General features: G+C 63.2%; 55 protein-coding genes (1 of these 55 cut by a window edge). 24 read left to right on the top strand and 31 right to left on the bottom strand.

Annotated features, from left to right (window positions below; translation table 11 throughout):
* The first annotated feature begins 488 nt into the window (after window positions 1-488).
* Entirely contained in the window at window positions 489-791 is a 303-nt protein-coding gene (locus tag AC5RTB_RS11360; protein ID WP_494061171.1) for a hypothetical protein, read from the top strand.
* Here the strand turns inward: AC5RTB_RS11360 and AC5RTB_RS11355 are convergent.
* The 6 genes from AC5RTB_RS11355 to AC5RTB_RS11330 all read right to left on the bottom strand — a co-directional run bounded on the left by AC5RTB_RS11355 (window position 778) and on the right by AC5RTB_RS11330 (window position 8,438).
* The gene (locus AC5RTB_RS11355) at window positions 778-2,037 is read right to left on the bottom strand and encodes an FAD-binding protein (RefSeq protein ID WP_494061170.1); all 1,260 of its coding nucleotides are present in this window, start codon (window positions 2,035-2,037) and stop codon (window positions 778-780) included. The two genes, AC5RTB_RS11360 and AC5RTB_RS11355, sit on opposite strands and share 14 nt — an antisense overlap.
* Window positions 2,038-2,063: 26 nt before the next feature.
* A complete protein-coding gene (mmsB, locus tag AC5RTB_RS11350; RefSeq protein ID WP_494061169.1) occupies window positions 2,064-3,299 on the bottom strand; it encodes a multiple monosaccharide ABC transporter permease in 1,236 nt (411 codons plus the stop codon).
* Window positions 3,300-3,303: 4 nt separating this feature from the next.
* Window positions 3,304-4,833 carry a multiple monosaccharide ABC transporter ATP-binding protein gene (gene mmsA, locus AC5RTB_RS11345; RefSeq protein WP_494061168.1) on the bottom strand — a complete coding sequence of 510 codons (1,530 nt, stop codon included), beginning with the start codon at window positions 4,831-4,833 and terminating at the stop codon, window positions 3,304-3,306.
* A gap of 73 nt (window positions 4,834-4,906) precedes the next feature.
* Window positions 4,907-6,025, bottom strand: a complete 1,119-nt coding sequence (gene chvE / locus AC5RTB_RS11340) for a multiple monosaccharide ABC transporter substrate-binding protein (RefSeq protein WP_494061167.1) — start codon at window positions 6,023-6,025, stop codon at window positions 4,907-4,909.
* A gap of 170 nt (window positions 6,026-6,195) precedes the next feature.
* Window positions 6,196-7,710 carry an L-arabinose isomerase gene (araA, locus tag AC5RTB_RS11335; protein ID WP_494061166.1) on the bottom strand — a complete coding sequence of 505 codons (1,515 nt, stop codon included), beginning with the start codon at window positions 7,708-7,710 and terminating at the stop codon, window positions 6,196-6,198.
* On the bottom strand, window positions 7,707-8,438 hold the full coding sequence (locus AC5RTB_RS11330) for an L-ribulose-5-phosphate 4-epimerase (protein ID WP_494061165.1): 732 nt from the start codon (window positions 8,436-8,438) through the stop codon (window positions 7,707-7,709). Before AC5RTB_RS11330 ends, araA begins: the two co-directional genes overlap by 4 nt.
* 241 nt (window positions 8,439-8,679) lie before the next feature.
* Here AC5RTB_RS11330 and AC5RTB_RS11325 point away from each other — a divergent pair, with 241 nt between their 5' ends.
* Window positions 8,680-10,305 carry a xylulokinase gene (locus AC5RTB_RS11325; RefSeq protein WP_494061164.1) on the top strand — a complete coding sequence of 542 codons (1,626 nt, stop codon included), beginning with the start codon at window positions 8,680-8,682 and terminating at the stop codon, window positions 10,303-10,305.
* A gap of 14 nt (window positions 10,306-10,319) precedes the next feature.
* Here AC5RTB_RS11325 and AC5RTB_RS11320 read toward each other — a convergent pair whose 3' ends face one another.
* From AC5RTB_RS11320 to AC5RTB_RS11310, 3 genes are read right to left on the bottom strand one after another with little or no spacing between them, the layout of a single operon-like run.
* Window positions 10,320-11,399 (bottom strand): LacI family DNA-binding transcriptional regulator, encoded by a 1,080-nt coding sequence (locus tag AC5RTB_RS11320; RefSeq protein WP_494061163.1) that lies wholly within the window; start codon window positions 11,397-11,399, stop codon window positions 10,320-10,322.
* A 57-nt stretch (window positions 11,400-11,456) separates the two neighbouring features.
* Window positions 11,457-12,500 (bottom strand): FAD-dependent oxidoreductase, encoded by a 1,044-nt coding sequence (locus tag AC5RTB_RS11315; RefSeq protein ID WP_494061162.1) that lies wholly within the window; start codon window positions 12,498-12,500, stop codon window positions 11,457-11,459.
* Window positions 12,497-13,156 (bottom strand): cyclodeaminase/cyclohydrolase family protein, encoded by a 660-nt coding sequence (locus tag AC5RTB_RS11310; protein ID WP_494061161.1) that lies wholly within the window; start codon window positions 13,154-13,156, stop codon window positions 12,497-12,499. Before AC5RTB_RS11310 ends, AC5RTB_RS11315 begins: the two co-directional genes overlap by 4 nt.
* Window positions 13,157-13,261: 105 nt before the next feature.
* Between AC5RTB_RS11310 and AC5RTB_RS11305 the strand changes: the two genes are divergently transcribed.
* The 5 genes from AC5RTB_RS11305 to AC5RTB_RS11285 all read left to right on the top strand — a co-directional run bounded on the left by AC5RTB_RS11305 (window position 13,262) and on the right by AC5RTB_RS11285 (window position 16,285).
* Entirely contained in the window at window positions 13,262-13,618 is a 357-nt protein-coding gene (locus tag AC5RTB_RS11305) for a VOC family protein (protein ID WP_494061160.1), read from the top strand.
* Window positions 13,619-13,801: 183 nt separating this feature from the next.
* Complete coding sequence (locus AC5RTB_RS11300; RefSeq protein ID WP_494061159.1) at window positions 13,802-13,951, top strand: hypothetical protein; 150 nt, start codon at window positions 13,802-13,804, stop codon at window positions 13,949-13,951.
* Window positions 13,952-14,028: 77 nt separating this feature from the next.
* On the top strand, window positions 14,029-15,510 hold the full coding sequence (locus AC5RTB_RS11295; RefSeq protein WP_494061158.1) for a DUF1538 domain-containing protein: 1,482 nt from the start codon (window positions 14,029-14,031) through the stop codon (window positions 15,508-15,510).
* The gene (locus AC5RTB_RS11290; RefSeq protein ID WP_494061157.1) at window positions 15,507-15,857 is read left to right on the top strand and encodes a P-II family nitrogen regulator; all 351 of its coding nucleotides are present in this window, start codon (window positions 15,507-15,509) and stop codon (window positions 15,855-15,857) included. Before AC5RTB_RS11295 ends, AC5RTB_RS11290 begins: the two co-directional genes overlap by 4 nt.
* A 38-nt stretch (window positions 15,858-15,895) precedes the next feature.
* Window positions 15,896-16,285: a CBS domain-containing protein gene (locus AC5RTB_RS11285; protein ID WP_494061156.1), complete on the top strand. Its 390-nt coding sequence runs from the start codon at window positions 15,896-15,898 to the stop codon at window positions 16,283-16,285.
* 3 nt (window positions 16,286-16,288) lie between these two features.
* On the opposite strand, the gene AC5RTB_RS11280 is transcribed toward AC5RTB_RS11285, so the two are convergent.
* From AC5RTB_RS11280 to AC5RTB_RS11250, 7 genes are all read right to left on the bottom strand, one after another.
* Window positions 16,289-17,182 carry a universal stress protein gene (locus tag AC5RTB_RS11280; RefSeq protein WP_494061155.1) on the bottom strand — a complete coding sequence of 298 codons (894 nt, stop codon included), beginning with the start codon at window positions 17,180-17,182 and terminating at the stop codon, window positions 16,289-16,291.
* 115 nt (window positions 17,183-17,297) lie between these two features.
* A complete protein-coding gene (locus AC5RTB_RS11275) occupies window positions 17,298-18,272 on the bottom strand; it encodes an AEC family transporter (protein WP_494061154.1) in 975 nt (324 codons plus the stop codon).
* A gap of 37 nt (window positions 18,273-18,309) precedes the next feature.
* Complete coding sequence (locus tag AC5RTB_RS11270) at window positions 18,310-19,638, bottom strand: enolase C-terminal domain-like protein (protein WP_494061153.1); 1,329 nt, start codon at window positions 19,636-19,638, stop codon at window positions 18,310-18,312.
* Entirely contained in the window at window positions 19,635-21,275 is a 1,641-nt protein-coding gene (locus tag AC5RTB_RS11265) for an aldehyde dehydrogenase (NADP(+)) (RefSeq protein ID WP_494061152.1), read from the bottom strand. The genes AC5RTB_RS11270 and AC5RTB_RS11265 overlap by 4 nt, the downstream gene beginning before the upstream one ends.
* A gap of 35 nt (window positions 21,276-21,310) precedes the next feature.
* Window positions 21,311-22,258 (bottom strand): 5-dehydro-4-deoxyglucarate dehydratase, encoded by a 948-nt coding sequence (gene kdgD, locus AC5RTB_RS11260; protein WP_494061151.1) that lies wholly within the window; start codon window positions 22,256-22,258, stop codon window positions 21,311-21,313.
* A gap of 135 nt (window positions 22,259-22,393) precedes the next feature.
* A complete protein-coding gene (locus tag AC5RTB_RS11255; RefSeq protein WP_494061150.1) occupies window positions 22,394-23,278 on the bottom strand; it encodes a LysR family transcriptional regulator in 885 nt (294 codons plus the stop codon).
* Between the two features lie 91 nt (window positions 23,279-23,369).
* Complete coding sequence (locus tag AC5RTB_RS11250) at window positions 23,370-24,353, bottom strand: 2-hydroxyacid dehydrogenase (protein ID WP_494061149.1); 984 nt, start codon at window positions 24,351-24,353, stop codon at window positions 23,370-23,372.
* Between the two features lie 259 nt (window positions 24,354-24,612).
* Between AC5RTB_RS11250 and AC5RTB_RS11245 the strand changes: the two genes are divergently transcribed.
* Genes AC5RTB_RS11245 through AC5RTB_RS11220 form a run of 6 tightly spaced genes read left to right on the top strand, consistent with a single transcriptional unit; the run spans window position 24,613 to window position 31,109 of the window.
* Window positions 24,613-26,208: an ABC transporter substrate-binding protein gene (locus AC5RTB_RS11245; RefSeq protein WP_494061148.1), complete on the top strand. Its 1,596-nt coding sequence runs from the start codon at window positions 24,613-24,615 to the stop codon at window positions 26,206-26,208.
* Between the two features lie 40 nt (window positions 26,209-26,248).
* Window positions 26,249-27,250, top strand: a complete 1,002-nt coding sequence (locus AC5RTB_RS11240) for an ABC transporter permease (RefSeq protein ID WP_494061147.1) — start codon at window positions 26,249-26,251, stop codon at window positions 27,248-27,250.
* Between the two features lie 9 nt (window positions 27,251-27,259).
* A complete protein-coding gene (locus AC5RTB_RS11235; RefSeq protein ID WP_494061146.1) occupies window positions 27,260-28,246 on the top strand; it encodes an ABC transporter permease in 987 nt (328 codons plus the stop codon).
* Window positions 28,243-29,292 carry an ABC transporter ATP-binding protein gene (locus AC5RTB_RS11230; protein ID WP_494061145.1) on the top strand — a complete coding sequence of 350 codons (1,050 nt, stop codon included), beginning with the start codon at window positions 28,243-28,245 and terminating at the stop codon, window positions 29,290-29,292. The genes AC5RTB_RS11235 and AC5RTB_RS11230 overlap by 4 nt, the downstream gene beginning before the upstream one ends.
* The gene (locus AC5RTB_RS11225; protein WP_494061144.1) at window positions 29,289-30,386 is read left to right on the top strand and encodes an ABC transporter ATP-binding protein; all 1,098 of its coding nucleotides are present in this window, start codon (window positions 29,289-29,291) and stop codon (window positions 30,384-30,386) included. The genes AC5RTB_RS11230 and AC5RTB_RS11225 overlap by 4 nt, the downstream gene beginning before the upstream one ends.
* Complete coding sequence (locus AC5RTB_RS11220) at window positions 30,387-31,109, top strand: sulfite exporter TauE/SafE family protein (RefSeq protein WP_494061143.1); 723 nt, start codon at window positions 30,387-30,389, stop codon at window positions 31,107-31,109. It begins immediately after the preceding gene.
* 7 nt (window positions 31,110-31,116) lie between these two features.
* Here AC5RTB_RS11220 and AC5RTB_RS11215 read toward each other — a convergent pair whose 3' ends face one another.
* Complete coding sequence (locus AC5RTB_RS11215; protein WP_494061142.1) at window positions 31,117-32,076, bottom strand: 2-hydroxyacid dehydrogenase; 960 nt, start codon at window positions 32,074-32,076, stop codon at window positions 31,117-31,119.
* Window positions 32,077-32,135: 59 nt separating this feature from the next.
* A complete protein-coding gene (locus tag AC5RTB_RS11210) occupies window positions 32,136-33,452 on the bottom strand; it encodes an enolase C-terminal domain-like protein (protein ID WP_494061141.1) in 1,317 nt (438 codons plus the stop codon).
* A 104-nt stretch (window positions 33,453-33,556) separates the two neighbouring features.
* On the opposite strand from AC5RTB_RS11210, the gene AC5RTB_RS11205 reads away from it, so the two are divergent.
* The 5 genes from AC5RTB_RS11205 (at window position 33,557) to AC5RTB_RS11185 (ending at window position 38,282) form a co-directional block, all read left to right on the top strand.
* A complete protein-coding gene (locus AC5RTB_RS11205) occupies window positions 33,557-34,477 on the top strand; it encodes a LysR substrate-binding domain-containing protein (RefSeq protein ID WP_494061140.1) in 921 nt (306 codons plus the stop codon).
* A 194-nt stretch (window positions 34,478-34,671) separates the two neighbouring features.
* Window positions 34,672-35,676, top strand: coding sequence for a Bug family tripartite tricarboxylate transporter substrate binding protein (locus tag AC5RTB_RS11200; RefSeq protein WP_494061139.1), 1,005 nt, complete (start codon window positions 34,672-34,674; stop codon window positions 35,674-35,676).
* 48 nt (window positions 35,677-35,724) lie between these two features.
* Window positions 35,725-36,330: a tripartite tricarboxylate transporter TctB family protein gene (locus AC5RTB_RS11195; protein ID WP_494061138.1), complete on the top strand. Its 606-nt coding sequence runs from the start codon at window positions 35,725-35,727 to the stop codon at window positions 36,328-36,330.
* A 24-nt stretch (window positions 36,331-36,354) separates the two neighbouring features.
* Window positions 36,355-37,872 carry a tripartite tricarboxylate transporter permease gene (locus tag AC5RTB_RS11190; RefSeq protein WP_494061137.1) on the top strand — a complete coding sequence of 506 codons (1,518 nt, stop codon included), beginning with the start codon at window positions 36,355-36,357 and terminating at the stop codon, window positions 37,870-37,872.
* Window positions 37,873-37,880: 8 nt separating this feature from the next.
* The gene (locus AC5RTB_RS11185; RefSeq protein WP_494061136.1) at window positions 37,881-38,282 is read left to right on the top strand and encodes a universal stress protein; all 402 of its coding nucleotides are present in this window, start codon (window positions 37,881-37,883) and stop codon (window positions 38,280-38,282) included.
* Window positions 38,283-38,386: 104 nt separating this feature from the next.
* Here the strand turns inward: AC5RTB_RS11185 and AC5RTB_RS11180 are convergent, their stop codons facing one another.
* The 4 genes from AC5RTB_RS11180 to AC5RTB_RS11165 all read right to left on the bottom strand — a co-directional run bounded on the left by AC5RTB_RS11180 (window position 38,387) and on the right by AC5RTB_RS11165 (window position 41,498).
* Window positions 38,387-38,653 carry a glutaredoxin family protein gene (locus AC5RTB_RS11180; protein ID WP_494061135.1) on the bottom strand — a complete coding sequence of 89 codons (267 nt, stop codon included), beginning with the start codon at window positions 38,651-38,653 and terminating at the stop codon, window positions 38,387-38,389.
* Window positions 38,654-38,766: 113 nt separating this feature from the next.
* On the bottom strand, window positions 38,767-39,453 hold the full coding sequence (locus AC5RTB_RS11175) for a FadR/GntR family transcriptional regulator (protein ID WP_494061134.1): 687 nt from the start codon (window positions 39,451-39,453) through the stop codon (window positions 38,767-38,769).
* A gap of 40 nt (window positions 39,454-39,493) precedes the next feature.
* Window positions 39,494-40,627: an L-talarate/galactarate dehydratase gene (locus AC5RTB_RS11170; RefSeq protein ID WP_494061133.1), complete on the bottom strand. Its 1,134-nt coding sequence runs from the start codon at window positions 40,625-40,627 to the stop codon at window positions 39,494-39,496.
* A 64-nt stretch (window positions 40,628-40,691) separates the two neighbouring features.
* Window positions 40,692-41,498, bottom strand: coding sequence for a carbon-nitrogen hydrolase family protein (locus AC5RTB_RS11165; protein WP_494061132.1), 807 nt, complete (start codon window positions 41,496-41,498; stop codon window positions 40,692-40,694).
* Between the two features lie 63 nt (window positions 41,499-41,561).
* On the opposite strand from AC5RTB_RS11165, the gene AC5RTB_RS11160 reads away from it, so the two are divergent.
* Window positions 41,562-42,065, top strand: a complete 504-nt coding sequence (locus tag AC5RTB_RS11160) for a DUF427 domain-containing protein (protein WP_494061131.1) — start codon at window positions 41,562-41,564, stop codon at window positions 42,063-42,065.
* 3 nt (window positions 42,066-42,068) lie between these two features.
* Here AC5RTB_RS11160 and AC5RTB_RS11155 read toward each other — a convergent pair whose 3' ends face one another.
* Window positions 42,069-43,181 carry an alanine racemase gene (locus tag AC5RTB_RS11155; RefSeq protein ID WP_494061130.1) on the bottom strand — a complete coding sequence of 371 codons (1,113 nt, stop codon included), beginning with the start codon at window positions 43,179-43,181 and terminating at the stop codon, window positions 42,069-42,071.
* Window positions 43,182-43,282: 101 nt separating this feature from the next.
* Between AC5RTB_RS11155 and AC5RTB_RS11150 the strand changes: the two genes are divergently transcribed.
* Window positions 43,283-44,017, top strand: a complete 735-nt coding sequence (locus AC5RTB_RS11150) for a SurA N-terminal domain-containing protein (RefSeq protein WP_494061129.1) — start codon at window positions 43,283-43,285, stop codon at window positions 44,015-44,017.
* A 67-nt stretch (window positions 44,018-44,084) separates the two neighbouring features.
* Here AC5RTB_RS11150 and AC5RTB_RS11145 read toward each other — a convergent pair whose 3' ends face one another.
* Window positions 44,085-45,374, bottom strand: coding sequence for an adenylosuccinate synthase (locus tag AC5RTB_RS11145; RefSeq protein WP_494061128.1), 1,290 nt, complete (start codon window positions 45,372-45,374; stop codon window positions 44,085-44,087).
* 278 nt (window positions 45,375-45,652) lie between these two features.
* Window positions 45,653-46,147: an Hsp20/alpha crystallin family protein gene (locus tag AC5RTB_RS11140; RefSeq protein ID WP_494061127.1), complete on the bottom strand. Its 495-nt coding sequence runs from the start codon at window positions 46,145-46,147 to the stop codon at window positions 45,653-45,655.
* Window positions 46,148-46,322: 175 nt separating this feature from the next.
* Between AC5RTB_RS11140 and AC5RTB_RS11135 the strand changes: the two genes are divergently transcribed.
* Window positions 46,323-47,174, top strand: a complete 852-nt coding sequence (locus AC5RTB_RS11135; RefSeq protein ID WP_494061126.1) for a DUF72 domain-containing protein — start codon at window positions 46,323-46,325, stop codon at window positions 47,172-47,174.
* A gap of 99 nt (window positions 47,175-47,273) precedes the next feature.
* Here AC5RTB_RS11135 and AC5RTB_RS11130 read toward each other — a convergent pair whose 3' ends face one another.
* Window positions 47,274-48,080, bottom strand: a complete 807-nt coding sequence (locus AC5RTB_RS11130) for a DUF418 domain-containing protein (RefSeq protein WP_494061125.1) — start codon at window positions 48,078-48,080, stop codon at window positions 47,274-47,276.
* 5 nt (window positions 48,081-48,085) lie between these two features.
* A complete protein-coding gene (locus AC5RTB_RS11125; protein ID WP_494061124.1) occupies window positions 48,086-48,433 on the bottom strand; it encodes a heparan-alpha-glucosaminide N-acetyltransferase domain-containing protein in 348 nt (115 codons plus the stop codon).
* A gap of 229 nt (window positions 48,434-48,662) precedes the next feature.
* Here AC5RTB_RS11125 and AC5RTB_RS11120 point away from each other — a divergent pair, with 229 nt between their 5' ends.
* Together AC5RTB_RS11120 and AC5RTB_RS11115 are read left to right on the top strand one after the other, a co-directional pair.
* The gene (locus AC5RTB_RS11120; RefSeq protein ID WP_494061123.1) at window positions 48,663-49,433 is read left to right on the top strand and encodes a response regulator transcription factor; all 771 of its coding nucleotides are present in this window, start codon (window positions 48,663-48,665) and stop codon (window positions 49,431-49,433) included.
* Window positions 49,414-50,955 (top strand): sensor histidine kinase, encoded by a 1,542-nt coding sequence (locus tag AC5RTB_RS11115; RefSeq protein ID WP_494061122.1) that lies wholly within the window; start codon window positions 49,414-49,416, stop codon window positions 50,953-50,955. Before AC5RTB_RS11120 ends, AC5RTB_RS11115 begins: the two co-directional genes overlap by 20 nt.
* 85 nt (window positions 50,956-51,040) lie before the next feature.
* On the opposite strand, the gene AC5RTB_RS11110 is transcribed toward AC5RTB_RS11115, so the two are convergent.
* The gene (locus tag AC5RTB_RS11110) at window positions 51,041-51,289 is read right to left on the bottom strand and encodes a hypothetical protein (protein ID WP_494061121.1); all 249 of its coding nucleotides are present in this window, start codon (window positions 51,287-51,289) and stop codon (window positions 51,041-51,043) included.
* 417 nt (window positions 51,290-51,706) lie between these two features.
* Between AC5RTB_RS11110 and AC5RTB_RS11105 the strand changes: the two genes are divergently transcribed.
* Window positions 51,707-52,153, top strand: a complete 447-nt coding sequence (locus tag AC5RTB_RS11105) for an Hsp20/alpha crystallin family protein (protein ID WP_494061189.1) — start codon at window positions 51,707-51,709, stop codon at window positions 52,151-52,153.
* Window positions 52,154-52,372: 219 nt separating this feature from the next.
* Here AC5RTB_RS11105 and AC5RTB_RS11100 read toward each other — a convergent pair whose 3' ends face one another.
* The 3 genes in view from AC5RTB_RS11100 to AC5RTB_RS11090 are tightly spaced (at most 58 nt apart) and all read right to left on the bottom strand, a layout consistent with a single transcriptional unit that may run on beyond the window.
* Window positions 52,373-53,524: a mannitol-1-phosphate 5-dehydrogenase gene (locus AC5RTB_RS11100; RefSeq protein ID WP_494061120.1), complete on the bottom strand. Its 1,152-nt coding sequence runs from the start codon at window positions 53,522-53,524 to the stop codon at window positions 52,373-52,375.
* Window positions 53,524-55,584 (bottom strand): PTS mannitol transporter subunit IICBA, encoded by a 2,061-nt coding sequence (locus tag AC5RTB_RS11095; RefSeq protein ID WP_494061119.1) that lies wholly within the window; start codon window positions 55,582-55,584, stop codon window positions 53,524-53,526. Before AC5RTB_RS11095 ends, AC5RTB_RS11100 begins: the two co-directional genes overlap by 1 nt.
* Before the next feature lie 58 nt (window positions 55,585-55,642).
* Window positions 55,643-55,850: the end of a TetR/AcrR family transcriptional regulator gene (locus tag AC5RTB_RS11090; RefSeq protein ID WP_494061118.1), read on the bottom strand. Its footprint extends 512 nt past the window's final position; the window shows 208 of its 720 coding nt (coding positions 513-720); its start codon lies beyond the right edge, outside the window — the gene reads right to left on this strand; its stop codon occupies window positions 55,643-55,645.

Raw genomic sequence — 55,850 nt, 5'->3', positions numbered from 1 at the left:
TGCAGAGCACTAACTGGTTCAAATACACCGCAGGGGTGGCGCTCTTCATCGGAGCAACGTTCGCAGCCACTCCGGTTGCCCATGCGGATCACGAATCTGGCCGGCCTTCTCAGTCCGGGCAGCCCACGGATCCCGATACCGGACCGCCTGCCGAGCTTGGCCCGCCATCGGGCGGGGAAACCCAGCCCACACTGCGCCGGGAATCGCCCGCGGATGAGACGCCGGACCCTGTCGATACCGGCCAGCCTAGTATTCCACCGGCTGACCCCCCTGCTGACCCGCCACCCCCTCCAACGACTGATCCTCCAGCGGTGACTCCTGCGCCCGAACCCGAACCGGTGCAGGAGCCCGCACCAGCGCCTGCGCCCGTCGAGCCGCCACCGCCACCCGCACCGGCGCCTCCCCCACCGCCGGCTCAACCAGCCCCGGCGCCGGCTCCGCAGCAGTTCGTTCTTCCCCCTCCGCCTGCCCCGGTGTATCAGCCCCCGTTGGAGTTCGTCCCGCTTGAACCTGCTCCGGAACCCGACGCGGAAGAAACCGAAGAACCAGAGAAAGAGATCGCGCCGTTCGCGATGCCGCCGTACGCCTGGGCACCGATGTACCAGGCGCCGAGGCCCTCTGACACCCCGGCTTCGGTCACACCCGCAGCCGGAAGCGAGGAAGCGGCTTCCGAGGCAACCGGCTTCCCGCTCGTGCCCGGCATCAGCGCCGCGCTGCTGATCCTGCTGGCCGCCGGCGTGGTTGTCGTCGCAAGGCGTTCACAGGGACCCAGGGGTTTCAGCGCCCCATAACGGCTTGGGTAAACGGATTGGTGAAGACACCCTCGGGGTCCAGGCGCTTCGCCAGGATCCGGAAGTCCTCCAGCCGCGGATACAGCCGGTCAAGATCGTGCGCGCCGGCAGTGAAGAGCTTGCCCCAGTGCGGCCTGGCCGCATACGGCTCCAGCGCGGCCGCAAGGGTCGGCAGGAACGCTTCGACGGCCGGTTGATCCTGGACCCAAGTGAAGTGCAGGCCGACCGCGTCGGTTCCGTAGCTTGAGCTCAGCCACAGCCCATCGGCGGCAACCGTCCGGATCTCGTTGACCTGCAGGAGAGGCACAATTTCGGTGCTGAGCTCCCTGACGGCGCGGATTGCGGCGACGGCATGCTCGCGGGGAACAAGGTACTCCGACTGGAGTTCCACACCGTTGCTGGGCGTGAAGTCGAGCTTGAAGTGGGGCAACCGGTTGTACCAGGGGCCGGCCGCACCCAGCTGAGGAGTGCATCCGATCGCCGGCAGTCCGGGCAACGGGTGTCGTTCATCCTCCGCAGGTAGCGCACCAAACAGATTCTCCGCCAGCGGCGCATCCCGGTCCGGCCGACGCTTCACCCACACCGAGTCCGCGACGTCCGGATCGCGCCAGGTGGTAAAGACGCTGACGCTGTACGCGGCACCGGTGACTCCGTCGAAATTCTGTGCCAGGTTTTCCAGCGGCAGTTTTTCGAAGACGGTTTGCTCCACCTCGAAGGCCGGCTCAATCTCCAGATCGAGACTCGTTACGATACCCAGCGCGCCAAGGTTGATCACCGTACCTTCGAAGTCGGGGTCTCCGGCTTCGAACCGCACCAGGTCACCGTTGCCGGTCACCAGTTCCAGCCCGACGACGGCGGCGGCCAGGCTGCGGTTCCGGTTGCCGGAGCCGTGCGTCCCCGTGGCCACTGCTCCGCCCACCGAGATGTGCGGCAGCGACGCGAGGTTCGCCAACGCGAATCCTTCCCTCTCGAGTTCACTGGCCAGCTCGCCATACCGGATTCCGGCACCCACGGTCACGGTGGAGCGGTCCGGATTGATCGTCACCGGGCCGGACAGCGCCGCCGTCGACAGCAGTTCGGCGGTCCCGTCAGCGATGCCGTTGAAAGAATGGCGCGATCCAAGTGCACGGATTGACGTTGACGCGGCAACAATCCGACGCACTTCGTCCACCGTCGGGGGGTGATGCACGGTTGAAGCGCTGTAGGCAAGGTTGCCCGCCCAATTGGTGCCGACGTCGTTGGTCATGGTTCTCCTCGGATTGTGGAAGGGCGTTACTTCAGTGCGCTGGATGCCTTGCGCTTGTTGAAGACGTCGAAGGCGACGGCGAGCAGCAGGACCAGGCCCTTGATGAACTGCTGGTAGTCGGTACCTACGCCCATGAGCGACATGCCGTTGTTCAGCACGCCCATAATCAGACCGCCGGTGATGGCACCGATAACCGTGCCGACGCCGCCGGTGACTGCAGCACCACCGATGAAGGCAGCAGCAATGGCGTCAAGCTCGAACAGGTTTCCGGCACCCGGTCCCGCCGAGTTGAGGCGGCCCGTGAAGACAAGGCCGGCAAGAGCCGCCAGCACGCCCATGTTGACGAAGAGCATGAAGTCGATGCGCTTGGTGTTGACGCCCGAAAGCTGCGCAGCCTGGAGGTTGCCACCGCGGGCGTAAATGTGCCGACCGAACACGCTGTTATTCATGACCGCGCTGTAGACGACCACCAGGACGCCAAGGAGGACAAGGACAATCGGTGTTCCGCTTCGCGAGCTGGCCAGCAGATAGGTCAGGCCGAGGATGACAACAATGCCGAAGGCAAGCTTGGTCATGAACCAGGGTGCCGGTTCAGTCTCAAGGTTAAGGCGTGCCCGGGTCCGCCGGCCGCGAACCTGGCTGACGATGAGCAGAACCGCCGCGATCAGGCCCAGACCGACCGTCGTCCAGTCGAGGATGTTGGTACTGGCCGGAAACAGTCCCGGGAAGAGAAAGCCCCCACCGAGTTGGCGGTACTCCGTCGGGAACCCGCTGATGCGCTGGTTCTCCAGAGTGATCTGGGTAAGGCCGCGGAACAGGAGCATACCGGCGAGGGTGACAATGAAAGCCGGTATGCCGACGTAGGCCACCCAGAATCCCTGCCAGGCGCCCACGATGCCGCCGATAATCAGGGAGGCGAGGATGGCGAGCCACCAGGGGAAGCCCCAGTCCTGGATCATCACTCCGGACATAGCGCCCACGAACGCCGCCACTGAGCCGACAGACAGGTCAATGTGTCCGGCGATGATGATCATCACCATGCCGATGGCGAGCAGCAGGATGTAGCTGTTCTGGACGATGATGTTGGAGACGTTGTCCGGCTGCAGCAGCGCACCACGGGTGAGGACCTGGAAAAGCCCGACGATCACCAGCAGAGCGACGAAGATACCGATCTGGCGGAGCCTGCTGGTCAGGAACTGGGCGGCGTCCCTGACGGAGGGAGGCGGCGTCTTCAGTTCGGCGTCCTTGACAGTTGTTGCCATGGAGTTATTCCTTTTCCTTGGTCATGTGTTGCATGAGGTATTCCGGGGTGGCATCGGCGATCGGAACCTCTGCGGTGATGACGCCCTCAGCCAGTGTGTAGATGCGGTCGCAGATGCCGAGCAGTTCCGGCAGTTCGGAGGAGATCACGATGATCGCCTTACCCTGGGCAGCGAGACCGTTGATGATGGTGTAAATCTCATACTTGGCACCGACGTCAATGCCGCGGGTGGGTTCATCCAGGATGAGAACGTCGGGATCTGCGTACATCCACTTCGACAGGACTACCTTCTGCTGGTTTCCGCCGGAGAGCTTGCCCGTGACGGCGGCGACGGAGGGTGCCTTGATGTTCATGGACTTGCGGTAGTCGTTGGCAACGATGGTTTCCTGTGCGCCGTTGACCCAGCCGCGCGTGGCCAGCTTGTCCAGCGCTGCACCCGAGATGTTCCGCTTGATGTCATCAAGCAGGTTGAGCCCGTAGCGCTTGCGGTCCTCGGTGGCATAGGCGATGCCGTGACGGATGGCGTCCCCCACTGTCTTGGCGTGGATCCGCTGGCCGTTCTTGTACAGGGCACCCGAGATGTTGGACCCGTAGCTGCGGCCGAAGATGCTCATCGCCAGTTCAGTGCGGCCGGCGCCCATGAGCCCGGCGATGCCCACGATCTCGCCGGCACGAACCGACAGATGCGCTTTGTCGATGACGACGCGGGAGTGCTCCTGGGGATGGTGCACCGTCCAGTCCTCGACGCGGAAGACCTCGTCTCCGATGGACGGCGTGCGTTCGGGATAGCGGTGGGCCATATCGCGGCCGACCATCCCCTTGATGATCCGTTCCTCCGTCACGGAGCCGTCATGCAGGCTCAGTGTCTCGATGGTGCGGCCGTCGCGGATGATGGTGACGGAGTCGGCGATCGCGCGTATCTCGTTGAGTTTGTGGCTGATGATGATGCAGGAGATACCTTCAGCGCGGAGGTCGCTAACCAGGCCCAGCAGGTGCGCCGAGTCCTCGTCGTTCAAAGCAGCCGTCGGCTCGTCAAGGATGAGGAGTTTCACATCCTTCGAGAGTGCCTTCGCGATCTCCACCAGCTGCTGCTTGCCGACGCCGATTTCACCGGCGCGCACTGTCGGGTTGAGCTTGAGGCCGACGCGGCGAAGCAACTGGGTTGCCATGGTGTTGGTTTCGTTCCAGTTGACGAATCCCTTTCTGGACCTCTCGTTACCGAGGAAGATATTCTCGGCAACCGACAGGTAGGGCGAAAGCGCCAGCTCCTGGTGGATGATCACCACGCCGTGGTGTTCGCTGTCCTTGATGTCCTTGAACTCGACGGTTTTTCCCTCAAGGACGATGTCGCCGTCGTACGTGCCGTGCGGGTAGACGCCGGAGAGCACCTTCATGAGGGTGGATTTACCTGCGCCGTTCTCTCCGCAGATCGCGTGCACTTCTCCGCGGGCCACTTCGAGGGTGACGTCTTGGAGGGCCTTCACACCGGGGAACGTCTTGGTGATGCCGCGCATCTGAAGGATGTTTTCTGCCATGATGCTTCCTTACATCGTGCCTGGTACCGCTGTGGCCAGCAGCGGGGTGCCGGCCACAGCGGGCTGGAAGGTCCTACTGAACCTCTTCAGCGGTGTAGTAACCGCTGTCGATGAGGACTTCCTCGTAGTTGTCCACGGTCACGATCTGCGACTCGAGCAGGTAGGACGGCACAATCTTCTCGCCGTTGTCGTAGGTCTCGGTGTCGTTGACCTCGGGTTCTTCCCCGTTCATCAGGGCGTCGACCATCAGGACTGCCTGCTCGCCGAGCTCGCGGACATCCTTGAAGATCGTCGAGTACTGCTCCCCGGCAACGATTGACTGGACGGATCCAACCTCAGCGTCCTGGCCGGTAACAACCGGCAGTTCATCCTTCGAATAGCCGCCGGAGGTCAGCGCCGAGATGATGCCGATGGACAGGCCGTCGTACGGAGACAGGACACCCTCAAGGGTCTCTCCGCCGCCGACGGTGAGAAGGTCTTCCATCCGGTCCTGCGCAGTGTCAGGCAGCCAGCGCAGGATGGCGGCCTGCTCGAAGTCCGTCTGGCCGCTCGGCACGCGCAGCACGCCGCTGTCGAGGTACGGCTGCAGTGTTTCCATCGCGCCGTCCCAGAAGAAGGTCGCGTTGTTGTCATCCGGGCTGCCCGCGAAGAGTTCCACGTCGAACGGGCCTTCCTCGCCCGTCTCCTCGCCGTTCTCGTCAAGGACACCCAGCCCGGTCAGCAGCGAGGTGGCCTGCTGCACGCCGACCTCGAAGTTGTCGAACGTGGTGTAGTAGTCCACCGTCTCTGACCCGTTAATGAGCCGGTCGTAAGCGATGACCGGGATGTCCTGGCTCTCCGCCGTGTCCAACACGCTGGTCAGCGTGGTGCCGTCGATCGATGCGATGACCAGGGCCTTCGCGCCGCCGTTGATCATGTTCTCGATCTGCGACACCTGGGTGGCGATGTCATCGTTGGCGAACTGCAGGTCTACCTCGTAGCCGAGCTCCTCCAGCTTGGTCTTGATGTTGTCGCCGTCGGCGATCCAACGCTCCGACTGCTGGGTGGGCATGGCGACGCCGATGCGGGCACCCTCGTTGGAGCCTTCCCCTGCGGCCTCGTCGCCACCACCGCCGCGGCTACCGCCGCAGGCCGACAGTGACAGTGCCAGCGCACTCGCGGCAGCAACGCCGACAAGCATGTTTTTCTTCATGAGTTTCCTTCCCTTGCCGGGCAACAGCGCCCGGAAGTTCCTATGTAACCGACGGGAACGGACGGTCCCCGCCGTGAATCAGAGCTGAATGTGATCGGTCACACTAGCGCAACCTTAGGGCTCTCCGGGTCGACTGGGAATGACCTTCGACGATCGTTATCCGCCTGTAACTAGAGCTTCTGCGCCAGCCGGTAGTAGGCCGAGTTCCACCGCAACTCACGCTGGAACTCACGCAGCGTCGTCGTGCTGTCAATGCGGAGCAGTTCAGTGCCCGCAATGTCGGCGAAATCCTCGAACACATCGAGGCCGACGGCGGTGCTCATCACGGTGTGGTGCGCTGCGCCGGCGCTCAGCCAGGCAGCTGCCGACGTCGCGAGATCCGGTTGCGGCTTCCAGACTGCGCGTGCCACCGGCAGGTTCGGCAGCGGTGCGTCCGGTGGTACAACCTCGACGGCGTTGGCCGTGAGGCGGAAGCGGTCGCGCATGTCGGACATGGCAACGACGACGGCGTCGCCTGAGTCCGTATCGAACACCAGCCGAACCGGGTCCTCCTTGCCGCCGATGCCCAGCGGGTGCACCTCAAGGGTGGGCTTGGAGGTGGTGAGGGTGGGGCAGATTTCCAGCATGTGCGCACCGAGGATCTTCTCCTCCCCAGGCACCAGGTGGTAGGTGTAATCCTCCATCAGCGAGGCGCCGCCGGGGAGTCCGGCTCCCATCACCTTGGCTGCGCGGACCAGGACGGCGGTCTTCCAATCGCCCTCGGCACCGAAGCCGTAGCCGGCCGCCATGAGCCGCTGGACCGCGAGTCCGGGGAGCTGGCGCAGCCCGCCGAGGTCCTCGAACGTCGTCGTGAAGGCGCCGAAGGAACCGCCTTCCAGGAAGGAAAGCAGCGCCAGTTCCTGCCGCGCTCCGTATCGGAGGGACTCGTGACGGTCGCCTCCGCGCCTCAGTTCAGGAACGACGTCGTACGTTGCCTCGTACTCGTCGACCAGCGCGTCGATGTCGGCGTCGGACTGTGCGTCCACCACCTCGACGAGCTCGTTCACGCCCCAGGTGTTGATGGAGACGCCGAAACGCAGCTCCGCCTCCGTCTTGTCGCCCTCGGTGACGGCGACGTTGCGCATATTGTCACCGAAACGCGCAACCTTGAGCTCGTGCACGGCGGCCCAGCCTGCGGCGGCCCGTGACCAGGTGGCGATCTGCTTGGTGACCGCCGGGTTGCTCACGTGTCCGACGACGGTCTTCCGTGCCACGGACAGCCTGGTCTGGATGTACCCGAACTCGCGGTCGCCGTGGGCGGCCTGGTTGAGGTTCATGAAGTCGAAGTCGATGTCCGCCCAGGGCAGTTCGACGTTGATCTGGGTGTGGAGGTGCAGCAGGGGCTTGCGCAGGGTGTCGAGCCCGGCAATCCACATCTTGGCGGGGCTGAACGTGTGCATCCAGGCGATGACGCCGATGGTCTTGTCGCTCGCGTTCGCCTCAAGCGCCATGCGGCGGATCGAGGCGGAGTCTTTCAGCGTTGGCTTCCAGACCACCTTGACCGGCACATCGGAGGTGTCGAGGAGCTTCACGATCTGCTGGGACTGCTCCGCCACCTGGCGGAGCGTTTCGTCACCGTAGAGGTCCTGGCTGCCGGTGAGGAACCAGATCTCGTACTGGTCCAGGGAGGTGTTGAGGGTAGTCACAGTGCGGCTCCGGTTCCTGTGGGCGTTGGCTGACCGTACACGTTCTGGTAGCGGTCAAAAAGGGATTCGATGTGGCGCTGCTCGATCGGCAGCGGGTCGCCGAGCTGGCGGGAGAGGTGGATGGTGCGCGCCACGTCCTCAAGCATGACGGCGGCTTTGACGGCATCTCGTGCGTCCTTGCCGATGGTGAACGGTCCGTGGTTCTGCATCAGGACCGCCCGTGAGCGGTGACCGGTGAGGGTTTCGACAATGCCGCGGCCGATCGAGTCATCCCCGATGATCGCGAACGGGCCCACCGGGATCTCGCCGCCGAACTCGTCCGCCATCGCGGTGATGACGCAGGGGATGGATTCGCCGCGGGCAGCCCAAGCCGTGGCGTAGGTGGAATGGGTATGGACCACTCCGCCGACCCGCGGCATGTTGCGGTAGACGTACGCGTGGGCGGCGGTGTCGCTGGACGGCGAGCGCTCAGAGCCGGGCGTGCCTTCGATGACGTTGCCGTCGAGGTCGCACAGGATCTGGTTCTCGGGCGTCAGCTCATCGTAGTCGACGCCGCTCGGCTTGATGACGAAGAGATCCATGCCGGGCACGCGGCCGGAGACGTTTCCACCCGTCCACACCACCAGGTTGTAGCGGACCAGTTCGGAGTGCAGCTGCGCTACATCACGGCGGACGGTGTCAATTGCGTCCAGTTCACGATCAGTGAAGGACTTAGTGGTGCTAGTCATGTGACCATCGCTTTCGAGTAGGCGGCCGGGAAGTTCCTTGTATCGGCGCATCAGGTCTTTCTGGCTGCGACGACGGATGTTGTCACCTCTCGTGGCGACTAAGCCTTAGAACTACCTAATGTGACCGTTCACACTATATGCTGGAGGTCACGTTTGATGTCAAGCATCGCAGGATCGCGACACTTCCCCTGCTTGGCCTTTTCTCTCAGCATCCGTGACCTCTCATCTAAGGAGACTCTTCATGACCGACCCCAAGGACGTTATTGCCGGTGGCCGTGCTTGCCTCGGAATCGAGCTCGGATCCACGCGCATTAAGGCGTGCCTGATTGGCGAGGACCCTTCGACAGTCCTGGCTGTAGGCAGTCATGACTGGGAGAACAAGCTCGTCGATCGCCTTTGGACCTACTCGCTGGAAGACGTCTGGACGGGCATTCAGGCCGCCTACGCGGATCTGGGCGCCGACGTGAAACGCCGCTACGGCACACGGCTGTACAGTCTGGGAGCGATAGGTGTCTCAGCGATGATGCATGGTTACCTTGCCTTCGACGAAGCGGACGAACTCCTCGTTCCCTTCCGCACCTGGCGCAACACCAACACCGGGCCGGCGGCCACCGAGCTCACCGGACTCTTCGGAGTTAATATCCCGCTGCGGTGGTCAGTTGCACACCTGCATCAGGCCTTACTGGACGATGAACCGCATGTATCGCAGATTCACTCGATCACAACCCTCGCCGGCTATGTGCACCGTGAGCTGACCGGGCGCAAGGTCCTTGGCGTGGGCGATGCGTCCGGAATGTTCCCCATCGACTCCCGCACCAACGACTACGACGCCGGACTGCTGTCCCGCTATGACAGCCTGGTAGCCGAAACTGCACCCGGCCTGAAGCTTTCCGAACTTCTGCCCGACGTACTGGTGGCGGGACAGCCGGCAGGCGAGCTGACAGCTGAGGGAGCGGCCCTCCTTGACCCCACGGGCAGCCTCCAGCCTGGTGCCCTTCTGTGCCCCCCGGAAGGCGACGCGGGCACCGGGATGGTGGCAACTTGCTCGGTTGCCCCACGCACCGGCAACGTCAGCGCCGGCACGAGCATCTTCGCGATGGTGGTACTCGAACGTCCGCTGGATCAGGTGCACCATGAATTGGATCTGGTGACAACTCCTTCCGGCGACCCGGTGGCCATGGTGCACTGCAACAATGGCGCCAGCGAACTCGCCGCGTGGGTAGGGCTCTTCTCCCGCTTTGCCGCCGCCTCCGGAGCCGTGTCGGCTTCCGGTGCTGCTCTGGAGCCGGATGACGTCTTCAACACGCTCTTCCGTGAGGCGCTCGAGGGCGCACCCAACGCCGGCGGCCTGCTCGCCTACAACCACCTCGCGGGCGAACCGATCGCCGAAATCACTGAGGGGCGGCCGTTGTTCCTGCGGACGCCTGACAGCGAATTCACTCTTGCCAATTTCATGCGCGCCCAACTCTACGGAGTATTCGGCACTCTCGCTCTTGGCATGCGCGTCCTCAGCAGCGAGGGCGTTGAGCTGGACCAGATGTTTGCGCACGGAGGCATGTTCCGCACAGCAGGCGTGGCGCAGCGCTTCCTCTCCGGAGCTCTCGCCGCACCGGTCTCCGTCGCGGCGACCGCCTCCGAAGGAGGACCCTGGGGCATCGCGGTGCTGGCTTCATACGCCTCCGCCAACGCCGCCGGCAATGAGCTCGACCTGGACGCCTACCTGCGTAAACACGTATTTGCCAGCGCGGAATTCGAAACAACCGAACCTGACGCGGCTGACGTCGCCGGCTTCGCAACCTACCTCGACCGCTATCGCAGAGGTCTCCAGGTCGAACGCGCCGCGATCGACGCCCTGCCGGTGGAGTGATTTCGAATAGTTCATCACGGTGCGCTTTCGCGAGGCGTTCTACCTCGGCGCGCCGTCGACTGGCGGACTACAAGTTCGGGGACTACTGTGCGCGGCGCATCCTCCACCGGCACATCGAGCTGCGCGAGCAGGTGGGCCACGCACCGCCGCCCCAATTCCGGGAAGTCCTGCCGGACTGTGGTGAGCGGCGGGGCGAAGTGGGCGGCGTCGGGCATGTCATCGAAGCCGACGATGCTGATGTCCTCGGGGATACGTAGCCCCCGTTCCCCGCATGCGTGCATGATCCCGAGCGCCATCTGGTCATTGGAGGAAAAAATTGCAGTGGGCGGATCCTCCGCGATGAGTCCCTGGCCGATTCGGAAGCCGCTGTCAGAAGTCCAGTCGCCGGTGATGATCCGCGAGGAACCGAGGCCCCACTTCGCCATCTCGGTGCGGAATCCACGGATCCTCTCCTTGGATTCCACCCAGCCGGCCGGTCCGGCGACATGCGCTACATTTCGGTGGCCCAGCTCAAGCAGGTGCCGGGTCGCGAGCCGCGCCCCGGCCACCTGGTCCACCGAGAGCCCGTGATCGTCTGCGGGTGAGGTCGAATGCACAGTAACCATCGGGAGTTTTGCCGGCAGGTGTCCCAACTGGCGGAGGGTGGCTTCCTGCGGCGCGAGGACGATAAGCCCTTCGACCGCGTGGTCAACCAGCCGTTCCAGGGCCTCCCTGAAAGCCGCCTCATCGAGGGAGGTGAGAGTTGCCGTGTCGACCAGGTAGCCGGCGCTGGCAGCCGCGGATTCGATTGCTGCCCGGGTCGACGCCGGACCGAAGTAGGTGCCATTCGTGACCAGGACCCCGATCATGCCGGAGCGGCTGGTGACCAGCGAGCGGGCTGCACGGTTGGGCCGGAACTGCAGTGCCTCCATCGCATCGAGCACGCGCTGCCGCGTGCCCTCACGGAGGCTCGGGTGCCCGTTGATGACGCGTGACACGGTCTGGTGCGAGACACCCGCTGCCTTTGCCACGTCGCGAATATTGGCGGCGCGCTTGCGCGGGGCAGGCTGTAGGGACGGAGCCGCCGTCGGCGTAGGCTCCTTGTTTACGGTCACATATGAAACGGTACTGGATGAGACGAAGCTGGTGGCTACGGTTGCGGCCCTGTGCGCTCAGAGGCTCCAGGGGCGCAACCTCAATGCCCTTAGCCGTCGCGGCGGTGCCCTGTGGACGAGGGCATCGATCGATGCTGATCCAGCCGCGATGAGTTGGGTCCGCAGGCGCCGGGACCTGTCGTAAGCAACCAGCGCGCTCTCCACGCCCCCTTGCACGTCGAGATTCCGTGCCAGCGCCAATGCGTCGAGGATAGCTTCGTTTGCACCCCGTCCGAGATCCGGCGTCATGGCGTGGGCAGCATCGCCGACAAGAACCGTCCTGCCGAGGTAATACCGCGGCAAACGCTCCGCCAGGTGGTTAATCTCGTGCCGCAGGAGGGTATCCCGGTCGATGGTCGCCACTGTGGCTGCGACAGGGCCGCACCAGTGTCCGAATAGTCGCTGAAGCTCTTCAAGAGCCGACTGCGGCGACGTATCGGCTGCCGGCGCGAGGACCGCCGTCGCGTACCAGTTCGTTCCGCCCCCGGGGCGGTCACTGGCGCCGAAACGTCGTCCCTCGCCCCAGTATTCGGTGAGTCCCGTCGTCGTCGTTCGTGCCGTCCCCCGCCACACCGTGGTTCCGGTAGAGGTGGCGGCGTATCGCTGTCCGAACAGTGCCAGGCGTAGGTCGCTGTTCACACCATCGGCCGCGACGACAAGGTCTGCCCCTTCATACGCCAGCGGAAGGTCACGCACCGCAAGTGGCTGCCCGAAGGCGAGCACTTCCTCCGGCAGGGCGGCCCGGAGGAGGGCGACGAGCGCCGAACGGTTGATCAGCAGGGAGGTTGTGGCGCGCTTGGGTGGTGTGAGCGGCACGGATCTGCTGGTTCGTAGTCGCAGCTCGGTCAGTGGAACGGTCCGCTCCGCAACTTCCGCCCCGAGACCGAGGGATTCAAGTCCCTTCATGGCCGCACGGTGCAGCACAACCGCCGTCCCCGAGGTCCGCAGCCCCGGCTGCTGCTCCAGAACCTTCACTGACCACTGCGATTTGCGCAGGGCGACAGCCGTGGAAAGACCCGCCACTCCAGCGCCTACAACGATCGCCTTCCGGCGTGCAGTCATACCGAGTCGGTCGGAGCAGCTCGGTCGTCGACGGCGGTCATGGCTGCGTCAATGCGTTGGATCGCGGTGTCCAACCGTTCCACCGTTGCCCACAGGCCGGGCTGCTGTTCCCGGATCTCCTCCAGCGTGAGACCGGAAGACCGCAGCGTGGCCAGATCGAAGCTGACGTTGGTACGTGCGCCTGTCACCGCTGCCCTGAGCGCACCGAACGCGACAACGACGTCGGCAATCAGAGCGGGATTGCCGTTGCCCGCGAGCCAGGACAAGTCGTCGATGGCGTCAATCGCGTGATCACCGAGCGTTGCCGATGACCGGGCAGCACCAAGAGACGCTTCGCGTATTGCGTTATCCCGCTCTTCGCCCGGCTCAAGGCGGAACGCTGCCCCGAACGCACTTGAAGCAGAAGCGTCATCGTCTGCCAGACCCAGCGCAACCTGCCGAAGCTTTTGCGCTCGGGTACGGATCTCCTCCACCTGAGCCTGCTGGTTAGCCTCCGCGTCCGTGTACCCGGCAACCATGGAGGTCAGCGATGCCGCAATGGAGAGCATTACCCCTGCTCCGGCACCTCCACCAGGGGAGCCCACGGACTCCGCCAGGGCTCCCGTCCACTCTTCGACGGTTGAGTGCTGAGTTGTGATTTCTTCTGAATCTGCCATGGAGCAAGTCTGTCCTACGCGGCGGCTGAACGAAACGCCGCTCCGGGAGTTCCCGCCTCCTTATCCGGACACTAATCGTCCGCAAGTGCGCATACGGTGTCGAGTATGGCTATCGCACGATTCCCCACTACTGTCATCGATTGTCCTGACCCTCTAGTCCTCGCAAGGTTCTACGGGAGCATGCTGGACTGGAAGGTAAATGAGGAACCCGATTGGGTCGAAGTTCAAGCGGACTACGGTCAGTGCATATCATTCCAAAAGGTGGAGGACTATTCGCGGCCGGAATGGCCGGGACAGCGCGCCCCGCAGCAGATGCATCTCGACGTGATCGTTGATGACCTCGATGCCGCCGAGGCCGCTGTTCTGGAACTGGGAGCAACCAAGCACGGGCACCAGCCGGGCGAAACCTTTCGCGTGTTCCTGGACCCGGCGGGACACCCTTTCTGTCTTTGCTCAGGGTAAATCTGCTTACCCCACGCGGCTCTAGCCTCCAGCACCAGCAGACGATCACGTCCTTGCGTCGGACCTGAAGGCTCCCATCGCGGTGGTGGCCTGTGCCGTATGGGTCCCTGGCCGAAGAGTCCTGGTTGACCGAAACACCGTTCCGGTCACTGAACCTTCCCGCTGACACCGTCATTTGCCCTGGTGCTGCGTGAGCAGAAGTGCTTCTCCCCGCAGGAGGGAACCGTGTTACGCCGTGGCGACCAGCTGCTCGTAGTGGCGCCCAGCGAGCAGGAAAAAGCGGTTGAACGGTACTTCAGCACGGTGCCCGCCGTCGGGTCAGAATCAGAGTAAGTGTGGACACTGTTCTACCGTCCCAGCGACACTGAAGGGCCAAGGTACTCGCAGAATCGTCACCGGGAGAGGACCCGATGGAGCACCTCAGTCGCTTCGCGAATGAATTCGTAAAGGCCCTGAGTAATCTACTGCCCATCGTTGTCGTGGTGACAGTATTCCAGGTACTGGTGTTCCGTAGAGTGCCCGATGACCCGTGGACACTAGTCACGGGACTACTGATAGTGGCAATTGGCATTGCCGTGTTCCTGCAGGGCCTCGACTTGAGCGTATTCCCCGTGGGGAGGAACCTAGCCAACCAGTTCGTCCGGAGCGGTGCGCTCAGGCTGCTGCTGCCGTTTGGCTTCGCGATAGGCTTCGCTGCCTCGATTGCTGAGCCGGCCGTGATCGCCGTGGCCGAACAGGCTGAGCTTGTCAGCGAAGGGCGGATCAACGCGCTGATCCTGCGCTTTGTCGTCGCGGTCTCGGTAGGGCTGGTCATGGTTCTTGGCATTCTGCGGGTGCTGCGCGGCTGGGCGGTATACAAGCTGCTGATCGTCGGGTACGGGGCAGCACTGGCTCTGACCTATGTCGCGCCCGTGGAGATTGTTGGACTGGCCTACGACTCCGGCGGCGTCACGACCAACATCGTCAGCGTTCCTCTGATTGCGGCTATTGGACTCGGTCTTGCCAATTCGATCCGGGGCCGCAGCCAGCTGGTGGACGGTTTCGGACTGGTCGCTCTGTGCGTGATGGTGCCGGTGATCGGTGTGCAGCTGTATGGAACGTGGGTTTATTCCTTCGGCGGAGCCGGGGCATTTCCGCAGGCTGCCTCCGATAACGCGTCTGTGGACGGTGTGGTGGGCATGATCCTTGAGCTGGCGGAAATGATCCGGAATGTCCTGCCGATCGTCGGGGTGGTCGTGTTCTTCCAGTACGTCGCGCTCCAGCGCAGACTCGCCCGACCCTGGCGCGTGGTTGTCGGATTCGTCATGGTCCTGGTGGGTCTCTACGCGTTCGTGGTGGGGCTCAAGCTCGGCCTGTTCCCACTCGGGACGCTCATGGCCAACCAGCTCATCGACCAGGGAACCCCGGCCCTGATTCTGCTCTTCGCCGTGCTCATTGGCTTCGCGGTCACTATGGCCGAACCCGCCCTCGTAGCCATAGGCGAGCAGGCCGAAGACGCTTCCCCCGGCAGGGTTAACGCGGTTGCTGTCCGCATCATTGTCGCTCTTGGGGTCGGGCTTGGAATTGGTTTCGGGGTCTACCGGATCTTGGTGGGCGGGCCGTTTCACTACTTCATCATGGCCGCTTACACGGTGGCGATTGTGCTGGTTTTCCTTGCCCCGAAGTACATTACCGCGCTCGCATTCGACCTTGGCGGGGTGACCACCTCGGAGGTGACAGTTCCGTTGGTAACAGCGCTGGGTATCGGCCTTGCGGCGGCTGTGGAGGGTCGGAACGTGCTGATCGACGGGTTCGGGCTAATCGCCTACGCTTCGATCTTCCCTGTCATTGCTGTGATGGTGTATGCCATGGTGATGGAGAAATTTCCCCGCTTGAGGAGGGAGCTGACATGAAGTTCACCGCCGTCGTCGTGATCGCCCCCGATGAGTTGGAGGACAAGGTGATTGATCGTGCCCACCGCGCCGGTGCGACGGGTGTGACGATCCTGCCGGGCAAGGGCATCGGAGGTGAGGCCCGGAAGACCTTTTTCGGATTGACCTTCGAAGGGACCCAGTCCGTGCTGCTTATGGTCGTCGGCTCGCACCTGACGGCGCCGATCTTGAAGGAACTGCACCAGGTACTGGTCAAGGGCACCGAATCCCGCGGTCTGGCATTCGCCATTCCAATCGAGCACCTCACCGGCATCGACATGCGCCAAATTGTCAGCTTCGAAGAGCACATGCGCCGGGACGAAACCTGACCAAGGCCTCACGGAGACCCCTGTTACGAGGAGGAAGAATGCTCACCGTCAAAGATGTCATGGTGCCCCAGGTCGTGACGATCTCCCCCTACAGCACCCTGCGTGAAGCGCTGTCCATGATGAGGGACCGCCAAGTGAAGAGCCTGGTGGTGGACCGGCAACACGCCCACGACGCCTACGGCATGCTCAGCTACAGGGAACTGCTGGATACCGTCGTCGCTCAGGAGGGCGATGTGGATCTCCTGAACGTCTACGACGCCGCCACCATACCCGCGATCACCGTGAACGAGGACCTGTCCGTGCGTCAGGCAGCCACCCTGATGAGCCGCTACCACCTCAGCAGGTTGGTGGTGGTGGAGGGGAATCAACTCATTGGACTCCTGGCCATGAATGACATCCTCGCCCGCCTCATGGAGGACCTCATCTGAAAATCAAGGAACCGGTGCAACCAGTACGTCCGCTCCGGATAGAGCCAGCACCTGCTTCGTCACGCTTCCCAGGAAGACGCGCTCCAGCAGGGGAGTTTCCCCGTGCCGTCCCATCACGATCAGGTCGCAATAACGGGTTCGTTCCTGTTCCAGGATCTGGTCCAGGGCTGTGCCGTGGCAGGCCAGCAGCCGGACCGTATGCGGGGCCAAACCAGCGGCGTCCGCGAGTTCGTGCAGGTTCTCAAATACCTTGTTCCGTGCCGCATCCAGGAATGGCGCGAGTTCCTCCTCGACAACACGCCCGGCCCTCAGCTTCCCTTCGAAAGGCACACCATAGCCGTGCATGAGGATGATGTCGGCGCCAGGGGCCACCGAACAGGCAAGCATCAGCGCCGGAAGGGAATGCTCGGAGAAATCCACCGGGACCAGAACGTTGCGGTACCGCTCCTGCGGCTCCTGCTTCACGACCAATGCAGCGCGGGCACTCCGCTCGGCCACCCGGGCCGCCGTCGAACCCAGGACCGGATGAGTGAACGTGCCGGTTCCGTGAACGCCGAGGACCACCAGGTCAGCGGATACCTCGATGGCGCGCTCCTCGATCTGCACAAAGGCCGGGCCGGCCTCGACATGAACGCCGACCCGGACACCGTGGAGCTCGCTCAAGCCACCGCCCAGAAGCGTAATCTCCTCACGTCTGTCATCGATGGCGTGCTGCTCCAACCCATCAGGGATCCCCGGAACCAACCGCCGCAACCTGTTCAGGCCCGAAACATTGACCGCGTGGAACAGCTCAAGCACCGCACCCGTATCCCTGCAGAGCAGAGCCGCACGCTCACCCGCAGACACAGCGGCGGGAGAGAAATCCGTGGCCGCCAGCACCGTGCGCACCTGACTCATACCGTCTCCTCACTTCCTTTCGGCTCTGCAGTGAGGCGATGAGGGAAGCGATGGGACCAGTTTACGTTGGGTTGATGTTGGCGGCAGCCCGGCTGACGCGCACCATCTAGTCCGCCTACCCGAGCAACAACGCCACCAGGAGGGACGCCGGCAGCGCCAGAAGTGAGCTCATCAGGATGATGTCCCGCACCAGGGTCACCCTGAGTCCGAACTGGGAGGAGAACAGGAATACGTTCTGCGCCGTGGGCAGGGCGGCCATCGCCACCACACCCAGGAGCGCCGTGCCCTCGACGCGGAACAGGTAGTACGCAACCGCCCACGCGATCACCGGCATGAGCGCCAGCTTCACCACACTTCCGAGCACGACGTCGGCTCGCAGGCTCCGCTGGGCCAGCGGCTTCTGCCCGCGCAGGCTCATCCCGAAAACCACGAGCAGCAACGGAATGGACGCCTGGCCGAGCATCTCCAGCGGAATCCAGATGATGTCCGGCAACGTCACCGAGGTCGCTGCGAGCAGGGCGCCAGCCGCGGTACCGGTGGTCACAGGATTGGCGACCGAACGCAATACGGTCAGCCCAAGCGTTGGCGTAGCGCCGGCAGACTGCGATGAACCGGCCGGGGCGGGCGCCGCCGTCGTTGTTTTCCTGCCGCACCACGCGAAGATGGTGAGGAAGACCGGCGCGATAACCAGCAGCTGGGCCAGCAGCACCGAGACCACCGGAGCTGAGCTGCCGACCGCATATAGGGCGATCGGGATGCCGATGTTACCTGCGTTGACGTAGCAGGAGGCCATGGCGCCAACCGCGGTCTGAGCTGCCGGTCGCTTGAGCGCGAAGCGGCTGAAAAGCGCGTAGACCGCACTGGTTGCGGCAGCCACAACCAGCGCGATCGGCGTAAAGAGGCCGAGCACCTCGGCGAGTTCCGTCTCGGCGAGGAGGATGAACATCAGCGCCGGGTTGGTGATGTAGTAGATCACCGGCGTGAGGCCCTCCTGCATGGCCCGAGTCCGGGTAGGGAGGAGGATCGACGCCATAACGCCCACGCTGACCAGAGCCAGCACAACGCCGAACCCGAGGAGAACCCCCTCCACTGACCCTCCTGTCCCTACCCGGTAACTCCAAGCCGCATCAGCGGACCAGGCAGGGCCTCTTCGGATCGAAGGTCCATTCCGGAATCAGGTACTGCATGGACGTTGCATCATCCCGCGTGCCCAGGCCGTGCTCGAGGTAGAGGGTATGCGCCTCGTCGAGCCGGGTCCTGTCGAGTTCGATGCCGAGGCCCGGAGCGTCAGGAACCCGGATCTCACCGTCGCGAATCTGCAGCGGATCCTTGGTCAGACCCTGACCGTCCTGCCAGATCCAGTGCGTATCCAGTGCCGTGATCTCCCCCGGAGCTGCAGCACCCACGTGGGTGAACATCGCCAGCGAGATGTCGAAGTGGTTGTTGGAGTGCGATCCCCAGGTCAGGCCGAACTCATTGCACAACTGCGCCACCCGGACGGAACCGGCCATGGTCCAGAAGTGCGGATCGGCCAGCGGGATGTCGACGGCATTGGTGCGCACCGCATGGGCCATCTCCCGCCAGTCGGTCGCGATCATGTTGGTTGCTGTCTGCAGCCCGGTTGCGCGCCGGAACTCAGCTACAACCTCGCGGCCTGAGAACTTGCCTTCGGCACCGCACGGGTCCTCGGCGTAGGCCACGACGCCACGCATCCGCTTGCCGAGTCGGATGGCGTCCTCAAGCAGCCAGCCACCGTTCGGGTCGAGCGTGATGCGCGCATCGGGGAAGCGCTCCTTGAGCGCAGTCACGGCGTCCACCTCCAGGTCTCCGGCCTGCACACCGCCCTTGAGCTTGAAGTCGGAGAACCCGTAGCGGGCCTGCGCGGCCTCGGCGAGACGGACCACGGCCTCGGGGGTCATGGCCTCCTCGCGACGCACCCGCTCCCAGCTGTCTGATCCTTCCGGTTCGCGGAGGTAGGGCAGGTCGGTGAGATCAGGGTTGCCGATGTAGAAGAGGTAACCGAGCATCGGCACCGCGTCACGCTGCTGCCCGTCACCGAGCAGTTCTGCGACAGGGACACCGAGGAACTGTCCGTGCAGGTCCAGCAGCGCCGACTCGATCGCGGTTACAGCGTGGACGGTAGTCCGCAGGTCGAAGGTTTGTAGCCCACGGCCTCCGGCGTCACGATCCGCAAAGGCTGCAGCGACCGAACGCAGGAGGCTGCGGAACTGAGCTATCGGTTTGCCCGCGAGGAAGCGTCCGGCCTCCTCGATGGTGGACCGGATGGCTTCGCCGCCCGGAACCTCGCCGAGACCGGTCCGGCCGTCGGAGTCGGTGATGATGACCACGTTGCGGGTGAAAAACGGCCCATGCGCACCGGAGAGGTTGAGCAGCATCGAGTCGTGCCCCGCAACGGGGACAACCTCGACGCCGGCAATGGATGGCTGGGTGCTCAAGCGTCCTCCCCTGTTGCTTCTACCGTCCCTTCAGGCCCTTCATTCTCGGCGACTACGGTGCCGTCAATCCGCCGGTTGAGCTTCCAGGGGTTCGCCTGCTTCACAGGCGCGGGCAGAAGATCCTCGGGGATGTTCTGGTACGCAACCGGCCGGAGGAAACGCTCGATGGCCAGGGTACCGACCGAGGTAGTGCGCGAGTCCGAGGTCGCGGGGAAGGGGCCACCGTGAACCATGGCGTGTCCCACTTCGACGCCGGTGGGCCAGCCATTGGCGAGGATGCGCCCCACTTTGCGCTCAAGCACAGGCAGGACGCCTGCGGCAGTTGCATAGTCGGACTCGGTGAGGTGGAGGGTAGCCGTCAGCTGGCCTTCCAGGCGCTTGGCGGCCGCCACCAGTTCCTCGGTGGAGGAGTAACGAACCACGAGCGAAGCTGCGCCGAAGATTTCCTCGTGCAGAACCGGGTTGCTGAGGAATGTTTCGGCCTGCGTTCCGAAGACGGCAGGCGCCGGGGCGTTCTCCGTGCTTCCCTTTGTACCCTGCGCGACCAGTTCGACACCGTCCTGCGAGCCCAAAGCCTCCACGCCTGCGTTCCAGGAATCTGCAATCCCTCGGGTGAGCATGGTCTGGCCGGCGGCCGGCGTGAGTGCTGCGGCGACTGCAGCCAGGAAGTTGTCACCGGCGTCGCCCGTTGGAACGAAAATGAGACCGGGAGAGGTGCACAGCTGGCCGCTGGAGGCGGTCAGGGACGTGGTGTACGCCTTGGCGAGCTCATCGAGATCACCCTGCAGTGCGCCCTCGAAGAAGATGACAGGGTTGATCGAGCTCATCTCCGCGTACACCGGAATGGGTTCCGGACGTGACGCAGCCGTAGCCATCAGAGCGGTTCCGCCTGAGCGCGAGCCGGTGAAACCGACAGCCTTGATCGCAGGGTCAGCCACAAGCGCCTGACCGATGCTGGCACCGGGGCCATAGATGAGGGAGAAGACGCCCGGGTGGAGTCCGGCGTCGTTCACTGCGTCAGCGATCGCGCGGCCAACAATCTCGCTGGTGCCGGGGTGTGCGTTATGGGCCTTGAAGACGACCGGGCAACCGGCAGCCAGCGCCGAAGCGGTGTCGCCGCCGGCAGTGGAGAACGCGAGCGGGAAGTTGCTCGCCCCGAAGACGGCGACAGGGCCGAGGGGAACCTTGCGCTGACGGATGTCAGCTCGCGGCATCGGCTTCCGGTCCGGCTGCGCGGGGTCGATCCGCACTCCGCGGTGATCGCCCTGGCGAACCACTGATGCGAACAGGCGAAGCTGTCCGGTGGTACGCGCCAGCTCTCCGCGAAGGCGCGGCTCGGGGAGCCCGGTCTCGAGCATCGCCCGTGACACCACCTCGTCACCGGCGGCCTCGATCCTCTCTGCGATTCCGTCCAGGAAGGCTGCATGAGTCTCGGGATCCAGTTGGCTGAAGGACTCGAAAGCCTCCTCAGCTGCGGCCGTGGCGACCTCAAGCTGGGAAACGTCGATCAGCGTGTAGGCGGGCTCCAGCGTTTCGTTGGTGGAGGGGTCAAAACCATTGACAGTCTTGCCGTTGCCGGAAGTGGTCTGCCCGGCAATGATCGAATGGCCCTGAAGCGTAGCGTTCTGGGTAGGCATGAAAGCTCCTTACGGATGGATGACCGGTTGGTTGATCAGGCGGTGGTGAGAGCAGCAGGCGCGGGACGAATTCCGGCTGCGTCGATGAGCGCGCTCAGGTCTGCGAGGTCAGCGTCAGTGAGGTTCTGCAGCGGCGGGCGTACGCCACCGACGTCGCGGCCGACGACCGTGAGCCCACCCTTCACAATCGAAACGCCGTAACCGCGCACCCGATCACGGATGTCGAGGTAGGGCAGTACGAATCGCTGCAGCTTCTCGGTGACGGCTGCATGGTCCTGCTTCCGAACGTCACGGTAGAACTCCAGCGCGAACTCCGGTACGAAATTGTAAAGCGCGGATGAGTAGGTACTCATTCCCAGCTGCAGCAGCGGAAGAGCGAAGGTCTCGGCTGTGGGCAGGCCGCCGAGGTAGAACAGCCGGTCGCCGTTCTTCACGTAGACCTTGGTGAGGTGTTCGATGTCGCCGATGGCGTCCTTGAACCCGATGAAGTTCGGGTGGCGCTCAGCAAGGCGGGCGACGGTGTCCGCGGAGTAAATGGCGTTGGCGCGGTTATAGACGATCACGCCGATCGTAGTCGCGGAGCATACGGCGCTGACGTGGGCAAGGAGCCCTTCCTGGTCGCACTCCGTGAGGTACGGCGGGAGGAGCAGGAGGCCCTCGGCGCCGGCGGCTTCCGCGTCCCTGGCGTTCTGGACGGCCTGTGCAGTGGACCCGCCCGCGGAGGCGAGCACGGGAACCTTGCCGCCGACTTCCTCGACTGCGACGCGGATGACCTGCGCTGCCTCAACCGGGGTCAGGCTGAATCCCTCACCGGTGCCGCCGGCAGCGAAGAGGCCTGCGACGTCGAAGCTTGTCTGCCATGACAGGTGCTGCCGGTATGCATCCTCATCAAACGTCAACTCTGGCGTGAAGGCGGTTACCGGGAAGGACAGCAGGCCGTCCTTGAGCTTCTGAGCGAGTTCGTGGGGCGCGTACTGGGCCACTATGCATCTTCCTTAGGCAGTTCGCCGCGAACGGCGGGTGATGGTGCTTTGCTGGGTTACTTCAACACTAGGAAGTCAGATGATGCTTGTCTAAGCCCACTTTTGTATGGATTGATGCTCTTCGGGTATCAGTTTCTACAAGTCCTTGGTCCTGATGACTTCGAGTAGCCTGCCCAGGGCGGGGTTACGAATCTCCCTGCTCCAGATGGCGTGAAGTTCGACCGCGTCGGGCTCGACATCTGCCAGGCGCAGGTAGGAGACGCCCTCCACACTCAGCATGCTCGCCGATTCCGGCACGAAGGCCACGCCCCGGCCGGCTGCCACCAGCGCCACCATGGTGACGACCTGGCTCACCGTATGCACAACATTTCCGTGCTCCACCGGGATATTGCGGACCACCAGATCGTAGAAGTACCTGGCCTTGGTGGGCGAGTGCATGATCAGCGGCACCCCCTTGAGATCCGTCACCGTCAGCGACCGGTGCAGCAGGTCCAGTTCGTGCCCGGACGGAACAGCCAGCAGCAGGTCCTCGGTGAACAGCAGATGTGACTCGAAAATGTCCACATCAAAGGTCGGCCTCGCGAGGCCGAGGTCCAGATCGCCGTCGGCGATTGCTGCCACCTGCTCACCGGTGACAAGCTCCTGAAGCTCGACATCGACGTCGGGCAGTTCCGTCGCAATCTCCGTCAGCAACGGACCGAGGAGGCTGAAGCCGGAAGCAGCGGTGAAACCGACACGGAGCTGGCCGGACTTACCCGCCGCAATGCGTTGGGCCGTCTTGGGCGCGCGTTCGGCGGCGACAACAAGCTTTCGGGCTTCGACCAGGAAGGCGCGACCGGCAGCAGTGAGTGACACCTTCCGGTTGTCGCGTTCCAACAGCTCGACGCCGACACTTCGCTCGAGCTTCTGGATCTGCCGGCTCAGCGGTGGCTGGGTCATGTTGAGGCGTTCAGCGGCCCGCCCGAAGTGGAGCTCCTCGGCGACGGCAATGAAGCTGCGGGCTTGATCCAAGGTGAACATGATGCCTCACGTGAATTACTGGACGCTGTCAAGCGCTTGACGTGCATCATAGTATCGGTGAGGCGGCCGCGGCGGAGTGCCGGGCCGGCGGCTAGACAGGCGTTACCAATCTTCCCTCGTTCACATAGCTGCGCAGGTTCCTGAGTGTCAGGTCCGCCATCGCGGTGCGGGTTTCGCGAGTGCCGCTTCCCACATGTGGGAGCAGGACCACGTTCTCCAGTTCCAGCAGCTCGGCGGGGACGTGCGGCTCGGACGCGAAGACGTCCAGCCCTGCTCCTGCCAGGCGGCCGTCCGTCAGAGCGGAGACCAACGCCGGTTCATCGATGACGGTCCCACGGGCGACGTTGATCAGGTAACCGTCGCTTCCGAGGGCTGCCAACACCCCGGCGTCCACCAGCCCTGCGGAGTCCGGTCCTCCAGCAGCGGCGACGACCAGAACCTCCACAGCCTGCGCCAGCTCGGCCGGTGACGAATGGTACGTGTAGTCCGAGCCTTCGACGGGCCGGCGGTTGTGGTAATGAATCTCGCATCCGAATGCCTCGAGCCGGGCCGCGATAGCTTTGCCGATACGGCCCAGGCCAAGAATGCCGACCTTCTTGCCTGAGGCTCGCGTGGTCAGCGGGTAGGAGGAAGTCGACTCCCAGTCTCCGCGCCGGACGAACCGATCAGCAGCGCTGGTGCGGCGCAGCACGTCGAGGTAGAGCGACAGCGCGGTGTCTGCAACACACTCTGTCAGCACATCCGGCGTATTGCTGATGGCGATGCCGCGTTCCTGGGCCTGGGCTACATCGGTCGCGTCATAGCCGACACCGAAATTCACGATCGCTTCAAGGTTGGGCAGCCGGCTCATCAGTCCGGTGTCCACCCCGTACCGGCCGGAACAGACGGCGACTTGAATACCCTCCGCGTGCTGTGTGAGGAAGTCCTCCCGTCCGTCGCCGTCCGGGAGGCGCAAAGCACCGAACTCATCGGCCAGTGCGGCAGCGACGGTCGGATTGACCGGACCTACCTGCAGGATGTGTTCGCCGGTGATTGAGGGAGGGTTCTCGGACCGCGCTGCTGTGTCAATGCTCATGCGGTGACACTAGGAAAATCGTTCATTCCGGTCCAACACGTAATTAGCATGGATCGATACCTCCCAGGTATAGATCCCTAAGTTCCGTGCAGTGGCGCGGAAATAGCGTCAGTGGCCCCGTCATTGGCTCGCGCACCGTCCGCTTCACAAAGAATCCACCCCTTGACGGGTCGTGACGACAATCACAAGCTGAGTCCAGCCGGCTTCCATATGAGCACTCTCTCCCCGGCACTCATCACTCGCTTCCTCGGAGGAAACAATGACGTTTGAACCCTCAACCGGGTCACCTGAACTGGCGGGCACGGGCAGGCGCCGCCTAACTCTCGCCCTGACATCTGTAACGATCGGCGGTTCCATGGTGCTGAGCGGCTGCGCCGTAGCCAACTCGGGCGATGCCGAAGGAGGACCCGCTGAGGCCTCAGACACGCTTCGGGTCGTCCTTCAGCAGGAGCCGCCCACGCTGGAACCCTGCGAATCGAACCTCACGAGCACCGGCGTCGTCGACCGCTCCACGATCACCGAACCGCTCGTTGAGCGAAACCCGTCCTCTGGAGAGCTCGAACCGAAGCTCGCCACGGAATGGAGCTCCGACGATGACACCACGTGGACCTTCAAGCTCCGCGAAGGCGTGACCTTCCATGACGGCAGCGACTTCACCGCAGAGGATGCGGCGCACACCGTCGAACGCGCCGTCAACTCCGAGTTGGGCTGCAATGTGGAGGGCTACGTATTCGGTGATGATGACCTCGCCGTCGAGGTTGTCGATGACACCACACTGACCGTCACCACCGCCGCACCGGACCCGATCCTTCCCTTGCGTCTGTCCTTCCTGGAAGTTGTCCCGAGCGAGACCTCGGATACCGAGAAGGTGCGTGAGCCGATCGGCACCGGCCCGTACCAGCTCGAGGAGTGGCAGGCAGGACAGAAGATTACTCTCTCTGCCTACGACGGATACTGGGGCGAAAAGCCCGCTTTCCCGAAGGCCGAATATCAGTGGCGTGCCGAGGGCACCGTGCGCGCTGCCATGGTGACTTCCGGCGAAGCAGACATCGCAATGGGCCTCGCTCCGGAGGACAACATCGGCGACCTTGGGGTCCCATACCCGAACAATGAGACCGTGGCGCTTCGGATGCACAACGAAAAGCCGCCGTTTGACGACATCCGAGTACGTCAGGCGGTCAACTACGCAATCGACAAGGAAGGCATTGTTGCCAGCCTTTATGGTGGCCGGGAGACCGTCGCAGCCCAGCTGGTGCCCGAAGGAATCGTCGGCCACAACACCGAGCTTGAAGGCTGGCCGTTTGATCTGGAGCAGGCCAAGTCCCTCGTTGCAGAAGCGAAGGCCGACGGCGTGGACACCAGCGCACCGATCAGCCTGATCGTCCGCAACGCCCAATTCCCCAAGATCCAGGAACTGGGCCAGGTGCTCCAGGAACAGCTGACGCAGGCTGGACTGAATGTCGAACTGAAGATGCTCGAAACCAGTCAGCACCTTCAGTACCAGGTTCGGCCGTTCGTTGAGGACGAGGGCGCCATCCTGCACATGACACAGCACGGCAACCAGGCTGGTGACGCCGCCTTCACCGTTGACCAGTACATGATGACCGACGGCGCTCAGAGCGCATTCGGGACCCCTGAGCTGGACGCCATGATCGAAAAGGCCAACGCTGCCACCGATGAGGATCGGCAGAGCGCATTCGAGGAGATCTTCGCTTACCAGAACGACGAAGTTGTCCAGTTCGCTCACATCATGCACCAGACCGGCATGATCGGGAAGGCCGCCACCATCGACTACGAGCCGAACTCGTCCTCCGGTGACGAACTGCGGCTGGCTGAAATCAAGCCGGCTCAGTAGCCACCCAACACCCAGGAGAGTGGAATAGGAGAGGGAAGCCATGCTGACCTACTTACGGAAACGCATTGTTTCCAGTGCATTGCCGCTGGTGGTCGTCATCATCGGAGTCTTCGCCCTGGCGAGAATGACCGGAAACCCGGCCAGCCTGTACCTGCCGCTGAACGCAACTGAGCAGATGCGGGAGGACTTCGCGACCCGAAACGGCCTTGACCAGCCGCTGTGGGCCCAGATGGTCGATTACTTCGGCGGGGTACTCCAACTGGACTTCGGCACTTCCCTCCGGACGGGAGAGTCCGCGGCAGCCATGGCGCTGCGGGCTTTCCCGGCCACCCTTCAACTGGCTGTCACCACCATGGTGCTGGCCATCGTCCTTGCCGTCATTGTCGGCAGCTGGGCAGCGCTCAAGCCCAATGGCATCGCCGACAGGATTGCCAGCTTTGTATCCATGGCAGCGGCTTCCATCCCGGATTTCTGGCTGGCGATTGTGGGCATCTGGATTTTCGCAATCACCCTGGGGTGGCTGCCTACCTCCGGCGTCGGCGGGTCTGAAGCCTGGATCCTGCCGATCGCCACTCTGATGATGCGTCCTTTCGGGGCGCTCGTCCAAGTGGTCCGCGGAGCAATGGTGTCAGCCCTCTCCGAGCCTTATATCAAGCTCGCACGCAGCAAGGGCGCTTCGCAGAAACGCGTCATCACCCGGCATGCTCTGCGCAATGCCGCCGCACCGGCACTCACGGTTGCGGGCGATCTCATGGTCGGTCTCATCAACGGTGCGGTTGTCGTGGAAACCATCTTCGGCTGGCCTGGGATCGGGAAGTTGATGATCGATTCGATCCTCCAACGGGATTTCGCCGTCCTCCAGGCCGCCGTGCTGCTGACGGCGATCGCCATCTTCGTGCTGAACATCCTGATTGATCTCGCCTACGCCCTGTTGGACCCGCGGGTCCGGCCCGCTGGCACCGGCACGCGACGGAAGAAAAAGGCACTGGCGAACGAATCCTTCCCCGCTGATACAACGCCCAACGCGACAGCCAAGGCCTAGGAGAACACGATGATTGAAACTTCGGGCACCGCAGCCGAGCACAACGGCGGGCGGAAGGTGAAAGGCGGCGCCACAGCGGCCAAGCACAACCATCCGAGCATGTTGCGCATGCTGCTGCGCGACAAGTTTGCGTCCGTCGGCGCAGTCATCCTGCTCATTGTGGTGGCGACAGCCGTCTTCGGCCCCATGCTGATGGGCGAGCTGGCCACACGCCAGAATCTTCTGTTCGCGAACAAGCCTCCGTTCGACCCCGCGAACGGCTGGGAATACCTACTGGGCTCCGACTCCCTCGGACGCTCCGTCCTGGCCAGGCTGGTCGTTGCAACCAGGACTACCCTGCTGGTCGCTATTCCCGCTGTGATGGTTGCCCTGATGATCGGTTCACTATGGGGAATCTGGGCGGGCTATCACCGCGGTTGGAGGGAGAACGTCTCGATGCGCATCGCCGATGTAATCATGAGCTTCCCCTCACTGCTGCTGGCCGTCGTCGTGCTCTATGTCTTCAACCCGTCGATCGCGAACATCGTCCTGATCCTCGCCTTGACCCGCATCCCGATCTACCTCAGGACTGCCCGAGCCGAATCAGCCGAACTGCAGAGCCGCACCTTCGTCGACGCTGCACGCACCTTCGGCGCAAGACCGAACGCGATTATCCGCCGGCACGTCATACCCGTTGTCACCCCCACCCTCCTCACTCTGGCCACGCTTGAGTTCTGCTACGTGATGCTCGCCGAGTCATCGCTGTCCTTCCTCGGGATCGGCATCCAGCCGCCGGACGTGAGCTGGGGCCTGATGGTTGCCCAGGGCCGGCAATACCTGCAGACGGCCTGGTGGCTTTCCATCTTCCCGGGCATCGCGATCGTGGTCACAGCGATTGCTGCCAACATGCTCGCCGCCTGGCTCCGCATCGCGACGGATCCCGGGCAGCGCTGGCGACTGGCACTGCCGGGCCGGAAGAAACTCGTGACCCGCCTCGTCGCCAAGGAGTCCAAGTGACCAAGACTGAGACCACTGAACATATCCCCTCATCCGAAGGTTCTCATCCCGTAGTTCTGCGTGTGGACGGACTCGACGTCGACATTCGCACTCCGTTCGGTACAGTGCGGGCAGTCAGCTCAGCCGGTTTCGAAGCCCGTGCGGGCCAGACGCTGGCACTGCTCGGTGAGTCAGGGTGCGGCAAGTCAATGACTGCCAAGGCTATCGCCGGACTACTCGATCCGGTAGCGCACGTGGCCGGCGGATCGATGCAGCTCGAAGGCAAGGAACTCGCCGGGATGGGAGCCAAACAACGACGCAAAATTGCGGGTGCGGAACTGGGGATCGTCTTCCAGGACGCCCTCACCGCGCTCAACCCGGTCTATCCGGTGGGCGTTCAGATCGGCGAAACCTTCCGGATTCATCGCGGCCTTTCCGCTGCCGACGCACGGAAGGAAGCAATCGCCCTGATGGCTCGCGTGGGGATCCCGCAACCGGAGTCACGGGTCGATGCATACCCCTATCAGTTCTCGGGCGGGATGCGCCAGCGCATACTCATCGCAACGGCGGTAGCGCTCAGCCCTCGCCTGCTCATCGCAGATGAGCCGACCACCGCACTCGACGTCACAGTTCAGGCGCAGATCATGGATCTGCTGCGCAGATTGCGGGAAGAAGAGGACATGGCGGTGGTGCTCATCACACATGACCTCGCCGTGGTCGCGGAGGAAGCTGACACCGTCTGCGTCATGTACGCGGGCACCGTCGTGGAATCCGGGCCTGTGGAGGAGGTCTTCGCCGACCCCCGTCACCCGTATACCAAGGGACTACTGGAGTCCGTGCCGACGGACGCGGAGCGCGGCGCCATCCTCTCCTCGATCCCAGGCAGCCCGCCCGAACTGAAGAACATTCCACCCGGCTGCGTGTATCAGGACCGCTGTCCCCTCGCCCAGGAAGTGTGCCGCGCGGAGCGCCCCACCCTGCGTGCAACAGGACCCGACCGCTCAGCAGCGTGCCATTTTTCCGAACTACTCGATGCCCGGACGCCCCTGAAGGAAACCACGTCATGACCGCACAGCTTGAGGGAGTACACGAGCCCGGCACCGCAGCCCTTGAGGTTCGCGATGTCACCAAGATCTTCCATGTCGGCCGGAGCGGATCGGGCAGCAACGAGCTGCGCGCTTTGGATGGCATCAATCTGTCCGTGGGCCGGGGTGAAACGCTCGGCCTGGTCGGCGAGTCAGGTTGTGGAAAATCAACCCTCGCCCGAACCTTGATGCTGCTGGAAAAGCCCGACGGCGGAACCGTGACCTTCGACGGGAAGGATCCATTCAGCCTCCGGGGCAAGGAGCTGCTGGCTTGGCGGCGCAGGGTCCAGATGGTCTTCCAGGACCCGTTCGCCTCGTTGAATGCCCGAATGAGCGCCGGAGACATCATCTCGGAGCCCTGGGCAACCCATCGCGGGCTATTCAGTTCGGCACGCGAACGGGAGGCACGCCTGCACGAGCTACTGGAACTGGTTGGCCTGCGTATATCTGATGCAAAGAAGTCGCCGCAGGAGTTTTCCGGCGGCCAGCGCCAACGCATCGGCATTGCGCGCGCACTGGCGCTGAACCCGGAACTGATCATCCTGGATGAACCTGTATCCGCCCTGGACCTTTCGGTGCAGGCGCAGGTGCTGAACCTGCTCAACGAGTTGCAGGAGAAACTGGGCGTCAGCTACATCTTCATCTCCCACGACCTGTCCGTTGTACGTCATGTCACCGATCGCGTGGCTGTGATGTATCTAGGACGGATCATCGAGACGGGCACCACGAGCGATGTCTTCGAACGACCCCTTCACCCTTACACCGCAGCGCTCATGTCCGCCTCCCCGAAGCTGAATCCGGCGGACCGGCCGGCCGAGCGGATCGTCCTGCGCGGGGAACTTCCGTCACCGATCGATCCACCCTCAGGTTGCCGGTTCCGCACGCGCTGTTGGAAGGCCCAGGGCATTTGCGCCCGCGAGGCTCCGCCCGCACAGACCGCTGCGCAGGCCGGCCGGGTATCGCTCGGCATCCCGCAGCTGCACTCTATGGGGCCCGGCCCACAGCATGCAGCGGAGTGTCATTTCCCGCTCGCCGATACGGCTGAGGCTGGACTCACGTCTGCTCCGGTTGGGTAAGTGAGTCCTACCGAATACGTTGTCCTGGCCTTCACGGTCTGCGCCGCGACCGCCATACAGGGATCCATCGGGTTCGGCGCGGGATTGATCGCCGCTCCTGTCATTGCACTCATTGCGCCGGAACTACTACCTGCGCTTGTGGTGATGCTCGCTTGTCTGGTCACCCTGCTGGTCACCGTCCGTGACCGGGCTGAGCTCGATGTTAGGGGTGCTGCATGGGCGCTCGCCGGCCGCATTCCCGGCAGTGTACTCGGCGCATGGCTTGCGGTCGCCATGTCCACAGTGGCACTCTCCTGGCTGGTGGCGGCCAGCGTCCTGGCTGGCATCGGGTCCGCTTATCTTGGCTGGCGGCCGGCACCCACACGCCCGGCCCTGGTGATGGCTGGCACCATCTCCGGGGTCATGGGCACTGCGACCGCCATCGGCGGAGCTCCCATGGCCATCGTTTGGCAGGGGCAACCGCCGGCCCGCCTCCGCGCGACCATGAGCGCGTTCTTTCTGGTCGGCTCCCTGGTGTCGGTGCTCCTGCTGAATGTAGCCGGAGCGGTTGCCGGCACCACCCTGGCTGCTTTCCTCTGGCTCTCGCCGGTGGTGTTCATTGGTTTCGCGTTGTCGCGATGGGCCAACCGGTTCATGAACGCCGAGCGGCTGCGGACCATCGCGCTGGCAGCTTCAGCGGGTGGAGCCCTGCTTCTGATCGTCCGCCTTCTGGCCGACGGGTAGTCGAACGCTAACGCACCTGGTTCTGGAGCGCCTTGCCGGTGGCAAGACGGTTCACGTTGTCGGCAATGTCATTGGCGCGCAGCTCGAACGTAGATTGTGCGTGACCGGAATAGTGCGGCGTGAGCAGGGCATTAGGCAGGTCGGTGAACGGGTAGTCAGCCGGCGGAGTGCGGCCAGGCGCCGGCGCGCCCCACCACACATCGATCGCGGCGCCGCCGATCCGCCGCTCCAGCAACGCGTCGTACAGCGCGGCCTGATCCACCACCGGTCCCCGCGCGACATTGATAAGCAGCGCATGCTCCTGCATCGCCGCCAGTTCTGCGGGTCCGATGAGGCTCTCGGTCGTGGGCGTAAGCGGAACGGTGACCACAACGACGTCGGACTCCGCGAGCAGGCGCGGCAGGTCGCCGATACCGCCTATCCAGCGCGGCTTCGCGCCGCCGTCGGGCAGGGGCGCGTCGGGGCGGTTCCGCACAGCCACCACCTCCATCCCGACCGCGGTGGCAAGGCGGGCCACCTCGCTGCCGATACCTCCGAATCCGATGACCCCAAGGGTCATGCTGTCCAGGGTGCGGTGCAAAGGCACCCGCCCGTCGGTAGCGATGGTCCGCCACACACCCGCTCGAAGCTCCTCGCTGACGGTCTGAAGTCGCCGGGTGAGCGCCAGGATAGACATCAGGACATGCTCAGCGATGGGCCGCTCATGGTGGAAGGTGTTGGCCACTGCCGTGCCCGCCGGCAAAGCGTCAACCGCGATCCGATCCAGTCCGGCTCCCGTCACGTGCACCAGCCGCGCACGGCAGGCCGCAGCCTCGGCGGCGTTCATTCTGGAACAGACGACGACGTCGGCAGCGCCGGTCGCTCGCAAGCTTTCCTCCGGAGGGGCGTCAGCCACGAAATGCCAGCGGTGGTCCGGCGCACCAGCCATCAGCCTCTCGGCAAAACGGGAAATAATTGGATCGGTCACCACCACGTCCAGTACCGCAGCATCATGTTGAGGTGGTTCGGCGGGCCCTGACTCGAGGGTTACCACCGCGGGCTCTGGAGCCGGTAGTCGGGCTGGATACGACGCATATACCCGGTGTCGTCACGTTCCCTGATTCCGCTGTCCAGGTACTGCCGGTGCAGCCGCTCCAGGGCATCCGGATCCAGTTCGACTCCCAGTCCCGGCGCCGTCGGAACGGCCACGGATCCCTCCCGGAAAGTGAGGGCTCCGGGCAGGACGATGTCCTCATCCTCGCGCTTCCACGGCCAGTGGGTGTCACAGGCATAGTCAAGGTTGGGAGTGGTCGAAGCCAGGTGCACCATGGCCGCGAGGCTGATGCCCAAGTGTGAGTTTGAGTGCATCGACAGCCCCAGTCCGAACGTCTCTGCGATCCCAGCCAAAGTCTGTGTTTGGCGTAACCCTCCCCAGAAGTGATGATCAGAGAGCACCACGTCCACTGCGCCGGCGGCAACGGCCGGGGGAATGTCATTGAAGCTCACCACGCACATGTTGGTGGCCAGCGGCAGCCCGACGTTGCGACGCACTTCCGCCATGCCCTCGATTCCGGGCGTGGGATCTTCCAGATACTCCAGAACACCCTCAAGTCGTCGGCCAATACGGATCGAGGTATCCACGGTCCACGCGGCATTCGGGTCGATGCGCAGGGGCATCTCGGGGAAGGCTGCGCGGAGTGCTTCAACAGCGGCGGCTTCTTCGTCGGGTTCGAACACGCCGCCCTTCAGCTTGAGCGCGTTGAAACCGTAGTCAGCGACCATGCGCCGGGCCTGTTCAACGATGCCTTCGGGGTCGAGGGCGGCTCCCCAATCATCGTCACCCTGATCAGGGTGTCCTGCCCATTTGTAGAAGAGGTAGCCACTGAATGGCACCGCTTCACGGACCGCGCCGCCGAGAAGCGCGCTGACCGGCAGACCGAGCAGCTTGCCCTGAATATCAAGCGCGGCGACGTCGAACGGAGAGAGCACACGGTCCGCTGTGGATGAGCCCGTGACCATACCGCTCATTCCATGGCCGCCCTGCGTACTGTCGGCCGTCAGTGCGCGGGCCACCCTGATACGCAGGTCGTTGATATTGAAGGGGTCGGCTCCGGTGACCGCTTCTGCCGCCAAGCGAAGGCGAGCCAGATGACCGGCGTCTCCGTAGGTTTCACCGAGTCCGGTGACACCGGCGTCGGTATGCAGTTGGAGGATAGCCCTCAGCGCGAAGGGCTCGTGCACCCCTACCGTATTAAGGAGCGGTGGATCTGCGAAGGCCACTGGTGTAATCGTTACGCCTGTGATGGTGCTCTGTCCGGTGTACGGCGACGGGTACCGGAGCTCGGCGTCCGGGGAAGCTGACATTAGGGGGTCCTTTCGCGGCGGCGCTGGGTTGCCTTCACGCTAAGCCCCTTCAATCATTGCTGTCCAAGCTAAAATAAGCACGAAATCATGCAAGGAGTGAATCCATGTTTTCGCTTATTCAGCTGGAGTCCTTCGTCGCGGTCGCAGAGGAACTACATTTCGGCGCTGCCGCAGCTCGACTCAATATGACCCAACCGCCGCTTAGCCGCCAGATTCAGTTGCTGGAACGCGAGCTTGACTCTCAGCTTTTCGAACGCAGCAGCCGGAAGGTCGAGTTGACCGCAGCCGGGAAGGTACTCCTGCCGGCGGCCCGGCGGGTTCTTGACCTCTGCGCCAAGACATCTTTGGACGTGCGCCGGGTTTCGACCGGCGATGCCGGCACAATAATGGTCGGCTACACGGCCATCGCAGGCCAGGTGGCGCTGCCGGGGATTCTCCGCAAGGCGGGGGCCCAGATTGCGGGGGTGTCCTTTGTCCTCCGCGAAGCAGTATCAGTTGATCAGCTGGATGCTATTACGCGGGGCTCCATAGATATCGGACTCTTGCGCCCGATTGTGGCCCGTCCGGGCGTGATCACCCGACCCTTCCTGGACGACCGCTTGGTGGCAGCGCTTCCGGAGGGACATGCGCTGGCGACCGGGGAGGGCGTTTCCCTCCGCCAACTGGATGGTGAGCCCTTGATGATGTACTCCACCGCCGAGGCGCGCTACTTCTACGACTTGGTCATGCGCTTATATGAAAGCGCCGGAGTTCACCCCCGGGTCACTCAATTCGCCAGTCAGGTTCCCGCTCTGCTCGCCTTTGTCGCGGCAGGCCTCGGCGTCACTCTGGTGCCGGCGTCATCAAAAGAGTTCTCACCGTCCGGCGTCCAGTTCGAGGAATTGAGGGGGCCCGCCAGCCTCGCGGAATTGAATCGCGCGGATCTGCACGTCGCGTGGAACGAATCGACGACCAATCCGGCAGTCCTGCGTTTGTTGGACATTATTCTGGAAGACCACGCCGAAAATTCGGAAGCCATCTCGTAGGTTTCTTCCCACGCTGGGTGCCTTTCCCAGCCGCAGTGATGCGTCGCGAGCATCACTTGATGCAATTGTGGGCTTGGACACGCATAACTGCTGCTCCGTAAAGTCTTACCAGGGCCGAGCCGTGAGTGCCATCACATCCTTCGCTCAGAGCCCCCAGCCGGACAACGCCGTTCCCGAATGAGGAGTACCAACTCGTGAAAGCATCACTTACCCACCGCGTCCTGATCGCGACTACCGCAACAGCCGGTGTGCTCGCGCTCTCAGCCTGCGGTGGAAACGTAGGCGGCGGCAGCGCCGCGCCCACCGAAGAGTTCCCCAGCGGCCCCGTCACGATCACCGTTGGGCAGGATGCCGGCGGCTCAACCGACCGCATCGCCCGCTCGGTAGCCGAGGGCATGGCCGAGGACCTGGGTGTTGCAGTACCCGTCGTGAACAAGGCAGGCGCAAACGGCGCCGTGGCCACCAAGGAAGTTGCCGGCATGGAGGCGGACGGCCATAACCTGGTTCTCCTCAACGCCTCGCTGATCACCATCACGCCGCTCGCGGTTGGTGAAGATGAATCCGTAACGCTGGATAACCTTGATGTGATTGCCGGCTTGTCGCAGGATGACTACGTTCTGGTGGCCAGCCCCGAGTCCGGGTTCGAGTCCCTCGCCGACATCAAGGAGAGCAGCGGCGACCTGAACTTCGGCACCACGGGCGTCGGCACCGGCTCCCAGCTGGCGCAGGCGGTTCTGTTCGCTCAGGCGGAGATCGACGGCACCGCCGTACCGTTCGATTCCGGTTCACCTGCCCTGACCGCCGTCATGGGCGATCAGGTCGATGTTGCCACGATTCAGCTCGGTGAGGCCCTCCCGCAGATCGAAGCTGGTGCGGTCACCCCGATCGTCACTTTCGCCGGTGAGCGTAGCGAATTCCTTTCTGACGTCCCGACCGCCATTGAAGAGGGCTACGAAGTCCCTGTTTCCCAGTACCGTGCGCTCGCCGCACCGAAGGGACTCCCGGAGGACGTAAAGGCCCGACTGGTTGAGGCCGTTGAAGCAGCCCAGGGCAGTGAGACCTACCAGGAATTCAACAAGCAGAACATCCTCGCACCGTGGGAAGTTTCCGGTGAAGAGGTTGTCGAGGAGTGGAACTCCCTCGCCGAGAAGTACAAGGCACTGGTCGAGGAATACGACATCTCGCTCGCCGGCGAGTAACACCTCGTCCCAGGCCGAGCCGAGACCTCAGTTGAAATGAGCGCTGCAATGAAGCCCAAACGCACAACCGGAGCCGCATCCAACGGCTCGACCGACGCGAAGGTCGTTGACGAAGTCAAGGAAGTAAGGCACGCCCATGACTTCGAAGATCCGGGGACACCTGTCCTGTCGCCGGAGGAGCTCGCTGCCGAGTGGGAAGCGGATTCCGCTCCGCCGGCCGGCCCGGTCGCGAACCTCGCCTCCTCCCTCGTGGCGGCCGGTGTAGGCGTGGCCGGCATGATCATTGCTGTGGGTCTCGGCCTCGGCTCGCCGGGCCAGCCCAGTCCAGGAACCTGGCCGTTTGCCATCAGTCTCATCATCACCGTTCTCGCCCTCGCGCAAGTGGTCATTGGCCGGCGCGGGGGCCTGGACGGGGAGAAATTCTCCCCGCTGTCGCGGATGGCCGGCTACGGATTCGCGACGCTGCTCGCCATGGTCTGGCTCATGCCGGTCATCGGCTTCGAAATTCCATCCCTGTTGCTGTGCTTCATCTGGATGAAATTCCTCGGCGGAGAAACCTGGCGGGCGGCTTCCATCTATTCGGTGCTAGTCGTCATCGTCTTCTACGCAATCTTCATCCTCGGCCTGGGGACCTCGATCCCCCACCTCTTCTAGCCCTGAAGCACAAAAGGACCCGCCATGGATTACCTGAACCCGGTCATTGACGGCTTCGGCGTCGTTCTAGACCCGCAAAACTTCCTCTACTGCCTGATGGGCGTCGTGATCGGCATGCTCATCGGCGTGCTGCCGGGCCTAGGTCCCGCAGCAACGATCGCGATCCTGCTGCCGCTTACGTACGGCATCGAACCCGTAACGGCGATCATCATGCTCGCCGGCATCTTCTATGGCGCCCAGTACGGCGGAACCATCACGTCCGTCCTCCTGCGACTTCCCGGTGAGGCGAGCTCGGTCGTGACCGTGTTCGACGGCTACGTGCTCGCAAAGCAGGGCAAAGCCGGAACCGCCCTCGGCATCGCTGCCATCGGCTCCTTCATCGGTGGCACCGTTGCGATCATCGGACTCACCTTCCTGGCTCCGCTGGTTGCCAGCTTCGCACTCGATTTCGGTCCGCCGGAATACACCGCCCTTGCCCTCGTGGGAATCCTGTTGGTGGCGACAATCAGCGGCGGAACCAAGATCAAGGCGCTCATCGCCGCAGCAGTCGGCCTGCTGCTGGCAACCGTGGGTCGCGATGTGTTCACCGGCGCCGAGCGCTTCACCTTCAGCAACCTGAGCCTGGCGGACGGTATCGACTTCGTCCCCATTGCCATGGGCCTCTTCGGCCTCGGCGAGATCCTCTACAACCTCGAAGAGCGCCACCGGGCGGTCAGCGCACCGGCCAAAGTCGCCAATGTCTGGCCCTCCCGTACAGACCTGCGCAAGTCTTCCGGCGCGATCGGCCGCGGCTCCGTCCTCGGATTCTTCCTCGGGATCCTCCCCGGCGGCGGCGCGACGATCTCCTCCATGGTGTCCTACGCGGTGGAGAAGAAGCGCGCCAAGGACCCCACACGGTTCGGCAGAGGCGCGATCGAGGGTGTTGCCGGGCCGGAAACCGCCAACAACGCCGCCGCGACCAGCTCCTTCATTCCGTTGCTCACCCTGGGTATCCCCGCCAATGCCACCATGGCGATCATCTTCGGCGCCCTGCTGATCCATGGCATCACCCCGGGACCCCAACTGATCTCCGAGAATCCGGACCTATTCTGGGGTGTTGTGAACTCGATGTACATCGGCAACATCCTGCTCCTGATCATGTCCATCCCGCTTATCGGCGTGTTCGTGAGGATCCTGCGCGTCCGTGCCGCCATCCTGGCCCCGATCACCGCACTGATCACCATCTTGGGCGCGTACACCATCCGTAACTCGATGTTCGATGTACTGCTTGTGGTCCTCTTCGGAGTCCTGGGCTACCTCATGAAGAAGTTCGGCTTCGAGCCGGGCCCCCTGGTGCTGGCGTTCGTGCTCGGCGAGCTGCTCGAGTCCAACCTGCGCCGTTCCCTCCTGGTGTTTGGAGGAGACATGTCCGGATTCGTCACCCGCCCGATCTCGGGAACTCTGCTGCTGATCTTCGTTGTCGTAGCCGTCAGCCCCATGATCCAGTCCGCCCTGACCAAGCGCAGGCAGCGCAACACCGACCGCGTTACCGCAGATTCCTAGGAGAAGTTATGAGCATCATGGTTGGGTACGTACCCACTCCCGTCGGCGAAGCCGCCGTCGCCGCCGCGGTTGCGGAGGCCAAGCTGCGCGATCAGGAGTTGCTGATCGTCAACTCTGTCCGCGAAGGATCCCGCGTCGACAAGTCGGTAGCCAGCGACGAGGACCTGCAGCGGTTGAAGCAAACCGCAGACGACGCCGGCATCTCCTCCCGCATACTGCGCCCCTCCCACAGGGATGACCTGGCAGACGAGATCCTGGAGCTCGCCGTCGAACATGACGTCTCGCTCATCGTGATCGGCTTGCGGCAGCGCTCCCAGGTGGGCAAGTTCATCATGGGTTCCCACGCCCAACGGATTCTCCTTCAGGCGGACCGTCCGGTTCTCGCGGTGAAGCCGGCGGAACGGAGCTAGCTTCCTGCTCGGATACGGCATCGAGCTCAGATACGGCATCGAGCCAGCAGAAACGACCGGCTTCCCACGGAGTTCCTGGCGTTCCTGCTGGCTCGATGTCGTTTTCAGCTGCCGAGCAGGTTCAAACCGCGAAGCTTTTCCTCTACCTCTGCGTTGGTCGGCTCGACCTGGTGGTCGCCGTCCGGATAGACCACGACCGGGATGTTCGTCCGCCCGGAGATGCTCCGGGCCTCTTCAGCCGCGTCAGGCACCTCTTCGAGGTTGACGTATTCATAGCTGATCCCGAGCTCGTTGAGCTGCCTCTTCGTTCGGATGCAGTCGCGGCACCAGTCCGCACCATACATTCGGATTGTTTCTGGGTTCGCCGTCATGAGGCCATCCTACGGCCGGGCCGCAGATAGCGGTTCCGCCACGTGATAGCGGTGGAACCCTATCTTTGGCAGACCCGCTATCTCTCAGCGACTGTCACGAAAGGGCTCGGTGGTTACCCGTTCAGGCGGGACCGGGAGTTGGCCAGGTGCAGGCGCATGGCGGCGGCCGCGGTCAACGCATCTCCGGCAGCGATCGCGTTGCGCACGGCAACATGTTCGACGGCGACGCGCCGCAACCGCTCGGACTGCCCGCCGTCGTCGGCTGGTTCGAGACGGTGCGGAGGCATCGCGATCATCGCCGGGCCCAGTGCCAGCAGCGCATCCACAAAATAGAAGTTTCCGCTGGCCTCAGCCACCGCCCGGTGGAAGGCGAAGTCGCAGGAGACTGCCGTCGCAGGGTGATTGCCGGCAGCGTCGAATGCCGCGAGTGGGTCATCGAGGGCGGAGATCACCCCGGGTGTCGCGTTGGCGGCGGCGAGCGCAGCGGCCTCGCTCTCAATGCCTGCACGGAACGCCAGAAGCGCGCGCCGCTCCTCGATGGTCCGGGGCCGTCGCATGCCTCCGGTTGATTCCTCGTCGGCGGACGGCGGGGTGAGGGCGAAGCTGCCGCTCCCCCGCCGCGTATGCACCAGACCTTCGGCCTGCAGCCGGGACACAGCTTCCCGGACGACCGTGCGGCTGACGCCGAACTCACTGATGAGAGCGCTCTCGCTGGGCAGCTTCTCACCGGAGGGAATGGTGCCTTCGATGATGCGGCGGCGGAGGCTATCGACGAGCGAGACGGCCAGCGTTTGTTTCATGCTGTCAATGCTGGCATGTGCTTGGTGCAGGCACGCACGCTCAGCGCGTACCGAACTCGACACTGTCGGTGGTCCAGGCGCGCGCCTGGTCGCTGAACGTCACGCCCAGTCCCGGGCGTTCGGGAACCAGCATGCGTCCGTCACGGGTCTCGAGGCGCTCGTTGAAAAGCGGATCCAGCCAGTCGAAGTGCTCCACCCACGGCTCGCGAGGGTAGGCCGCGGCAAGGTGCAGGTGGATCTCCATGGCGAAGTGCGGGGCAAGGTCGAGACCAGCCTGGTCCGCCAGTGTGGCGAGCCGGAGGAACTGGGTGATGCCCCCAACGCGCGGCGCGTCAGGCTGGATGATGTCGCAGGCCCGGGTTGCGATAAGCCGCTCGTGCTCAGCCACGGAGGCGAGCATCTCTCCGGTGGCGATGGGGGTATCAAGCGCCAGTGCCAGCGCGGCGTGCCCCTCGGCGTCGTACGCGTCCAGGGGTTCTTCGATCCAGACCAGATCGAACTGCTCAAGTTTGCGGCCCATGCGCAGGGCGGTGGCGCGGTCCCACTGCTGGTTCGCATCCACCATCAGCGGCACGTCCGGACCGATGTGTTCGCGCACGGCCGCCACGCGTCGCAGGTCCTCTGCGGAGTCCGGCAGGCCGACCTTGATCTTGATGCCGCCGATGCCCTCGGCGAGTGACTGGGTTGCCCGCTCCTTGACCTCATCGATTGAGGCGTTGAGGAACCCGCCGGAGGTGTTGTAGGTGCGCACCGAGTCACGGTAGGCGCCGAGGAGCTTGGCAAGCGGCAGCCCGGCACGCTTCGCCTTCAGGTCATACAGCGCGATGTCGAGTGCGGCGAGCGCCTGGGTGGCGACGCCCGACCGGCCCACGGACGCACCGGCCCACAGCAACTTGTTATACAGCTTGGCGATGTCGTTGGGGTCTTCACCGATCATGGCTTCGGCGACTTCCCGCGCGTGGGCGTACTGCGCCGGTCCGCCTGCCCGCTTCGAGTAGGAGAACCCGAGACCGGAGACGCCCTGCTCGGTGAGGATCTCGGCGAACAGGAACACCACTTCTGTCATGGGCTTCTGCCTGCCGGTGAAGACCTTGGCGTCGGAGATCGGCGTAGCCAGCGGCAGCGTGGCGGTCGAGAGTTCGACGTGGCGGATTGCGTCGGGCGTGTAAGTCATCGCGGAACCTTCGGGAGAACGGGCGGGATGACTTATCGTACAACTCACCTACTTGTCATACAAGCTAGTGCGGCTCGACGATCTCCTCGTTCTGCGCGAACCGGCGGTTCCGCAGCACCGGCAGGAACTCGCGCACCTCCTCGATACGTTTCCGGTTGACTTCAACCGTCACGACGCCCTGCTCCTCGTCATTCAGGAAAACCTGCGGAACGCCCATCGGATCGAGGATGGCCGAGTGCCCGATGGTGTGCGACGACGATGTCCCCGCCGCAGCGATCCACACCGTATTCTCAATGGCCCGCGCACGTAGCAGCGTCTCCCAGTGCTCGACCTTGTGGTCCCCCTTGAACCACGCGGCAGGCACCAGCACGACGTCGGCGCCCCGGTCCGCGAGCGCCCTCGCCTGTTCCGGGAAGCGCAGGTCGTAGCAGGTCATCAGTCCGACGGTCAGGTCACCGACGGGCACTACGGTGAGGCCGCCGTCACCAGGTTTGATGCGCTGGGACTCCTGGTAGCTGAACGCGTCATACAGGTGCAGCTTGCGGTAGGTGTCCACGATCCGGCCCGTGGAATCAATGAGCACCAGCGTGTTGTACGGGCGCTCCTCGCCGCTTGATTCGTACCCGCCGGCGACGATGGCGATCTTCAGTTCCGCGGCAAGGAACGAGAGCTGCTGCACGAAGATGGTCCAGCCCGCATCCACGGCGTCGGCGAGGGCTCCTTCCACCTTCCCAATGGAAAACATCGACTCCTCAGGGAAGACGATCAGTTCTGACCCGTCCTCCACAGCCTGGCGCGCAAGCTCCCGCATCGTCGCGACATTGGCGGAGACGTCCCCGATCGGCCTGAATTGTCCAACACTGATCTTCATCGCGGGGCCCTTTCGGGTAGGAACTGGGGCTGATTCAAGGGTACCGAAGAGTACGGTGGCGCTATGGGTGTGAACAAAGTAAAACGCGAGCAGCCGGGGCCGGGCCAGGAGTCGGTGTGGGATTACCCGCGTCCGCCCCGCGTTGAGGACTATCCGGGCATCCTCGTCATCGAGTTCAGCGGACGGGAGATCGCGCGCACTCATCGCGCCCTGCGGGTGCTGGAGACAAGCCACCCGCCCGTTTTCTACGTTCCGGCCGCGGATTTCGTGCCGGACACGCTGCGCCCGGTCAGTGGAAGCAGCTGGTGCGAGTTCAAGGGCGAGGCAACCTATTACGACGTCATTGGCGGCTCAGCGAGCGCCGAGCGGTCCGCGTGGACCTACCTTCAGCCCGCCGCCGGGTTCGAGCGCCTGGCCGGAACCGTCGCGGTCTATCCGGGCAGGATGGACCGGTGCCTCGTCGACGGCGAAGAGGTACAGGCCCAGCCCGGTGACTTCTACGGTGGCTGGATCACATCGCGGGTGGTGGGCCCGTTCAAGGGCACGCCTGGGACCTGGGGCTGGTAGCACTCAGAACTGTGGGTGCCAGACCTCCGTGGCGTTGCCGCGGACGGCAAGAGCCGTGCGCCACCGGTCAAACACTGAACAGGGGTGGGAAATGCCCAGGTCAACAGTGTCGCCAACCCTCAGCGATCCGGCGTTGTCCACCACAGCGTGGTGATCGAAAAGCCTCACGACGACGCCGGTTGGCTCAGCCAGCTTCGCACCGTTCCGGTGGTGCGCCACGAGGGTGGGCACACCGGCGTCGTACGCCAACTCCCGCTTGCCTGCGCCCAGGATCGCCCGCCCCTCCTCCGGCGCGGAAACGACGACGGCGCGCACCACGGCAGCGGCACGCAGGCCGGGCAGCGGCGACACGTCTGCGTAGGTGCCGTGGTCGTGAATCACGTAACAGCCGGAGCGCAGGACCTTCAGGGCACCCTCGGGAAGATGGAGCGCCGCGCGGTCCTGGAACGCTGACCCTCCCACGGTGAAGAGGGGCTGCTCGACCTCGAATTGGCCGTGCAGCGTATCGAAAATCTCCCTGGCGGCGCGGCAGTGTCCGTCGATGACGGCGAGGTTCTCGGGGGTACGGACGTTTGGCGCGATTCCTTCATAAGCGCTGACGCCGGCGAGTCGAAGCCCGGGGGCGTCCCTGACCGCTGCGGCCAGCGCCGGCACCTCCGCGGCGCGGCGGATTCCGGTTCGCCCGCCCGTCACACCGACGTCGAGCAGTACAAACAGGTGCCGGTCTCCGTCACGGAAACCCTGCGCCAGGGCGGTGATTGCCTCTTCAGAGTCAACGAGGCTGTAGATCTCAAGGTGAGGATTGATGTCAAGGAGCCTGCGCAGATCATCGACCAGCGCGGGGAACACCACCTCATTGGCGATGAGAATGCGCCGCGCACCCCACGCCACGGCGTGTGCCGCCTGCGCCGGCGTCGCGACCGTTACTCCCCAAGACCCGGGAAGCTGACGCTGGACTATTTCGCGGGTCATCGTTGTCTTGATGTGGGGAGCAAGCACCATCGAGTGTCCGGCTGCCCACTGCTCCTTGAGGGCGATGTTGGCGTCAATCGCGTCAACGTCGAGCAGCAGTTGCGGGAGGCTTGCAAGGTGAATATCCGGAGGGAACTGCGCCATCTTCCGCATCCTACCGTTCAGCTACTATCCAGCGGGCGTCGAGCCGATATACACGGGGCGCTGCTAGAGTCGCAGGTCGGTAATCAACAGTAGGAGTGTTTGTGAAGAAGAAGTGGCTCATGAGCCTGGCCCTGGCGAGTGCGCTCGCTTTCGCGACAGGCTGCGGAGGGGACACCGAGGCGGAACCCGCCCCGAGCGAGAGCGCCGCAAGTACCCCGGCGGAAGCCCCCACGCCGGACCTTGAGGGAGTTCCCGACGTCGTCGCGACCGTCAACGGCGACGAGGTCACCAAGGAGGAATTCACCACCGCGTACGAGGGCACGTTCCAGCAGATGGCGATGCAAGCCCAGGTGACCGGTCAGGAAGTCGACCAGGAGCAGCTGAAAACGCAGACGCTCGACAACCTCATCGGCACCCAGCTTCTCATCCAGGAAGCCGACGATCGTGGGATAGAAGCCAGCGAGGAAGCCATCACGGCGACAACGGATGAACTGGTCGCGTCGAACCAGTTCACTTCCCCTGAAGAGCTCTTCACCGCCCTTGAGGAAAAGGGCATCACCAAGGAAGAGGCTACCGAGCAGATCAGGCAGCAGGTCCGCCTCGACGCGCTGCTCGCCGAGGAAAGTGGCGACACCGCGCCGACCGAGGAAGAGCTGAAGGCGGCTTATGAGGAGGCCAAGGCTTCCGGTGCGGCAGCACAGGGCGGCGAGATCCCGCCGTTCGAGGAGGTAAAGCCGCAGCTTGAGCAGCAGGTGACGCAACAGAAGCAATCCGACGCGGCACTCGCACTCGTCGAGAAGCTCAGGGAAAGCGCCGACGTCGTCAGCAATCTCTAAAATCCAACGGGTAGCAAAACGGCTAGGTTCTCAAGGAACCTAGCCGTTTTGCTGTGTCGACCGGAGGCTATCCGCCGATGAGGTCGTTGATCACGATCGTCTGGTCGCGGTCCGGGCCAACGCCGATGGCCGAGAATCGAGTGCCGGACATCTTCTCAAGCGCCCGCACGTAGGTCTGGGCGTTCTCCGGCAAGTCCTCGATGGTCCGGGCTCCGGTGATGTCCTCGGTCCAGCCGTCGAAGTATTCGAAGATCGGCTTTGCGTGGTGGAACTCGGTCTGCGTCATGGGCATCTCATCGTGCCGGACCCCGTCGACGTCGTACGCCACACACACCGGAATGCTCTCGATGCCCGTGAGGACGTCGAGCTTCGTCACAAAGTAGTCCGTGAATCCGTTGACGCGCGAAGCATGGCGCGCCAGCACGGCGTCGTACCAGCCACAGCGCCGAGGGCGTCCGGTGTTCACGCCGAACTCTCCGCCGGTCTTCTGCAAGTAAATTCCCATATCGTCGAACAGTTCGGTGGGGAACGGTCCGGCGCCGACGCGGGTGGTGTACGCCTTGATGATGCCCACCGCCCGGTTGATGCGGGTGGGGCCGATGCCGGAACCGACTGAGGCGCCGCCGGCGGTGGGGTTCGACGACGTCACGAACGGGTAGGTGCCGTGGTCAACATCGAGGAACGTCGCCTGTCCGCCCTCCATGAGGACCACCTTGCCGGCGTCGAGCGCTTCATTGAGCACGTAGGTCGAGTCGATGACCAGCGGACGCAGCCGCTCGGCGAAGGACGTGAAGTACTGGACGATTTCCTCGACCTCGACGTCGCGCCGGTTGTAGACCTTGACCAGCAGCTCGTTCTTCTGCTTCAGGGAGCCCTCAACCTTCTGGCGAAGGATCGACTCATCGAAGACGTCCTGCACACGGATGCCCAGGCGCGCGACCTTGTCCATGTACGCCGGACCGATCCCGCGGCCCGTGGTTCCGATGGCCCGCTTCCCGAGGAAGCGTTCAGTGACCTTGTCGAGGACCTGGTGGTACGGGGCAACAAGGTGCGCGTTCGCGGAGACGCGCAGCTTCGACGTGTCAGCGCCGCGTGCTTCAAGCCCGTCGATCTCCTGGAACAGCGCCTCCAGGTTGATGACGCAACCGTTCCCGATGATCGGCACGGCGTTGGGGCTGAGAATGCCGGCGGGAAGGAGCTTGAGCTCGTACTTCTCACCGCCGACGACGACGGTGTGGCCGGCGTTATTGCCGCCGTTCGGCTTCACGACGTAGTCCACGCGCCCGCCGAGCAGGTCAGTGGCCTTGCCTTTGCCTTCATCGCCCCACTGGGCTCCGACAATCACAATTGCTGGCACGGGATCCTCCCCCATTGTTTGGCGGCAGAAGTGCGAGCCGAGTGCCGCGCGCATGGTGCCGCCGTGCATGAGAACGCCCCAAGGCTTCCGCAAGCGTTCTCCGCTTCGAAGTCCGGGGCTTTTACCACGCAAGTTTAGCGGACAACCGTGGAGAGGAGGCTTACCGTTACCCGTTCGACGGTGCTGTCCTGCGGAGCGGGTCTGCCCAAGTGTGCTGTGCTGACCTTTTTCTGCCCGCCCAAACGGGACAGACCCGCATTCCCCGGGTACCGTGAGGTTCAGGCCTCGGTTCCAGGGTTCGTTCCCCAGCCGCCAGCTCCACTTTCGCCGGCGTTGGTTCCACGGCCCGCGCCGGCCGCTTCGCTATTGCGGGTGACGGGAATCTTCCGGGAGTGGCCTTCCTCCCGCTCGGACACAGGTATCCGTACTTCGAGGATCCCGTCCGTGTAGGAAGCCTGGATGTCTTCTTCCCGCACGGCTCCCGGCAGAGTCACTGTCCGGGAGAACGTGCCATACCGAAACTCGGAGCGGTACCCGCGCTTATCTTTGTGCTCAGATTTCTCCTGGTGGCTGACCTCGATGGTCAGTTGGTCTCCGGTGAGCGTGATATCGACGTCCTTTTCAGGGTCAATGCCCGGCACCTCGGCCTTAACGACCATGGAATTGCCATCCCGGTACTCTTCCAGCCGAAGCCAGGACCCTGCGTCCCCTTCGAGGAACCGACGGACGGGATCTGCGATGTCGACGCTAGGCCACCGCATCAGGTTGTTCATCGTGCTACCTCCTGTCTACTGCCCAGGCCCCCGCACAGCCGACACGGCCGGGGCCGGGATCGGATTCAACAGCATTAAAATACGCCCGCTGCGGCGAGTTTGTTAAGTCTCCCGAAGGTGCCTGAGGTCGACGCGACTGGTTTCGCCGGCGAGTAGCTCAGGGTACGTTCTGTGCATGGAGCAGACCGCCCCTCGAGCCCGTATCGGCATCTCCGGATGGCGGTATGCTCCCTGGCGCAAGTCCTTTTACCCCGTCGGTCTTCCGCAGCGGCTAGAACTCGAATACGCCTCGTCCCAGCTGGACACCATCGAAATCAACGGAACCTTCTACTCGCTCCAGCATCGGGACAGCTTCGTCCGCTGGCGTGACACCGTGCCCAGCGGTTTCGAGTTCTCCGTCAAGGGCCCGCGATATATCACGCACATGCTCCGGCTGCGCAATGCCGAGACCGCGCTCGCCAATTTCTTCGCTTCCGGCGTCCTGGCGCTCGGCGCCAAGCTCGGCCCTGTTCTCTGGCAGCTGCCCGCCACCCGCCGCTTCGATCCCGAGCTCATCGATACTTTCTTCTCGCAACTGCCTCACACGACGACGGCGGCCGCCTCCCTCGCACGCGGTCACGACGAGCGTCTCAAGGACCGTGACTGGGTCACCACGGATGCTGACCGGCCGATCCAGCATGTGCTTGAAGTGCGGCACGAGAGTTTCGGCAGCGAGGAATGCTACGAGATCCTGCGACGCCACGCCGTCGGGCTGGTGGTGGCGGACTCGGCAGAGAAGTGGCCGCAGTTCCGCGAGGTGACCGGCGGCGTCGTCTATGTCCGGCTGCACGGCAGCACCGAGCTTTACACCAGCGGCTATACGGATGCGGAGCTGGACGAGTGGGCTGCGCTGTGTGAGGGCTGGCTGTCTGGGCGGATGTGTCCGGACGGGCGCGGCCGCGACGTCTACGTGTACTTCGACAATGACGTGAAGGTCCACGCGCCGTTCAACGCGATCGGCCTCGCCGAGCGCTTGAGTCAGCCCTGAAGGAAGCGAACGAGGCAACATACGCATGAGCGGCTACAAGATCGTGGTACCCAGTTGGAGCGGTGGCGGGATGGTGTCTCTAACGCAAGCCGAGATGTTTCAAGAGGTGGCTGAAAGGCGAGTACGGGTTCGTCTTGTCGCAGTTGCGACGAGGCCTTCGAGCGGCCCGTGATGGTGGGCTCGTCGCCACAGAGAAGCGAAGATGGCAGCGATAGCGATTTGGATGATGAGGGAAGCATCGGGTTGGTCTTCCAGAAACCCGGTTGCGAGGACAAGCAGGTGGGCCGAGTAGAGGGTCAGCGTCATACTGCCCATGGCGGCCAGCGGCATCAATGGCTCGGTGGTGAAGCGGGCGAGAAGCAGCACTGCCCCCAACGCGGCGATGGATGTGCCGGTGGTGTTTAACATTTCCAGGACCGTGGTGGAGTAGGGTGCGACGATGGCATGCCACCAAAGTGAAGTGGTCGGCAGGTATTCCTCAGGCCCCCAGATCAGCATTGCGTCAATCATCTCCGCGCTCAGGCCTGGGGACGACTCCAGTAGGCGGTTCATCCCTCCGAGCGGACCCAAGAAGAGGGCTGAAAGCAGCCAACTGGTGATGGTCAAAACCAGTCCTGCCAACGTCACGCGGATCTGTACTGGGCGGGATCTAAGATCCAATCGGCCGATGGCTAGCCCTGCGCAGATATAGGTCATGTAAGGCAGTGCGGGATACTCGCCGGTGAAGAGCAGTTGACTGACCAGCACACCGGGTTCGGTGAAGAGCATTGTGAAAGTGGGATCGAAACCAGGTTCGGGTATGAAGTCCCGCAGTGCCTGCGCAGAGATAGGGCCCACCACTGCAATCCCTGCGGCAAGAAAGGCCAGTGATTTGGCGGAGAGTCGAAGCACGGGAATCGCCAACATGAACATCACCCCGTAGTAGGCCAAGATGATGGAGGGCGGCGTATCAACGTGGCGATAGTGAGCCCCAGGGCCGTGATGAGACCGGCGCGGACCGCCACGGAGGCTTGGGTAGCCTTGAGTGCTGTGCCCTTCACGGGGTGCTGGCTCCCGGAAGTGAAAGCGAGTGACACTCCGGCCAGCAGGGCAAACAAGGCGGCAGAATGGCCGGCGAACACTGTCCATAGGACGGTCGGGTCATCGTAGTCATTGGTGCCAGGGAGAATGTGGATAATCATCAACCCGATGAGGGCAACACCGCGCGCTGCATCGACTCCAAGCATCCGCGACTTTCTCACAGGAGCAGAGAACCGCATGTAATTCTCCTCTAGTCGTACTGGCACAAGCAGTAGGGAGGTCTGCCTCGAAGAAACAGGAAACCGCGTAACGGCTTCTAGTCCAGCAGGCTGCTCTATGCCTGAGTTATAGGAGTCCTGTGAGTTTGCCTTTAATGACCGCCAACGTATTGACCTCGCGTTTGCCTCCATCCTTACTTGTTGGCATCGGCAGCGTTGGAGCCTTGCTATGGAGAGGCAGAGTGCATTCATGACCTCGAACACTTCGGGCTCAATAAGGGCGCATTTACCCCTACTGCGGCGATCCGATGGCTCGCGGGTGCGTGCTCTGGTGGTCGATGATGAGCCGGCCCTTTCTGAGGTGGTCAGTGCAGTGCTCAGATTGTCGGGGTGGGACGTTTTGATAGCGTCTGACGGCCCCTCTGCTGTTCGACTGGCGCAGCGGTTCCGCCCGGATGTTCTGGTGCTGGACGTGATGCTTCCCGGGCTGGACGGTGTTGAGGTTCTACGCAGGCTACGGGCATCCGATCCATCAGTCGCCGCACTTTTCCTGACCGCAAAGGGCCGCGTGGAGGACCGGATTTCCGGTCTTACTGCCGGAGGTGATGATTACGTCACCAAACCCTTCAGCCTGGAGGAAGTCGTCCTGCGCTTGCACAGGCTAGTCCAACGTGCAGGAATTACAGCCATAGAGAGCGCCGAGTTGGTGGTGGGTGACCTGTCGATGAATCTGGATACACGTGAAATCAGTCGGGCGGACGAAAATATCCAGCTGACGGCGACGCAGTTCAACCTGCTCCGTTTCCTGATGGAGAATTCCCGGCGGGTTCTCAGTAAAAGCCAAATTCTGGAACATGTCTGGGATTACGGTTTCGACGGCCAGTTGAACGTCGTCGAACTGAACATTTCTTACCTGCGGAAAAGGATCGACGTGGGCCGTGAACCCATGATTCATACTGTGCGCGGCGCAGGTTATGTCCTCAAGCCAGCAAAGGAAGATCATGGAGACGCTACCAGCTGAACCCGGAGGGGCTGCACGGATTCATAATTCGTCCTTCCGCTGGTCGGTTTCGTCATGGAAACTGCGAACAAGGCTGTTGCTGATAACCCTGGTCTTGCTCACCGTCATCTGCGGTGCTCTGGGAATTCTGAGCTACGCCGCTATGAATGTGATCCTCACCCAACAGCTTGACAGCGAATTGCACGAGGCCTCGAACCGGACGATCAGGTTCGGAGATCCCATCTCCCGGGTACGGTCACAGACGGAAAGGGACACTGTCGGCCACCCAGCTCAGGGGGCAGGCACACTTAGCGCCTACCGATCAGACGGTGAGGTCGATTATGCCGGGCTGTACTCCATCGAAGGGGAACATGAGGACTTACCGACAGCCGACATCGAGGTAGTCAACAGTCTGCCCGAGAGTCGCGAGCCTGTGGAGCGCTTACTGTCCATTGGGCAGTACCGTTTGATCGCTGTAGATGACACAGAAGGCCATATCCTCGTCACAGGTCTACCCACTGCTGATAGAGACGCCACGTTGAACTCACTGGCCAGCGCAATGGCCACGATCTCCATAGCCGGACTCATCCTCACCGGGATCTCAGCGGCAATCGTTATCCGCCGAACCCTCCGCCCCTTGGATCACCTGTCGAAGGTAGCGACCAATGTCGCCGAATTACCGCTGGATGTAGGTGAAGTCGTCCTAGCTGCACGTGCTTCCCCAGGTTCTCCTCAAACTGAAGTGGGCAACGTAGGACACGCCTTCAACAAAATGCTCGACAACGTTGCAAGCGCCCTCACCGCACGACAACGCAGCGAAACCCAAGTCCGTCAATTCGTCGCAGACGCCAGCCATGAGCTGCGCACACCTTTGGCTGCCATCCGCGGCCACTCCGAGCTGATCCGTATGACAGAACACCTCGGACCAAAAGGCGACGCTTCACTGCGCAGGGTTGAATCAGAAACTCTAAGAATGACCACGCTGGTCGAAGACCTGCTCCTCCTGGCCCGGCTCGATGAAGGACACATCGGTGTTGATGGAGATGTGGATCTAACAGAACTCATTATCGAATCAGTCAGTGATATCCGGATCACCGCTCCCGAACAACACTGGAGCGTCCGCCTCCCCGACGACCCCGTTGTCATCCGCGGGAATGAAAACCATCTACGCCAAGTCCTGATAAACCTCCTCACAAACGCTCATAAGCACACCGATCCCGGAACCACCGTCGTTACAAGCTTGACTGTGGAAAGCAGCGAAATCATCCTCAAGGTGACGGATGATGGGCCCGGCATCCCCTCCGATTTCGTCGATCACGTCTTCTCCCGCTTCACCCGCGCCGACCAAGCACGAACCGGCGGACAAGGGACGTCAGGTCTGGGACTGTCCATCGTCCACGCAATCGTCTGCGCTCACCACGGGGCAATCAGTGTGGACAGCGAACCCGGGCGCACCACCTTCACGGTCCGTCTTCCACGGGTCTCCCGCCCGGACTCTGCAAACCCCAAGAGAGAACCCAATGCTTGGTCAGGGACCAGCTAACAGGGTCAACGTGACAGGTATTCACGCGGCGCCCTCGGCTCGTCAAACGCCGTGGCGCCACCGGCAGGATGTGAAGCATCGGTTCCTACCTTTTGACTCGTCTGGGCATGGTCCGCGCGAGGTAGGCCGCCGCGCCACCGGCGACGATGATAGACAAAACCACTGCCACAAGCATGGCGTAGAGCCCGAGCAGCGCAGACATCGGATCTGAAGGACGTTGGAGGAAGGCCAACCCGCCGACCATACCGATCACCCAGAAGAGAACACAGGTCAGAAATGCCACCGCCGCTGCAACCACAGCGGGTTGGCGTCGGTACGACTTCCACTCGCTCATGAATCAATGGTGCGACTGTCAGACGGGGACCGGCGTGATTGTCTGACCCCGTGTCGCTCACATTCGAGCAGCAGTCTCCGCCACTCGAGTTAGCCGTTGCCTTAGCGTCAGCTGTCACCCCCCACTGGACAACAAGAAGCCCCTGGAAGGGATTCGGGGGGCTCATGTGCCGTTATGAGAAACAGCAGATGCGAAAGGCGCATCACGCCAGCCTCCGGAATCCCGTCGAGGGGCTCCTTAGGAAGAATTTTCCGCCGGGCATGACGCACTGTCAAGCGGAGAAGTAGGCGGGCTGTAGCCCCGCAAGAACCGTTGCAAGAGACTTACCGACTGGCGGTACTGCGGGCTAAAATGATCATAGTTGAGCGTGGATGACTCAACTATGAAGATTCCGTGATGAAGGGAGAGTTGGTAACCATGGCCCGGTTTGATCCTTTCCAGGAAATGGACCGTCTGTCCCCGGCCGTGTTCGGCGGCCGGCAGGGGCCAATGTTGATGCCGATGGACCTGTACCGTGAGGGCGACCACTATGTTCTCAACGCCGATCTGCCCGGCATTGATCCACACTCGGTTGATGTTGACGTTGACGGACAGCTGCTGAGCATCAGGGCTGAACGTACCTTGAAGAGCGACGGCGAAACGCAGTGGTTGCTCAAGGAGCGCCAAAGCGGCTCCTTCCTGCGCCAGCTGACACTTGGCCAGGATATCGACGTCGACGGTATCGCCGCGCGCTACGACAACGGTGTGCTCAGTGTGACCATCCCGGTGAGCGAAGCGACACGGCGGCGCAAGATCGACGTCGCTGCGGGCGACCGGCAGGAGGCCATCGAAGAGTCGACTCAGCAGGAAAAGTCCGAAACCTGAGCCCCTGCTGCAGCCATGGCAGTCACAAGCAGACAAGGGTGCCGCCATACCGTAGGTATGTCTTGCGGGTCGGTGGGCAGCGACGTTGGCCCGACGGATGTTGCGCATTGATCACAACTGAGGATCGACGCGCCATACCGAATTTCAATGGGTCTTTTGAACGACGACGGCGCCGCACCCTTGAGAGGGTACGGCGCCGTTGCGCTGTGCTGAGACTCGTCAAACGGAAGCAGCCTGACGCTCTTCCACCAGTTTCCGGATGGCCGGGAACAGCGGATGGTCCTGGTCCAGCCCGGTAATCCGCTCTGTTGCTGCACCGGCGTCGACGGAGGCGAGGATCTGCCCCAGTTCCGCCGCCTCGGCGTCCTCAGGATCATCGAACCGCAGCGCCACCGCAATCGCCTTCAGCAGAGCGTCCGGGGTGGTGCCACGCTCGGCGAGCTCTGCGGCCGGTCCGATAAACCGTTCATTCCGGCTCAGCTTGCGCAGGGGTGCGCGGCCTACGCGGTTAACTGTGTCGGGCAGGTGCGGGTTGGTGAACCGCCCGAGGATCTTCTGGACGTACGCTTCCTGCTCCTCGGCGTCGAAACCGTGTTTGTCCACCAGGAGCTGTTTGGTCTCCCCGAGCACCGCACGGACGTTCGCGGCGACTTCCTGATCAGCCATAGCCTCCGAGATCTTCTCGAGCCCAGCCTCATACCCGAAGTAGGCCGCGGACGCATGACCGGTATTCACGGTGAACAGCTTCCGCTCGATGTACGGACCGAGCCGATCCACGAACATAGCTCCCGGGATCACCGGCGGGTTGTCCCCGAACGGAGTACGGTCGATAACCCACTCGTAGAAGGTCTCCACCGTCACGTCGAGGCCCTGGCCGGGGTCCTGGTTCGGAACGATGCGGTCCACCGCAGTGTTCGCGAAGACCGCTCGATCGGCAAGGCTGCCGTTCGACTCGTCCCAGGAAGCTTCGATCGATTCCCGCAGGATGTCGGTCGCATTGATGGCGTTCTCGCATGCCATCACCTGCAGCGGCGCGGAATCACCGGCTCGCGCCGCTATCCCCTTGGCGATCACCGGAGCCACGAACTTCAGGATGTGCGGCCCCACCGCTGTGGTGACGATGTCCGCCGTGGCGATCTCCTCAACCAGGCGGTTCTCCTCGGTGTTCGAGTTCACCGCCCGGAAATTGTCGACCGTATGCACCGCCGGCTGCTCGCCCACCTCGTGGACGCGATAGCTGTCCGCGCCCGCCAACTCGCTGATCAGGGCATCCGCGACATCCGCGAACACCACCTCGTAGCCCGCCTGGTGGAGTAGCAGCCCAACAAAGCCGCGCCCAATGTTCCCTGCTCCGAAGTGAACTGCCTTCACTATGCGTTGACCTTTCGGAAGATTTCGAGGATCTCTTCAGCCGACGTCGCGGCCTCCAACTGAGCTACCTGCGCCTTGTCGGTGAACACCTTCGCGATTGAGGACAGGATGTGCAGGTGCTCGTTGTTCACGCCTGCGACGCCAACCACGAACCTGACCTCCTTGCCGTTCCAATCCAGGCCGTCGGGGTAACGGACCACGGACACAGCCGACTTGCGGATGTGGTCCTTGGCCGCGTTGGTGCCGTGCGGAATCGCAAGGAAGCTTCCCATGTAAGTGGAAACTGACTCCTCGCGCTCATGCATCGCCTGAATGTAACCCTCGTCGACCGCCCCACGGGCCAGCAGCAGCTGTCCCGCCTCGTCGATGGCTGCGTCACGGTTTGTGGCCGTACCGCTGAGCACAACGCTCTCGGCTACCAGGATGTCCGACGGTGATTCGGTTACCGCTTCTGCAGCGTGAGCTCCGGCGGCGTGGGCACCACCGGTGCGGACAGTCGCCTCGGCGTTGGACGCATCCGCGCCACCCGGCGTTCCCGCGGCAGGCGGTGCGTCACCGGAACCCTCCGCGGGACCAGTGCGGCTTTCCTTGACCAGCTCCACGATCTCGTCATACTTCGGGCTGTTCATGAAGTTGTCCACCGAGACGTGCACGGCACTGGAGGTTGCGGGCTGGGCCCGCTCGGTCAGGTCCTGATGTGTGATGACAACGTCGTAGTCATCACGAAGGTTCGCGATGGAGGCGTTGGTCACCTTGACGTCCGGGTAACCGGCAGCCTTGATCTTGTTCCGCAGAACAGATGCGCCCATCGCGCTGGAGCCCATACCGGCGTCGCAGGCGAAGACGATGTTCTGGATGGGGCCCGACATGACAGCTACGGTGCCGGCGCCGGTCAGAGCGGAGGAAACCGAGCTCTTCTTGCCCTTCATGGACTCCATCCGGGTGGTCGCAGCGGCGAGGTCATCGGCGTCATCGATGTCCTTCCGCTTTGCGGTCTTCAGGATTATGGACGCCACGAGGAAGGACACCGCCGCCGCGAGTACCACCGAGAGCACCACACCGAAGTAGCTGTCCCGGGCGGTCTGTACGAGCACCGCGAAGATGGAACCCGGCGCCGCCGGTGCTACAAGGCCTGAATTGGTGATGGCAAGCGTTGCAACACCCGTCATGCCACCGGCGATCGCTGCCAGGATCAGCAGCGGGCGCATCAGCACGTACGGGAAGTAGATCTCATGGATACCACCGAGGAAGTGGATGATCACGGCTCCGGGAGCGGATGCTTTGGCTGCACCGCGACCAAAGAACATGTACGCCAGGAGGATACCCAGACCGGGGCCGGGGTTGGCCTCGAGGAGGAACAGGATCGACTTGCCGTCCTCGAGGGACTGCTGGACACCCAGCGGGGTTAGTACGCCGTGGTTGATGGCGTTGTTCAGGAAGAGCACCTTGGCAGGCTCAATGAAGATGCTGGTGAGTGGGAGGAGTCCGTTGTTCACCAGGAACTGCACGACGTTCCCGGCGGCCGTGCTGAACGCCTCGACCAATGGGGAAATGCCGTAGAACCCGATCATCGCGAGCAGTCCGCCCCAGATGCCGGCAGAGAAGTTGTTGACCAGCATTTCGAAGCCCGGCTTGATCTTGCCGTCCCAGATGCTGTCGATCTTCTTCATCGTCCAGCCGCCGAGGGGACCCATAATCATGGCGCCGATGAACATCGGAATACCCGCACCCACAATGACGCCCATGGTGCCGATGGCGCCCACGACGCCGCCACGGACGTCATAGACCATCCGCCCACCGGTGTAGGCAATGAGAAGCGGCAACAGGTAGGTGATCATGGGGCCGACAAGCCCGGTGTTCGGGTTGCCTTCCGCATCAGTGCCGAAGCCGCCGAGTTCAGGTACCGGCAGCCAACCCGCTTCGATGAATAGCGCGGTAATGAGGCCCCACGCGATAAATGCACCGATGTTGGGCATGATCATGCCGGACAGGAACGTCCCGAACTTCTGGACGCCGACCCTCATACCGCCTCGGGGCTTTGCAACTGTCTCTGTTGCCATGTGATTTCCTAACCGTGATTCCCGCGTCAGTGCAGGATGGTCCGATAGATGTGGAGAACTAACTGGTGGATATGCGGTGGAGCCATTCAAGGAAGAGCTTGAGTTCGGAGCTGGACAGCTGATCTGAATGCGAAGCCTGAAGCGCAGCATTCAACGCGATCGCGGCCACGACGACCGACGATCTTCCGGACGACTCGGCCTCATTCTTGCCCGCCTGATCCGAGGCCACCGCGTAGATCATGGCATCCCGGGTCATGGTGGAGAGG

The organism is Arthrobacter sp. M71 S08, from assembly GCF_059089725.1.
Note: the sequence above shows the minus strand (reverse complement) of the source record. Positions and strands in the feature narration are given on the sequence as shown.

Excerpts from the sequence above, each read along its gene's own strand:
- AC5RTB_RS11355 (WP_494061170.1), bottom strand. The coding sequence starts at position 2,037 with ATGACCAACGACGTCGGCACCAATTGGGCGGGCAACCTTGCCTACAGC.
- mmsB (WP_494061169.1), bottom strand. The coding sequence starts at position 3,299 with ATGGCAACAACTGTCAAGGACGCCGAACTGAAGACGCCGCCTCCCTCC.
- mmsA (WP_494061168.1), bottom strand. The coding sequence starts at position 4,833 with ATGGCAGAAAACATCCTTCAGATGCGCGGCATCACCAAGACGTTCCCC.
- chvE (WP_494061167.1), bottom strand. The coding sequence starts at position 6,025 with ATGAAGAAAAACATGCTTGTCGGCGTTGCTGCCGCGAGTGCGCTGGCA.
- AC5RTB_RS11330 (WP_494061165.1), bottom strand. The coding sequence starts at position 8,438 with ATGACTAGCACCACTAAGTCCTTCACTGATCGTGAACTGGACGCAATT.
- AC5RTB_RS11325 (WP_494061164.1), top strand. The coding sequence starts at position 8,680 with ATGACCGACCCCAAGGACGTTATTGCCGGTGGCCGTGCTTGCCTCGGA.
- AC5RTB_RS11315 (WP_494061162.1), bottom strand. The coding sequence starts at position 12,500 with ATGACTGCACGCCGGAAGGCGATCGTTGTAGGCGCTGGAGTGGCGGGT.
- AC5RTB_RS11310 (WP_494061161.1), bottom strand. The coding sequence starts at position 13,156 with ATGGCAGATTCAGAAGAAATCACAACTCAGCACTCAACCGTCGAAGAG.
- AC5RTB_RS11305 (WP_494061160.1), top strand. The coding sequence starts at position 13,262 with ATGGCTATCGCACGATTCCCCACTACTGTCATCGATTGTCCTGACCCT.
- AC5RTB_RS11295 (WP_494061158.1), top strand. The coding sequence starts at position 14,029 with ATGGAGCACCTCAGTCGCTTCGCGAATGAATTCGTAAAGGCCCTGAGT.
- AC5RTB_RS11290 (WP_494061157.1), top strand. The coding sequence starts at position 15,507 with ATGAAGTTCACCGCCGTCGTCGTGATCGCCCCCGATGAGTTGGAGGAC.
- AC5RTB_RS11285 (WP_494061156.1), top strand. The coding sequence starts at position 15,896 with ATGCTCACCGTCAAAGATGTCATGGTGCCCCAGGTCGTGACGATCTCC.
- AC5RTB_RS11280 (WP_494061155.1), bottom strand. The coding sequence starts at position 17,182 with ATGAGTCAGGTGCGCACGGTGCTGGCGGCCACGGATTTCTCTCCCGCC.
- AC5RTB_RS11265 (WP_494061152.1), bottom strand. The coding sequence starts at position 21,275 with ATGCCTACCCAGAACGCTACGCTTCAGGGCCATTCGATCATTGCCGGG.
- AC5RTB_RS11255 (WP_494061150.1), bottom strand. The coding sequence starts at position 23,278 with ATGTTCACCTTGGATCAAGCCCGCAGCTTCATTGCCGTCGCCGAGGAG.
- AC5RTB_RS11250 (WP_494061149.1), bottom strand. The coding sequence starts at position 24,353 with ATGAGCATTGACACAGCAGCGCGGTCCGAGAACCCTCCCTCAATCACC.
- AC5RTB_RS11245 (WP_494061148.1), top strand. The coding sequence starts at position 24,613 with ATGACGTTTGAACCCTCAACCGGGTCACCTGAACTGGCGGGCACGGGC.
- AC5RTB_RS11240 (WP_494061147.1), top strand. The coding sequence starts at position 26,249 with ATGCTGACCTACTTACGGAAACGCATTGTTTCCAGTGCATTGCCGCTG.
- AC5RTB_RS11235 (WP_494061146.1), top strand. The coding sequence starts at position 27,260 with ATGATTGAAACTTCGGGCACCGCAGCCGAGCACAACGGCGGGCGGAAG.
- AC5RTB_RS11225 (WP_494061144.1), top strand. The coding sequence starts at position 29,289 with ATGACCGCACAGCTTGAGGGAGTACACGAGCCCGGCACCGCAGCCCTT.
- AC5RTB_RS11210 (WP_494061141.1), bottom strand. The coding sequence starts at position 33,452 with ATGTCAGCTTCCCCGGACGCCGAGCTCCGGTACCCGTCGCCGTACACC.
- AC5RTB_RS11205 (WP_494061140.1), top strand. The coding sequence starts at position 33,557 with ATGTTTTCGCTTATTCAGCTGGAGTCCTTCGTCGCGGTCGCAGAGGAA.
- AC5RTB_RS11195 (WP_494061138.1), top strand. The coding sequence starts at position 35,725 with ATGAAGCCCAAACGCACAACCGGAGCCGCATCCAACGGCTCGACCGAC.
- AC5RTB_RS11190 (WP_494061137.1), top strand. The coding sequence starts at position 36,355 with ATGGATTACCTGAACCCGGTCATTGACGGCTTCGGCGTCGTTCTAGAC.
- AC5RTB_RS11185 (WP_494061136.1), top strand. The coding sequence starts at position 37,881 with ATGAGCATCATGGTTGGGTACGTACCCACTCCCGTCGGCGAAGCCGCC.
- AC5RTB_RS11180 (WP_494061135.1), bottom strand. The coding sequence starts at position 38,653 with ATGACGGCGAACCCAGAAACAATCCGAATGTATGGTGCGGACTGGTGC.
- AC5RTB_RS11175 (WP_494061134.1), bottom strand. The coding sequence starts at position 39,453 with ATGAAACAAACGCTGGCCGTCTCGCTCGTCGATAGCCTCCGCCGCCGC.
- AC5RTB_RS11170 (WP_494061133.1), bottom strand. The coding sequence starts at position 40,627 with ATGACTTACACGCCCGACGCAATCCGCCACGTCGAACTCTCGACCGCC.
- AC5RTB_RS11165 (WP_494061132.1), bottom strand. The coding sequence starts at position 41,498 with ATGAAGATCAGTGTTGGACAATTCAGGCCGATCGGGGACGTCTCCGCC.
- AC5RTB_RS11160 (WP_494061131.1), top strand. The coding sequence starts at position 41,562 with ATGGGTGTGAACAAAGTAAAACGCGAGCAGCCGGGGCCGGGCCAGGAG.
- AC5RTB_RS11155 (WP_494061130.1), bottom strand. The coding sequence starts at position 43,181 with ATGGCGCAGTTCCCTCCGGATATTCACCTTGCAAGCCTCCCGCAACTG.
- AC5RTB_RS11140 (WP_494061127.1), bottom strand. The coding sequence starts at position 46,147 with ATGAACAACCTGATGCGGTGGCCTAGCGTCGACATCGCAGATCCCGTC.
- AC5RTB_RS11135 (WP_494061126.1), top strand. The coding sequence starts at position 46,323 with ATGGAGCAGACCGCCCCTCGAGCCCGTATCGGCATCTCCGGATGGCGG.
- AC5RTB_RS11130 (WP_494061125.1), bottom strand. The coding sequence starts at position 48,080 with ATGTTGGCGATTCCCGTGCTTCGACTCTCCGCCAAATCACTGGCCTTT.
- AC5RTB_RS11125 (WP_494061124.1), bottom strand. The coding sequence starts at position 48,433 with ATGCGGTTCTCTGCTCCTGTGAGAAAGTCGCGGATGCTTGGAGTCGAT.
- AC5RTB_RS11120 (WP_494061123.1), top strand. The coding sequence starts at position 48,663 with ATGACCTCGAACACTTCGGGCTCAATAAGGGCGCATTTACCCCTACTG.
- AC5RTB_RS11115 (WP_494061122.1), top strand. The coding sequence starts at position 49,414 with ATGGAGACGCTACCAGCTGAACCCGGAGGGGCTGCACGGATTCATAAT.
- AC5RTB_RS11110 (WP_494061121.1), bottom strand. The coding sequence starts at position 51,289 with ATGAGCGAGTGGAAGTCGTACCGACGCCAACCCGCTGTGGTTGCAGCG.
- AC5RTB_RS11105 (WP_494061189.1), top strand. The coding sequence starts at position 51,707 with ATGGCCCGGTTTGATCCTTTCCAGGAAATGGACCGTCTGTCCCCGGCC.
- AC5RTB_RS11095 (WP_494061119.1), bottom strand. The coding sequence starts at position 55,584 with ATGGCAACAGAGACAGTTGCAAAGCCCCGAGGCGGTATGAGGGTCGGC.